This is a genomic window from Flavobacterium sp. DSP2-3-1 (assembly GCF_049896865.1).
In the GTDB taxonomy this organism is placed as follows: Bacteria; Bacteroidota; Bacteroidia; order Flavobacteriales; family Flavobacteriaceae; genus Flavobacterium.
On record NZ_JAFCVD010000009.1, the window covers coordinates 115,343 to 173,013 of the forward strand.

46 protein-coding genes and 2 tRNA genes (1 of these 48 cut by a window edge) are annotated in these 57,671 nt (G+C 35.6%); 35 read left to right on the top strand and 13 right to left on the bottom strand.

Features of this window, described 5'->3' with window-relative positions:
• Window positions 1–872 carry the 3' portion of a hydroxymethylglutaryl-CoA reductase, degradative gene (locus tag ACP7AT_RS11695; RefSeq protein ID WP_426064495.1) on the top strand. Its footprint begins 445 nt before the window's first position, so 872 of the gene's 1,317 nt are visible here — the last part of the coding sequence; the start codon falls outside the window, past its left edge; the stop codon is at window positions 870–872.
• Between the two features lie 60 nt (window positions 873–932).
• Window positions 933–1,850, top strand: a complete 918-nt coding sequence (locus ACP7AT_RS11700) for a GYDIA family GHMP kinase (protein WP_426064496.1) — start codon at window positions 933–935, stop codon at window positions 1,848–1,850.
• A 101-nt stretch (window positions 1,851–1,951) separates the two neighbouring features.
• On the opposite strand, the gene ACP7AT_RS11705 is transcribed toward ACP7AT_RS11700, so the two are convergent.
• The 6 genes from ACP7AT_RS11705 to ACP7AT_RS11730 form a co-directional block, all read right to left on the bottom strand.
• Entirely contained in the window at window positions 1,952–4,048 is a 2,097-nt protein-coding gene (locus ACP7AT_RS11705; protein WP_426064497.1) for a peptidylprolyl isomerase, read from the bottom strand.
• Between the two features lie 108 nt (window positions 4,049–4,156).
• Entirely contained in the window at window positions 4,157–5,416 is a 1,260-nt protein-coding gene (locus tag ACP7AT_RS11710) for a hemolysin family protein (protein ID WP_426064498.1), read from the bottom strand.
• A gap of 3 nt (window positions 5,417–5,419) precedes the next feature.
• Complete coding sequence (locus tag ACP7AT_RS11715) at window positions 5,420–5,617, bottom strand: hypothetical protein (protein ID WP_426064499.1); 198 nt, start codon at window positions 5,615–5,617, stop codon at window positions 5,420–5,422.
• Window positions 5,618–5,627: 10 nt separating this feature from the next.
• Window positions 5,628–6,182: an LPS export ABC transporter periplasmic protein LptC gene (gene lptC / locus ACP7AT_RS11720; RefSeq protein ID WP_426064500.1), complete on the bottom strand. Its 555-nt coding sequence runs from the start codon at window positions 6,180–6,182 to the stop codon at window positions 5,628–5,630.
• Between the two features lie 40 nt (window positions 6,183–6,222).
• Window positions 6,223–7,473, bottom strand: a complete 1,251-nt coding sequence (locus ACP7AT_RS11725; RefSeq protein ID WP_426064501.1) for a hypothetical protein — start codon at window positions 7,471–7,473, stop codon at window positions 6,223–6,225.
• Window positions 7,466–8,200 (bottom strand): type III pantothenate kinase, encoded by a 735-nt coding sequence (locus ACP7AT_RS11730; RefSeq protein WP_426064502.1) that lies wholly within the window; start codon window positions 8,198–8,200, stop codon window positions 7,466–7,468. Before ACP7AT_RS11730 ends, ACP7AT_RS11725 begins: the two co-directional genes overlap by 8 nt.
• Before the next feature lie 98 nt (window positions 8,201–8,298).
• Here ACP7AT_RS11730 and ACP7AT_RS11735 point away from each other — a divergent pair.
• The 9 genes from ACP7AT_RS11735 (at window position 8,299) to acs (ending at window position 19,946) form a co-directional block, all read left to right on the top strand.
• Window positions 8,299–8,371: transfer RNA gene (locus tag ACP7AT_RS11735), tRNA-Phe, on the top strand.
• A gap of 642 nt (window positions 8,372–9,013) precedes the next feature.
• Complete coding sequence (locus ACP7AT_RS11740) at window positions 9,014–9,433, top strand: IS1/IS1595 family N-terminal zinc-binding domain-containing protein (protein WP_091204322.1); 420 nt, start codon at window positions 9,014–9,016, stop codon at window positions 9,431–9,433.
• A 101-nt stretch (window positions 9,434–9,534) separates the two neighbouring features.
• A complete protein-coding gene (locus ACP7AT_RS11745) occupies window positions 9,535–10,914 on the top strand; it encodes a porin (RefSeq protein ID WP_426064503.1) in 1,380 nt (459 codons plus the stop codon).
• 24 nt (window positions 10,915–10,938) lie between these two features.
• The gene (locus tag ACP7AT_RS11750; RefSeq protein WP_426064504.1) at window positions 10,939–12,474 is read left to right on the top strand and encodes an MFS transporter; all 1,536 of its coding nucleotides are present in this window, start codon (window positions 10,939–10,941) and stop codon (window positions 12,472–12,474) included.
• A gap of 12 nt (window positions 12,475–12,486) precedes the next feature.
• Window positions 12,487–12,711: a DUF6814 family protein gene (locus ACP7AT_RS11755; RefSeq protein ID WP_426064505.1), complete on the top strand. Its 225-nt coding sequence runs from the start codon at window positions 12,487–12,489 to the stop codon at window positions 12,709–12,711.
• Window positions 12,712–13,035: 324 nt separating this feature from the next.
• Window positions 13,036–15,741 (top strand): ATP-binding protein, encoded by a 2,706-nt coding sequence (locus tag ACP7AT_RS11760; protein WP_426064506.1) that lies wholly within the window; start codon window positions 13,036–13,038, stop codon window positions 15,739–15,741.
• Between the two features lie 4 nt (window positions 15,742–15,745).
• The gene (locus ACP7AT_RS11765) at window positions 15,746–16,108 is read left to right on the top strand and encodes a response regulator transcription factor (protein ID WP_426064507.1); all 363 of its coding nucleotides are present in this window, start codon (window positions 15,746–15,748) and stop codon (window positions 16,106–16,108) included.
• Between the two features lie 17 nt (window positions 16,109–16,125).
• Window positions 16,126–18,024, top strand: a complete 1,899-nt coding sequence (locus ACP7AT_RS11770) for an acetate--CoA ligase (protein ID WP_426064508.1) — start codon at window positions 16,126–16,128, stop codon at window positions 18,022–18,024.
• Window positions 18,025–18,038: 14 nt separating this feature from the next.
• The gene (gene acs / locus ACP7AT_RS11775) at window positions 18,039–19,946 is read left to right on the top strand and encodes an acetate--CoA ligase (RefSeq protein ID WP_426064509.1); all 1,908 of its coding nucleotides are present in this window, start codon (window positions 18,039–18,041) and stop codon (window positions 19,944–19,946) included.
• 112 nt (window positions 19,947–20,058) lie between these two features.
• Here acs and ACP7AT_RS11780 read toward each other — a convergent pair whose 3' ends face one another.
• The 4 genes from ACP7AT_RS11780 to ACP7AT_RS11795 all read right to left on the bottom strand — a co-directional run bounded on the left by ACP7AT_RS11780 (window position 20,059) and on the right by ACP7AT_RS11795 (window position 28,652).
• The gene (locus ACP7AT_RS11780) at window positions 20,059–22,947 is read right to left on the bottom strand and encodes an alpha-amylase family glycosyl hydrolase (RefSeq protein ID WP_426064510.1); all 2,889 of its coding nucleotides are present in this window, start codon (window positions 22,945–22,947) and stop codon (window positions 20,059–20,061) included.
• A gap of 63 nt (window positions 22,948–23,010) precedes the next feature.
• On the bottom strand, window positions 23,011–24,072 hold the full coding sequence (locus ACP7AT_RS11785; RefSeq protein WP_426064511.1) for a SusE domain-containing protein: 1,062 nt from the start codon (window positions 24,070–24,072) through the stop codon (window positions 23,011–23,013).
• Between the two features lie 22 nt (window positions 24,073–24,094).
• Window positions 24,095–25,684, bottom strand: coding sequence for a RagB/SusD family nutrient uptake outer membrane protein (locus ACP7AT_RS11790; RefSeq protein ID WP_426064512.1), 1,590 nt, complete (start codon window positions 25,682–25,684; stop codon window positions 24,095–24,097).
• 16 nt (window positions 25,685–25,700) lie between these two features.
• Window positions 25,701–28,652 (bottom strand): SusC/RagA family TonB-linked outer membrane protein, encoded by a 2,952-nt coding sequence (locus ACP7AT_RS11795; protein WP_426064513.1) that lies wholly within the window; start codon window positions 28,650–28,652, stop codon window positions 25,701–25,703.
• A gap of 235 nt (window positions 28,653–28,887) precedes the next feature.
• Between ACP7AT_RS11795 and ACP7AT_RS11800 the strand changes: the two genes are divergently transcribed.
• The 13 genes from ACP7AT_RS11800 (at window position 28,888) to ACP7AT_RS11860 (ending at window position 43,500) form a co-directional block, all read left to right on the top strand.
• Complete coding sequence (locus ACP7AT_RS11800) at window positions 28,888–29,910, top strand: LacI family DNA-binding transcriptional regulator (protein WP_426064514.1); 1,023 nt, start codon at window positions 28,888–28,890, stop codon at window positions 29,908–29,910.
• A gap of 301 nt (window positions 29,911–30,211) precedes the next feature.
• Window positions 30,212–31,741, top strand: a complete 1,530-nt coding sequence (locus tag ACP7AT_RS11805; protein WP_426064515.1) for an MFS transporter — start codon at window positions 30,212–30,214, stop codon at window positions 31,739–31,741.
• Window positions 31,734–32,390 carry a beta-phosphoglucomutase gene (pgmB, locus tag ACP7AT_RS11810; RefSeq protein WP_426064516.1) on the top strand — a complete coding sequence of 219 codons (657 nt, stop codon included), beginning with the start codon at window positions 31,734–31,736 and terminating at the stop codon, window positions 32,388–32,390. The genes ACP7AT_RS11805 and pgmB overlap by 8 nt, the downstream gene beginning before the upstream one ends.
• 98 nt (window positions 32,391–32,488) lie before the next feature.
• Entirely contained in the window at window positions 32,489–34,792 is a 2,304-nt protein-coding gene (locus tag ACP7AT_RS11815; protein WP_426064517.1) for a glycoside hydrolase family 65 protein, read from the top strand.
• A gap of 267 nt (window positions 34,793–35,059) precedes the next feature.
• A complete protein-coding gene (locus ACP7AT_RS11820; RefSeq protein ID WP_426064518.1) occupies window positions 35,060–36,865 on the top strand; it encodes a glycoside hydrolase family 13 protein in 1,806 nt (601 codons plus the stop codon).
• A gap of 89 nt (window positions 36,866–36,954) precedes the next feature.
• The gene (locus tag ACP7AT_RS11825; RefSeq protein WP_426064519.1) at window positions 36,955–38,613 is read left to right on the top strand and encodes an alpha-amylase family glycosyl hydrolase; all 1,659 of its coding nucleotides are present in this window, start codon (window positions 36,955–36,957) and stop codon (window positions 38,611–38,613) included.
• A gap of 292 nt (window positions 38,614–38,905) precedes the next feature.
• Window positions 38,906–39,583, top strand: coding sequence for a glycerophosphodiester phosphodiesterase (locus ACP7AT_RS11830; RefSeq protein WP_426064520.1), 678 nt, complete (start codon window positions 38,906–38,908; stop codon window positions 39,581–39,583).
• Window positions 39,584–39,687: 104 nt separating this feature from the next.
• Window positions 39,688–40,095 carry a GxxExxY protein gene (locus tag ACP7AT_RS11835; RefSeq protein WP_426064521.1) on the top strand — a complete coding sequence of 136 codons (408 nt, stop codon included), beginning with the start codon at window positions 39,688–39,690 and terminating at the stop codon, window positions 40,093–40,095.
• Between the two features lie 144 nt (window positions 40,096–40,239).
• Window positions 40,240–40,647 (top strand): GxxExxY protein, encoded by a 408-nt coding sequence (locus ACP7AT_RS11840; RefSeq protein ID WP_426064522.1) that lies wholly within the window; start codon window positions 40,240–40,242, stop codon window positions 40,645–40,647.
• A 36-nt stretch (window positions 40,648–40,683) separates the two neighbouring features.
• Window positions 40,684–41,895 carry an NAD(P)/FAD-dependent oxidoreductase gene (locus tag ACP7AT_RS11845; protein WP_426064523.1) on the top strand — a complete coding sequence of 404 codons (1,212 nt, stop codon included), beginning with the start codon at window positions 40,684–40,686 and terminating at the stop codon, window positions 41,893–41,895.
• A gap of 98 nt (window positions 41,896–41,993) precedes the next feature.
• Window positions 41,994–42,215 carry a DUF2683 family protein gene (locus tag ACP7AT_RS11850; RefSeq protein WP_426064524.1) on the top strand — a complete coding sequence of 74 codons (222 nt, stop codon included), beginning with the start codon at window positions 41,994–41,996 and terminating at the stop codon, window positions 42,213–42,215.
• Window positions 42,197–42,472: a Txe/YoeB family addiction module toxin gene (locus tag ACP7AT_RS11855; RefSeq protein ID WP_426064525.1), complete on the top strand. Its 276-nt coding sequence runs from the start codon at window positions 42,197–42,199 to the stop codon at window positions 42,470–42,472. Before ACP7AT_RS11850 ends, ACP7AT_RS11855 begins: the two co-directional genes overlap by 19 nt.
• Before the next feature lie 290 nt (window positions 42,473–42,762).
• Window positions 42,763–43,500: a hypothetical protein gene (locus ACP7AT_RS11860; RefSeq protein WP_426064526.1), complete on the top strand. Its 738-nt coding sequence runs from the start codon at window positions 42,763–42,765 to the stop codon at window positions 43,498–43,500.
• Window positions 43,501–43,567: 67 nt separating this feature from the next.
• Here ACP7AT_RS11860 and ACP7AT_RS11865 read toward each other — a convergent pair whose 3' ends face one another.
• Window positions 43,568–44,047, bottom strand: a complete 480-nt coding sequence (locus tag ACP7AT_RS11865) for a TspO/MBR family protein (RefSeq protein WP_426064527.1) — start codon at window positions 44,045–44,047, stop codon at window positions 43,568–43,570.
• A 113-nt stretch (window positions 44,048–44,160) separates the two neighbouring features.
• Between ACP7AT_RS11865 and ACP7AT_RS11870 the strand changes: the two genes are divergently transcribed.
• The 6 genes from ACP7AT_RS11870 (at window position 44,161) to ACP7AT_RS11895 (ending at window position 49,236) form a co-directional block, all read left to right on the top strand.
• The gene (locus ACP7AT_RS11870; protein ID WP_426064528.1) at window positions 44,161–45,261 is read left to right on the top strand and encodes a diphosphomevalonate/mevalonate 3,5-bisphosphate decarboxylase family protein; all 1,101 of its coding nucleotides are present in this window, start codon (window positions 44,161–44,163) and stop codon (window positions 45,259–45,261) included.
• Between the two features lie 41 nt (window positions 45,262–45,302).
• Window positions 45,303–45,497 carry a hypothetical protein gene (locus tag ACP7AT_RS11875; RefSeq protein ID WP_426064529.1) on the top strand — a complete coding sequence of 65 codons (195 nt, stop codon included), beginning with the start codon at window positions 45,303–45,305 and terminating at the stop codon, window positions 45,495–45,497.
• A gap of 55 nt (window positions 45,498–45,552) precedes the next feature.
• Window positions 45,553–46,491 carry a mevalonate kinase family protein gene (locus ACP7AT_RS11880; protein ID WP_426064530.1) on the top strand — a complete coding sequence of 313 codons (939 nt, stop codon included), beginning with the start codon at window positions 45,553–45,555 and terminating at the stop codon, window positions 46,489–46,491.
• 92 nt (window positions 46,492–46,583) lie between these two features.
• Window positions 46,584–47,537: a geranylgeranylglycerol-phosphate geranylgeranyltransferase gene (locus tag ACP7AT_RS11885; RefSeq protein WP_426064531.1), complete on the top strand. Its 954-nt coding sequence runs from the start codon at window positions 46,584–46,586 to the stop codon at window positions 47,535–47,537.
• A gap of 343 nt (window positions 47,538–47,880) precedes the next feature.
• On the top strand, window positions 47,881–48,789 hold the full coding sequence (locus ACP7AT_RS11890; protein WP_426064532.1) for a pseudouridine synthase: 909 nt from the start codon (window positions 47,881–47,883) through the stop codon (window positions 48,787–48,789).
• 84 nt (window positions 48,790–48,873) lie between these two features.
• Entirely contained in the window at window positions 48,874–49,236 is a 363-nt protein-coding gene (locus ACP7AT_RS11895; RefSeq protein ID WP_426064533.1) for a nuclear transport factor 2 family protein, read from the top strand.
• Window positions 49,237–49,315: 79 nt separating this feature from the next.
• On the opposite strand, the gene ACP7AT_RS11900 is transcribed toward ACP7AT_RS11895, so the two are convergent.
• Window positions 49,316–51,463 (bottom strand): M3 family metallopeptidase, encoded by a 2,148-nt coding sequence (locus tag ACP7AT_RS11900; RefSeq protein ID WP_426064534.1) that lies wholly within the window; start codon window positions 51,461–51,463, stop codon window positions 49,316–49,318.
• Window positions 51,464–51,642: 179 nt separating this feature from the next.
• Between ACP7AT_RS11900 and ACP7AT_RS11905 the strand changes: the two genes are divergently transcribed.
• A complete protein-coding gene (locus tag ACP7AT_RS11905; protein WP_426064535.1) occupies window positions 51,643–53,406 on the top strand; it encodes a DUF885 domain-containing protein in 1,764 nt (587 codons plus the stop codon).
• Window positions 53,407–53,456: 50 nt separating this feature from the next.
• On the opposite strand, the gene ACP7AT_RS11910 is transcribed toward ACP7AT_RS11905, so the two are convergent.
• A tRNA-Leu gene (locus tag ACP7AT_RS11910) sits at window positions 53,457–53,538 on the bottom strand.
• A gap of 108 nt (window positions 53,539–53,646) precedes the next feature.
• Here ACP7AT_RS11910 and ACP7AT_RS11915 point away from each other — a divergent pair.
• The 4 genes from ACP7AT_RS11915 (at window position 53,647) to ACP7AT_RS11930 (ending at window position 57,548) form a co-directional block, all read left to right on the top strand.
• Window positions 53,647–55,035, top strand: coding sequence for a dipeptidase (locus ACP7AT_RS11915; RefSeq protein ID WP_426064536.1), 1,389 nt, complete (start codon window positions 53,647–53,649; stop codon window positions 55,033–55,035).
• Window positions 55,036–55,278: 243 nt separating this feature from the next.
• Window positions 55,279–55,704: a hypothetical protein gene (locus tag ACP7AT_RS11920; RefSeq protein ID WP_426064537.1), complete on the top strand. Its 426-nt coding sequence runs from the start codon at window positions 55,279–55,281 to the stop codon at window positions 55,702–55,704.
• A 9-nt stretch (window positions 55,705–55,713) separates the two neighbouring features.
• Window positions 55,714–56,088, top strand: coding sequence for a BlaI/MecI/CopY family transcriptional regulator (locus tag ACP7AT_RS11925; RefSeq protein ID WP_426064538.1), 375 nt, complete (start codon window positions 55,714–55,716; stop codon window positions 56,086–56,088).
• The gene (locus ACP7AT_RS11930; protein WP_426064539.1) at window positions 56,085–57,548 is read left to right on the top strand and encodes a M56 family metallopeptidase; all 1,464 of its coding nucleotides are present in this window, start codon (window positions 56,085–56,087) and stop codon (window positions 57,546–57,548) included. The genes ACP7AT_RS11925 and ACP7AT_RS11930 overlap by 4 nt, the downstream gene beginning before the upstream one ends.
• Window positions 57,549–57,671: the final 123 nt, after the last annotated feature.

Consider the following 57,671-nt stretch of genomic DNA (forward strand, 5'->3'; position numbering starts at 1 on the left):
CAAATATGCAAAAACGCGGTGGTGGAATTTTAGATATTATTCTAAAAGACAAAACCGATTTGTTACCCAATTATTTTCAGTTGCATGCCACTTTTGAAACCAAAGACAGCATGGGTGCTAATTTTATTAATTCGTGTTTGGAACAGTTTTCCAAAACCTTAAAAGAAGAAGCACACCACTATGATTTATTCACGGAAACTGAAAAAGACATAGAAGTAGTGATGAGCATTCTCTCAAATTATGTTCCAAATTGCATTGTAAGAGCGGAAGTTTCTTGTCCGATTGCTGACTTGCAAGAAAAACACATTTTAAATCCTCAAGAATTTGCCGAGAAATTTGTGCAAGCTGTTCAAATCGCCGAAGTCGAGCCGTATCGCGCCGTAACGCACAATAAAGGAATTATGAACGGAGTAGATGCCGTAGTTTTGGCAACTGGAAATGATTTCCGTGCCGTTGAGGCAGGAATTCATGCCTATGCTTCCCGAAACGGAAAATACTCCAGTCTTTCCCATGCCAAAATCGAAAATGGCATTTTTACTTTTTGGTTGGAAATCCCTTTAGCATTAGGAACTGTAGGTGGATTGACTTCGCTGCATCCATTGGTAAAATTATCGCTTGAAATGCTAGAAAAACCATCCGCCAAGGAATTAATGCAGTTTGTAGCTGTAGCCGGTTTAGCCCAAAATTTTGCCGCTTTACGCTCCTTAACTACAACAGGAATTCAGGAAGGACACATGAAAATGCATTTGAACAACATCATCAATCAGTTTGAAGCCACGGATGAAGAACGTATTTTAATCCAGAAATATTTCAAAAAAAATACTGTTTCGCATAGCGCCGTAGTAACCTTTATTGAAAATTTAAGAAAATAACATTGATTTCCGACATCCCTGTCAAGGTTTAAAATCCTGACAGGGATTAAAATAAGACTAATGAAAAAAACATTCTACAGTAACGGAAAACTTTTAATCACAGGAGAATATCTGGTTCTCGATGGTGCAAAAGCCTTTGCATTACCCACAAAGAAGGGACAAAATCTCGTTATAGAAGATGGGAAAAACAACGAAATCAGCTGGAAAAGTTATGATTTTGATGGCAGCATTTGGTTCGAAGACACCCTTTTATTTTCTGACATTGTAAAGGAAGTCCAAACTGAAAATGACTCCGTAAAGTCAACACTTACGACCATTTTGCATGAAGCATTCAAATTAAATCCGGATTTTATTTTAAATTCAAACGGCTACACAATCACCACTGAACTTGGTTTTCCGAAAAGCTGGGGTCTGGGAACGTCGTCGACTCTGATAAATAATATTGCCCAATGGTTGCAAATCGATGCTTTTACATTGCTTAAAAACAGTTTTGGAGGCAGTGGTTACGATATTGCCTGCGCGCAAAACGACGCTCCTATTGTATATCATTTGGAAAAAGGTAATCCTATTGTTGAAAAAGTACGCTTTAATCCGGATTTTACAGACAATATTTACTTTATATATTTGAATAAAAAGCAAAGCAGCAAAAGCGCAATAGCAGCGTACAATATGAATAAAAAGAATAATCTGCCAAGTACGATTGCTATAAATGACGTGATAACCTCTGAAGTTTTGAATGCGACTACAATTCAATCTTTTGCTGCAGCAATACAAAAGCACGAAATACAAATGAGCATTATTCTGGAAACACAAACTATAAAAGAGTCTTTGTTTCCTGATTTTAATGGTGTGATAAAGAGTCTGGGAGCTTGGGGAGGTGATTTTGTGATGGCAATTGCAATTGAAAATCCAATTGACTATTTTATTTCAAAAGGATACAATACTGTAATTCCTTATGATGAAATGATATTATCCTAGTTTTTATAAATACATAACTTTAGACAAAAACTATATTAAAAACAAAATCCCGATACATTTAGCATGTATCGGGATTTTTATTGTCATTAATTACTTTTTGACTAGTAATTAAAATCTTGTCTGTTATCTTCAATTTTAGCGTTAGCTTTCAATGCAGGAACAACCCTGTTCGCATCTGAAGCACTTTGTGCTTTCAATTTAGCAACGTATGGTGCATGGTTTTTCAATACTGGTGCTTTTAAAGTACTTTTATTTTGAACAACATATACTCCAGTGTTGCCTTCAATTGGAGCAGATAATTTGTTTGCCGCTAATGCAAATGCATTTCCAACAACTTTTGGCTCTGGACCAACATTTGGCAACATCGCATTTTCCATAGTGAGACCGGTTGCTTGTTGTACCGTTCCTCCTACTGCTTTTGCAATTGCTTCAAGTGAAGAACCAGTCATTTTAGCTTTGATCAATGCTGCTTTTTTCTTGTTTTTTAGTATTTGTTCTACATAAGGTCTCGCTACAGAAACGGCAACTAAACCAGATTTATCAATACTTTTCAATTTTGCAATAACGTGACCTACATTAGCTACTTCAAATCTTTTTACAGCTCCTTCTTTAACTCCGTCTTCAAAAGCCCATCTCACGATAGTTCTTTGATTTCCTAATGTTCCAAAGTTCTCATCCATTCCTTTTACAGAGACAGCCGGAGCAACTTTAAGTCCCATATCTTTTGCAACTTTATTAAAGTCTTTGTCAGAAGCATTCATTTCTAACTTAGTTGACTGCGTAAATATTTTATCAGAAGTTGCTTCTGAAGCTTCTACTTTTTGAGCCACAGTAGCCAAACGAATTCCGTCTTGCTTATCTGTAATTTTTATAATATGAAAACCGAAATCAGTTTCAACTAAACCAACTTTACCAATCGCATTATTAAAAACAAAATCATTGAAAGGCTTCACCATTTGGTTTGGACCAAAATAACCCAAATCACCACCTTGTTGTGCAGACGAATCATCCGAAGCTGTAAAAGCCAACATCATAAAACTATCTGGATTAGCAGTTACCTGCGCCAAAATACTTTCTGCTTTTGCTTTTGCCTGTTCTTTTGTTCTTTTTTCTTTTTGATTAGGAACCTGAGTTCCTTCATAGCCAATTAAAATATGACTTGCTTTAGCATTTACACCTGGCTTCATTCCCATTGATTTAGAAATACAGTAGTAATTTCCAAAGATATATGGACCATAAACTTGACCTGGAGCAAGGTTAAACAATTTATCAGCATCTACAGCCGGTAAATCTTTTTTTGCAATGTATGTTGAATCGTAAGGAACATCTGAATTTGAATTTACGAAGTCAATTGCGTTCGTAGTAGTTCTAAATCCTGCTAAAGTATCGTTTTTACCTGTAGCTTGGTTGTACACTACACTTCCAGATAACAATGCATTAATTTTTGATTTTACATCCGCTTCATCCGCTGCAGATGCTTTGTCTTCAATCAAAACATATTCTACTTCACGGGATTCGTCTGCTTTGTATTTCTTTTCATTTTTCTTCATGAAATCTACAATCTCCGAATCAGAGATTTTTACTTCACTATCTTTTATGGTTGAATATAAACCGGCAACGTAAGCAAAGTTCACTTGGTTTGCTTCCATCTCGTATTTCATTTTACCTTCGCTTTCAGTTGTAAAAACTGCCGCTTTGATCAATGTGTTGTAGATTTGATATTTGGCATTTAAATCCGCATCTTTCTCTCTATCTTTTAAAAATTGAGCTTGTTCAGGATTAGATTTAAAATATTGTTTGAATTTGGCAACATCAAAAACACCTGCAGCATTCAAAAACAGTGGATTTCCACCAATATTTTGATCTGATTTTAAAACTTCCAATAAGTGTTTTTCCCCTACTCTAAGTCCTAATTTTTCAAATTCAGACGTCAACAAAGCGATAGAAACTTCTTGCTCCCAAACTCTGTTAGCTGCTTCAGTTGAAGTTATCCCTTGACCACCTTTTTCAACATTACTAACTTTAACTCTAAAATCCTCGAATGAAATATCTTTTCCATCGATGCTTCCTACATCTTTTGATGTACTGTTGAAACCACCACTGTTGAATATATCACCTATGATAAATGCTAATAAACAAAACCCGATAACGAGTATCAGAAGAAGTGAACGTTGTCTAATTTTTTGTAAAACTGCCATTTTATTGTTGTTAATTTATATATTCAGTTTGCGAAAATACAATTATCTAATTAATAATTATAGTAGTAGCGTTTTATTTTGCAAGAATTTTTATTTTCATAATAAAAATCACTCTTGCACACTCATTTTGACCAATTCAATTTTCTTATTTGTAGCTTCTTCAATGACAAAATGATAACAGTTTATGGTAATTACAGCTCCTTTTTGAGGAATTTCTTTTGTAAAATCGACAATGAAACCGCCCAGCGTTCCGTAAGAATCGCCTTCGGGAATGTGAAGTTTATAGGTTTGATTTAGATATTCCACATCCAATCGAGCCGAGAAAATAAAAACACCTTCGCCCAACTCTTTTTCTATCAACTCTTCATCGGAATCATGCTCGTCTTCAATTTCACCAAAAAGTTCTTCCACAATATCCTCAATTGTAATGATCCCCGACGTTCCGCCATATTCATCCAAAACAACGGCTACACTTTTTCTCTTTTTGGTCAGCAAATTCATAGCGTCTTTTATGAATATCGTTTCAGGAACAAATTCAACCGGAATCACAATTTCCTTTATGTTACTTGGTTTTTTGAATAAATCGAAGGAATGTACATAACCAATAATATCGTCAAGCGATTTTTGGTACACCACGATTTTGGAATAGCCCGTATCAATGAACAGTTGCTTCAGTTCTTCGATCGAATCAAACACCTCAACCGCTATTATTTCGGTGCGGGGACTCATCACATCCCTGGCTTTCACACCAGAAAACTCCAATGCATTTTGAAACATCAATATTTCAGAATCTACTAATTCATTATCCTCCACACTACTCATTTGTTCCGTAATATAATTGCCAAGTTCTATTTTACTAAAATACAACTGAATAGTATCGCCTTCCGTTTTAAAAAATTTCCGCAATATGAAATCAGAAATCCCAATGAAAAATGTAGAAATAAAATAGAATAGTTTATAGAATAGATAAGCCGGAACCGCAAAAAATTTAATAAACGAATTTGCATAAATTTGAAAAAAAACTTTAGGAAGAAACTCTGCAGTAATCAGAATAATTCCTGCCGAAATTAGGATTTGCAACAGCAGATTCACCCAATCTGAAAAATGATATCCCAAAGCTACAAACCATCTCATCACCGCATGACTCATAAAAAAACCATAGACCACCATTGCTATAGTGTTTCCAATAAGCATGGCTACAATAAAGTTTGATGGTTTTTCAGTAAGTTTTGTAAGTATTTTTGATAGAAAGTTATCTTGTTTTTTTTCGATTTCAAGATATATTTTATTGGAGGAGACAAAGGCTATCTCCATTCCTGAAAAAAAAGCACTTAGTATTAGACACGATATGATAATACTAACTTCCATCAATTAAGAGTTTTTATTACGGTCCTCAAATTTTTTGGCAAATTTTCTTCTAAAGAAAAACATGAATATCGCCAATCCGGCTATCATGAAACTCAGCCAAAAATTCCCTGATGCAGGATCATTCACTTTAGTGACACCATCATAAATGAAATAAGCGCCAAAAACAAGATAAACGTATTGTGTGTATTTTAAATAATTCATAATATTGTATTTAATCGTTCGTTTCTACTTCGCCCGTTATTTTTTGAGAATAAATCACTTTAAAATCTTTACTGAAATCAATTCCCTGTCCGTTAGAGATTCCTTTTGGGTCCGTAAATTTAAACCTTCTTTCGGTAAAAAACCACTCGTTTTTTAGATCATAATATAACTGCTCAGTTTCCAGCGTCTGACCTTGTTCGGTGAATATTTTTACTTTTCCCTGTAAATCAATAATATTCGTGCCTTTGTAAGAAATGGCATAATTTGATTTAATAAAGGTTTTTTTATCTTTTTTATCGTACAAAGTAACGTCTATTCCTTTAGGAAATTCCGTAAAAGGAAATTCGACACTGGCATAATCCAGCATTTTAGTACTAACCAATATAGCGGTTATCCGTCCTGAATCCGTGTATTTCAGATTCACCATGTCCGCGTCACTACTTGGAACAAATTCAGAAAAGTTAATTTTTTGTACTTCTTTAAAATTACTTTCGCATCCAAAAAAGAGTGTCACAGCAAAAACTGTGACAATCCATTTAAGATAATATTTTTTGAATAAAGTCATACGTTGGACTTACAAAGAAGTTTTAGTAAAAAATCTCTTTCTAGTTGAATTTTCGTTTTTCAAACCATCTGTCGTTTAGTGAAAAACTCACACTTACATTTGCATAGTTTTCTTCGACCAATTTTGCAGCAGTTGTTCCTCTTTTACCAAATTCAAGACCTAAATTTACGTTTGAGAATGTTCCAGTCAATGGCAATCCAACTCCTAACGTTAGCGCCATATCTTCTATCGGCTCTGAATGAATTACTAAGCCCGTATTTTCAAACCTGAAACCACCACGATAAGTAATTCTTTTGGCATAATTTGAAAATGAATTGTAATTTGGAATATAATAACCACCAATACTGTATTTTGAATGTTTCTCGTAAGTAACATTATCAAGTGAATTGTAATTATTATTCAGCGAACCAGCCTCTTGAAATGTGTATCCAACACCTACCAACCATTTTCTGGTTTCGCCAAAACCTGCCTGCGCATTATATTTACTTGGTATTTTCAAATTCTTTTCTGTCTTTACATCGCCAAGAACGTCAACAATAACCAAATCAAAATTTGAACCGTAAAGTGCCGTAGCTATATTTCTGGTGTTTTCAGCTTTTAATGTGCTTTCTAAAGCGTAATTCAAACTACTGAAAAAAGATACTTTTTTGTTAATTTTAGTCTGGTACATCATCCCAAGATTAAAATTTACTCCTGATAAATCTACCGAATTTAACTCTCGTGTACCAATAGAAATATCAGTAATATACTCAAAATTATTAGTCTCAATTTTTCCGAAATTATAATTCACATCGGCACCAATACTAAAATTGGGAGCTATTTTAAAACCTATACCAAAAAAAGCTTTATTCAAACCACCTGATCCGTTAAATCGTCTGTTGTTTTGTGCCGGATCTTCTGACACAGATGAAATTTTATACCCAACAGAAGAATAAGGAATCAAACCAAAACCAACTCCAAATTTACCTAATGGCAAACCTATTCCAAGATAATCTAAGGTTGATCTGCGCGCATTTGATGATTCAGTATCGGTTTTCAATTTTGTAGTTGCGTATGTACCACCCAAAGTAAAGGTAGTCAACTTTAAATGTGCAAAACTCGCCGGATTTTGTAAGTTCATATGAATACTATCTTGTTCGATAGCGATTTCTCCCATAGAACGGTTTTCAAGTGTTCCTCTAAACCGTACATCTCCAATTCCGTAGAAGGAATATGGAGACGCTGTTCCTTCCTGTGCAAAAGACACTAATGATAAAAGCAAACATGCGCTTATTAGAATTTTTTTAATCATTTTTGATTTTATATTGAAATGTTTGGTTCAAACTTTCCAACAGAAAATTTGAATTGGCAAATATGGTATTTTTTAATCGTATAGCCAAAAAATCTGTGTCGCCCCCCGTTAAAATTATTATAAAATTTGAATATCTCGCTTTATATTCATCGATAAAACCGTCAATCTCATAAACGAAACCATTTACCACACCCGAATGAATCGATTCAGACGTAGATGTTCCTATTAGATCTCTTGGACTTTCTAATGACAACAAAGGAAGTTTCGCCGTAAAATTGTGTAACGATTCATAACGCAATCGCAATCCTGGCGCAATCGCTCCGCCTAAATAATTATTTTTATCATCAATAAAATCATAGGTAACACAGGTTCCCGCATCAATAACCAATCGATTCTGATTGGGAAACCGAAGCGTGGCTCCTGCAGCCAGAACCATCCGGTCAATCCCTAAAGTTTTAGGAGTCGCATAAGAGTTATGGAACGGAAAAGAATCTTCATGAGACAGAAAATGCACATTCAAAACATTACTATATTCTAAAAATGACTGTTTTTCGACATCTCCAACTGACGAAACAACTATATCAGTAATTTTTTTGAAATTTTTTAAAATATTTTGAATATTTTTTTGAAGTTCTATTTTCGAAAAAACAAAAATTTCAAAAAGGGTAGTATCCTCAAAGACAGCTGCTTTAATTCGGGTATTTCCAACGTCGATAACTAAAATCATAATTTGGTTTTTGATGTTGCGAAGGTACGAATTGATTTTTTTTAAAAAATGTTTTGGATAAACTAAAAATCATTCTATATTTGCACCCGCAATAGCGAGGTACCTTAGCTCAGATGGTAGAGCAATGGACTGAAAATCCATGTGTCCCTGGTTCGATCCCTGGAGGTACCACAAAACCCGAATAGAAATATTCGGGTTTTTTGTTTTTAATCTATTTTTGAAAATGCATCGTCTTAATATTTTCTATTAAAAATCAGTTAATAAATTATATATTGGAGAAACGCACAACAGTAATGAAAGTATTATAAAAACACAATGAGCATCTTTACTCAGACTCATTTACAAAAAATGCTAATGATTGGGAAGTAGTTCTTCTCATTAATTGCACGAACAAAAAAGAAGCCACTTTTCTACAAAAATTTATAAAGGAAATGAAAAGCAGAATTTTTATCGAAAAAATCATCGGCAATTCGTCCACTCTGACACATTTTTTAAAATACCCTACATTTTCCCAAATCAAAAATTTACATTAAAGATAGGCGAGAATTTTCAGTTTTTTAAACTACCGCCGCAGCCCAAAACCTTTTCTTTAATTTCAAAAAAAGCGCACGTTTTGATTTGTTTTGAAGAATTATTTCACCAAAACCGCCTTGGATTCTGAAAATCAAACCTTTTCTATAATGTACCTTACTTTACTAAAAACGCACCAATAATTGAACAAAAATAAAGGGTTCGTACTTTTTTTCTAATATTTTTGCGAAATTCAAATAACAATAGTTGCTAAATTACTATATTTATGCAAAATTTATATATATGGAGATTTTAACCTGCCCCAAATGCCAGAGCAATCACATTATAAAAAGCGGCATAATCAATAGTAAACAAAGGTACTTATGTAAAAAATGCAATTACTTCTTTACGGTCAATAAAATTGGAAAAAAGATAGATGATTATTATGTTACCAAAGCATTACAACTCTATCTCGAGGGTTTGAGTTTTCGTGAAATAGAACGAATCATAGGGGTTTCCCATGTTACGGTAAGCAACTGGGTAAAAACCTTTAACATAAAAAAACCATCACACGCCAACTACCACCCTACCTATAAGATTTTAAGCCATTTAGAACTTATTGAATATATAAAAAACAAAGAGCTATTGTCCGGGGCTGGAATGATTATAACGGAGCTTGGTGATAAGTTTATGCTCATTAAATGGGAGCGATTCAAAGATTAACTATATACTTTACACATAAATATATCTAAATTTTTTTTCACAATAAAATAATAGAATTTGGCGCTTTATTAACCAACCATTTAATAACCAAAATTTTATTTATGAAAAAAATGTTTTTTACAGCGGCAATATTGTTATTGTCTTTAGAGGGTTTTTCACAAGGCTCTGTTGATTACGGTAGCGGAATGAAATTCAATTTGAACGAAGATGGTTCAAAATACATGCGTTTTATCGCATGGAACCAAATATGGTTTCGTTCCGGCCAAATGAACCCAGGAACAATGATTGGAAATGAAGCGGCTACAACTGGAACTGACATTGGGAACAGACGTTTGCGTTTTCTTGCCTACTCTCAATTATCCAAAAGATACATGATCGTGACACACTTTGGTATCAACAATCAAACTTTTACAAATGGAGGTGCCGCAGGATCTTCCGGAACTGGTGGATATGGCGCCGGAAAAAAACCAGGAATATTTTTCCACGATGCCTGGAACGAATATGCATTGTTTTTACCCGAAAAAGACAAAAAATTCAGTTTGACTCTGGGTGGTGGATTGCATTATTATATGGGATTATCAAGAGCCACAATGGCCTCAACATTAAATTTTCTAACAATTGACGCTCCTATTTTTAACTGGCCGCTAATTGAAAACTCCGATCAATTTGCCAGACAAATGGGTTTATTTGCCAAAGGAAAATACGGTAAATTAGAATACCGATTGAGTTACAATAAACCGTTCGCTACAAACTTAGTTCCTACCAATGTGACAACAGCAGATAATGCCGTAGCAGTTGACAACAGCGGAAACACAAAATGGTCAAAAGCTGGTTATTTCGAGTATCAATTCTTAGATCAGGAAGCTAATGTACTCCCGTATAAAGTGGGCAGTTATCTTGGGACTAAAAAAGTATTCAATATTGGTGCTGGTTTTTATACGGCTCCTGACGCAACCAAATCTTCGGTAAATAATACCATCAGCAAACACAATATCAATCTTTTTGCAGCGGATGTTTTTCTTGATTTACCTGTTGGGAAAAAAGAAAACAAAATGGCTGTAACTGGCTATAGCGTTTTCTACGATTATGATTTTGGACCAAATTATTTGCGTAATGTAGCTATAATGAATATTGGTTCCGTTGACCCAAACTTCACAGGAAGCAGAGCGTTGGCCGGAGCTGGAAATGCACAAGCTACCATTGGATCAGGAAATATCTGGTACACGCAAGCCGGAATTTTATTACCAAGCAAAGCAGATAAACCAAAAGTTCGCGTACAACCTTTTGGAGCATTTACCTATAAAAACTTTGACGCTTTAGACAAGTCCAGTACCCAATTTGATCTTGGAACTAACTTTTTCTTGGACGGTCAACACGCTAAAATCACAGCACAATATTCAGCAAGACCCGTTTACACTTCCCCATCTAACATCTCAGGATCAAAAGGAGAATTCATAGTACAACTACAAATCTATCTATAAACTAATTTTAATAAAATATAATTTATGAGTACTAAATCAACAAAAGGAATTTGGAAAGTCATTTCCGCGTCCTCAATGGGTACAATGATCGAATGGTATGATTTCTACATCTTTGGAAGTTTAGCCGTTGTAATTTCAACAAAATTTTTCCCTTCAGATAATCCTACAGCAGCCTTCTTATCGACTTTGGCAACATTCGCAGCGGGATTCGTAGTGCGTCCTTTTGGAGCGCTTTTCTTCGGAAGATTAGGAGATTTAATTGGAAGAAAATACACGTTCATGGTTACTTTATTATTAATGGGTGGTGCAACCTTCCTGATTGGATGTATCCCGAGTTATGAAACCATTGGATTCATGGCGCCTTTATTAGTGTTAATTCTTCGTTTGCTTCAAGGTCTTGCTTTGGGTGGTGAATATGGCGGAGCCGCAACCTACGTGGCTGAGCATGCTCCCGTAGGACAAAGAGGATATTGGACTTCTTGGATTCAGACTACTGCAACAGTTGGATTATTCATCTCCTTGATGGTAATTTTAGCCACAAGAAACATCCTTACGCCTGAGCAATTTGACGAATGGGGATGGAGAGTTCCGTTTTGGGTATCGATCATCATGGTTGGAGTTTCGTATTTAATTAGAAAAAATATGGATGAATCTCCTGTTTTTGCTAAAGCAAAAGCAGAAGGAAAAACCAGTACTAATCCATTGAAAGAGAGTTTTGGAAATCGTTACAACTTGAAATTTGTATTGTTGGCTTTATTTGGAGCAACAATGGGACAAGGGGTCGTTTGGTACACCGGTCAATTCTATGCCATGAATTTCATGAAAACGGTAATGTCTATTGATTCTTCTCAGGTAGATACTTTGTTAGGAATCGCATTAATGCTTGGTACTCCATTTTTCATCCTTTTTGGTTGGTTAAGTGATAAAGTAGGCCGAAAATACATCATGATGGGCGGAATGTTGCTAGCAATTGTATTATACAGACCTATTTATAAAAGCATGTACGAAACTACATCGATAGCCAATAAAACGGAAATAGTAGAAAAAACAAAACTACTCGCTGAGCTGAAAGAGAACAAGAAGCAAACCATGGATTCTATTTACACCACGAACAAAGAGTATGCGGATGGGACAACATTAGTAGAAGTAAAAACGGTATCTTTAGAAAACGGTACGGCTAAAGTTGTAGACGGAAAACCAAAAATAGAAACCAAAACAACTATTAAAATCAACTCCAGTGACAATTGGGCTTTAATATTTTTAGTATTTGTACAAGTCATATTTGTTACAATGGTGTACGGCCCAATTGCAGCTTTCCTTGTAGAAATGTTCCCCGTTAAAATTAGATACACGTCTATGTCGCTGCCATATCACGTAGGAAATGGAATTTTTGGAGGACTGCTTCCTGCAATTTCAACCTATTTTGTTATAAATGCAAAAGAGGGCGGAAATCCGGAATTTTATCTCGAAGGACTTTGGTATCCAATTGTTATAGCTGCTGTCAGCTTTGTGATTGGAATGGTTTATATTAAAAATAAAGACAAAAACGCTCACATTTAAAAAAACACAACTATGAATCAGATAAAAAGAGTTTTAGGATTAGTTTGGATGGCGTTAGCAGTTGCTACGGCCTATTATTGCATTGACATTTTTGGATTAAAATTGACCTCCGGCAAACAAGAAGATTTGGTTTTCGGAATAATCATATTTTTTATATTGCTACCGCTTGTGGTTTTAGGATTAGGAACCTTTGGGTATTATGCCTTAATGGGTGATTACGATGAAAAAAACGATTAATTAAATGCACTCCTTAAAAACAATCTCTGCATGTTTTTGCGGAGATTGTTTATTTTTTAAATAAAAAACACAGATTCGAATACAGAATCTTTAAAAAACGAAAGCACATTCCGCTGCAAAGCAAACTGAATTTTCTTATGAAAAAGAGACATGAACAAAAGTTGGTAATCCTTTCAATGCTAATGCTATTAGCTTTGAACGTGCCGCTCCTACTGTTATTTGACAGTTCGCAACCACTTTTTGGATTTCCAATTATCTATATTTATATCTTCTCGGCTTGGCTGTTTTCAATCGCCATATCGTACTTAATTATAAAAAGATATTATGAATAGCATTGGACTCTTGTTAATATTGGTTCTTTATTTGTCGATTCTTTTTTACATTGCCTATTGGTCCGAAAAAAGAAGCCATTCTAAATGGACAAATAATCCCTACATTTATTCTTTTTCATTAGCGGTATACTGCACAGCCTGGACCTATTACGGAAGTATTGGTGTTGCCGCAGAATCCGGTTTGAGTTATTTACCCATCTATTTAGGGCCCATATTAATTATTCCAACGTGGATGATTATTCTTAAGAAAATTATCCGAATTTCGAGAGTAAATAAAATTTCCAGCATTGCAGATTTTATTTCTTTACGATACGGAAACAGCAGATTTCTGGGAGCAGTAGTAACCATGATTTGTATTTTTGGAATCCTACCTTATATTTCTTTACAGCTAAAATCAATTTCAGACACTTTTCATATTGTTACCAAAACGCAGGCAAGCTCCAATATTTTCACTGACACAACAACCTATGTTTGCATGGCACTGGCTTTATTTGCTTCTTATTATGGTACCAAATATGTAGACGCTTCCGAAAAAAGACGCGGAATAGTAACCGCCGTCGCCATGGAATCCATCTTGAAGTTAGTTTTCTTTTTAATAGTAGGCATTTATGTTACCTATTTTGTTTTTGACGGTTTTGATGATATTTATCAAAAAGCGGCTGTCCTGAAAGATTTTGACAAGAAAAATACGATTGGCGGGATTACAAATGGAATCAACTGGTTCTTTCTTTGTATTCTATCCATGTTTGCTATTTTCCTTTTGCCAAGACAATTCCACACTGCGATCGTCGAGAACAATAAAGAAACCCACATCCGAACAGCGATTTGGCTTTTTCCGTTGTACCTGCTCCTTTTCAACCTTTTTGTTTTCCCAATTGCTTGGGGTGGCAATATTCTTTTTGAAGGAAAAGGCCATAATTCTGACACCTACTCCTTATTGATTCCACAGCTTTTCGACAATAATGTATTGACAGTAATGGTTTTTCTGGGCGGATTTTCGGCAGCAATTTCGATGATTATTGTATCTTCAATTGCACTCGCTACCATGTTGAGCAACAACTTATTGATCCCGTATGGTTTCATAGGATCTTTGGAAAATTCTTCACAGAAAAAAAACAGCAAGCGAATTGTAAACAGCAGAAAAATAGGGATTTTTTCGCTTATCATTTTGGCGTATGCCATCTATAGAATATTCATTTTGGACTATTCTTTGGTTTCCATAGGACTAGTTTCCTTTGTCGTTATAGCACAACTGGCTCCTTCCTTTTTTGGTGCACTATTCTGGAAAAGAGGTTCTAAATATGGTGCGGTAACCGGAATTATTCTTGGATTTTTGACGTGTTTTTACACGTTGCTAATTCCGTACGCTATTGGAATCACGAAATCAACCAGCCTGTTTATTCAGGATGGCCCTTGGGGAATTGAATTGCTAAAACCGTTTCAACTTTTTGGTTTGGATTATTTAGAACCCATACCGCATGCCGTTTTCTGGAGTTTATTAATTAACATTCTGAGTTATTCCTCGGTTTCCGTGAGTTTCAAGGGCAATTACAGAGAACGTAATTATGCCGAAATGTTTGTGGATATTGACAAATACATTACCAATCATGAAAATGCTTTTGTTTGGAAAGGAACGGCCTACATCTCCGATATTCAAAAAGTATTGCAGCGATTTCTTGGTGAAGAAAGAACCAAGCGCGCATTGACTATTTTCAATTTAAAATACAACATTGATAAAGATATCACCACTGCAGATGCCCGATTTATAAAATTTGCCGAGAATTTATTAACGGGACACATTGGTACGGCTTCCGCCAAAATATTAATCTCTAGTGTAGTCAAAGAAGACAAAATCAGTTTGCCCGAAGTGTTGCGAATTTTGGAGGAATCCAAAGAAAATATCATCATCAACAAGAAGTTGACGGACACTTCGAATGAATTAAAAAAAATATCCGAACAACTCAAAAATGCGAATCAGGAATTAGTAAATAAAGACATTCAAAAAGATGAATTTCTTGATACGGTTACCCATGAATTGAGGACGCCGATAACCGCCATTCGTGCCGCAAGCGAAATCCTTCATGACGATAACGACATTCCCGAAGAGTTGAGAAAGCAGTTTTTGCAAAACATCATTTCAGAGTCGGATCGATTAAACCGCCTAATTGACAAAATTTTGGATTTAGAGAAATTTGAAACCGGAAAACAAAAGATTTATTTGTCCAAAAACAACATTACAAAAACAATCAAAAACACATTAAATTCTCTCCAACAATTAATAAAAAATAGAAATATCAATATTGAATTTAATGATAGCTCCAAAGAGATAAAAGCCTTTTATGATGAAGAACGGATCATTCAGGTCATTCATAATTTAGTATCGAATGCTATAAAATTCTGCTCGGAAACAGATGGGGAAATAGTGATTTCCATTGATGAAAACAAACACAATATTGAAGTCAAAATACACAACAACGGCAAGGAAATTAAAAAGGAAGATTTTGAAGCTATTTTTGATAAATTCTATCAATCCCGAAATCAAAACGTAAAAAAACCAATCGGAAGCGGACTAGGTTTAGCCATTTGTAAGCAAATTATTGAACATCACAAAGGTAAAATTTGGGCTGAAGATAATGTTAAAGAAGGAGCCACTTTCATCTTTACATTACCCAATTATAATACAGCAGAAAATAGTTAAAAAAATGAAAAAGATTTTAATTGTAGATGACGAACCAAACATTGTAATGTCACTGGAATATACTTTCAAAAAGAACAATTTTGAAGTTTTCATAGCGCGTGACGGTCAGGAAGCACTGGATATTTTAAAAAAACAGCTGCCGGATGTGATCATTCTGGACGTTATGATGCCCATGGTGGACGGTTTTGCCACATTGGAACAAATAAAAAAAGACGAACGACTGAGGCATTGCAAGGTTATTTTCCTTTCGGCAAAAAACAAGGAAAAAGATATTGAAAAAGGACTTTCATTAGGCGCCAATTTATATGTTGTGAAGCCCTTTTCAGTTAAAAAACTGGTCGATCAAGTTCAGGAATTAATGCAATAAGAAACAAATTCAACACAATGACATACAAGGAAATTTATGAGGACAGCATTGAGCACCCAGAAAAATTCTGGGCAGAACAGGCTGATGCAATTGAGTGGTACAACAAACCGGAAACGATTTTGTCAAAAGACGAAAATGGATATCCGCTTTGGTACAAAGATGGAGAATTGAACATTTGTTACCTTGCGTTAGATAAACACATTCAAGATGGTTGTGGAGATCAGGTCGCTTTTATCTACGATTCTCCGGTGACACAAACCGTGAAAAAATACACTTTTTCAGAAGTAAAAACCGAAGTGGCAAAACTCGCAGGAGGTATGCAATTGCTGGGATTAAAAAAAGGCGACACCGCTATAATTTATATGCCAATGATTCCTCAAACTGCATTTGCGATGTTGGCTTGTGCGAGAATTGGCGTGATTCATTCGGTTGTTTTTGGAGGTTTTGCACCAAATGAATTGGCTATCAGAATTGACGATTGTAAACCTAGAGCGATTATCACCGCTTCTTCAGGAATTGAAGTCGATCGTTTAATTGCTTACAAACCTTTGGTCGATCAAGCAATTGAACTTGCTTTACACCGACCAAAAAAAGTAATCGTTTTCAACAGAAAATTAGGCGCCCGAATTCCGTTTAAGAAATACGACGTAGATTATGATGCCTTGGTTTATGGTTCCGAAGAAACGCCTTGTGTTCCTGTGAATTCGAATCATCCGCTGTATATTTTGTACACATCCGGAACTACGGGAAAACCAAAAGGAATTGTAAGAGATACCGGTGGATACGCGGTGGCTTTAAAGTTTTCGATGAAATACATTTACAATGTAAAAGAAGATGAGACTTTTTGGGCGGCTTCGGATATGGGTTGGGCAGTGGGTCACAGCTATATTCTTTACGGACCGCTATTAAACCGAAATACAACCATAATTTTTGAAGGTAAACCGATAAAAACTCCAGATGCGAGTACGTTTTGGAGAATAATTTCAGAACATAAAGTGGGTACCATGTTTACGGCTCCAACCGCCATCAGAGCTATAAAAAAAGAAGATCCTGACGGAGAATTCATCAAACAATATGATTTAAGCGCGCTTAAAAATCAATTTTTAGCGGGAGAACGTTGTGATAATGCTACGCTGGAATGGTACCAACAACACATTCCTATTCCCGTAATTGACCATTGGTGGCAAACAGAATCAGGCTGGCCGATGATTGCTAATTCTCTTGGTATTGAAAAAATGCCGGTGAAATCCGGTTCTGCCACAAAAGCAGTTTGCGGATATGATATTCGGATTTTCAATGAAAATGGTGACGAATTAAATGCAAATGAAGAAGGTTTGGTTGTCGTAAAACTACCATTACCTCCGGGAAATATGTTGGGAATTTGGGAAAACGAAGCGCGTTTCAAAGCCGGTTATTTCAGCAAATTTGATGGTTATTATTTGTCTGGTGATGGTGGTTATAAAGATGAAGACGGTTATATTTTCATCACTGGAAGAACGGATGATGTCATAAATGTAGCGGGACATCGATTGTCAACTGCTGAAATGGAGGAAGTTGTTGCTTCTCACCACTCTGTTGCTGAATGCGCCGTTATTGGGATTCACGATGAGTTAAAAGGCCAAATTCCTTTGGCTTTGGTGGTAACCAAATCAGGAGATGAAATCGAACATTATCAATTGGAACAAGAAATTATTAAACTTGTTCGTCAGCAAATTGGGGCTGTTGCTTCGTTACGAAATGTAGTACTTGTACAGCGATTACCAAAAACACGTTCGGGGAAAATCCTTCGAAAACTGATGCGCAGCATTACAGATGGTGCCGAATTCCAAATTCCGTCCACCATTGATGACGAATCTATTGTGGAAGAAATCATTGCAACATTACAAAAGTATAAAATAGGCGTTTATAATATTTAAAATTTACCAAAATCATGAGTTACTATAAAATAAATAATTTAGAAGAGTACTTTAAACATTACAAAAAATCAGTTCGTGAGCCTAGAAAATTTTGGGACAAAGTAGCCGCTGAGAATTTTACATGGTATCAGCAATGGGACAAAGTCGTTGATTTCAATATGGCTGAAGCCGAAATAAAATGGTTTACCAATGCTAAAGTAAACATTGTAAAGAACTGCATCGACAGGCATCTTGCTAAAAAAGGAGATAAAACAGCTATCATTTTTGAACCAAATGACCCAACAGAGCAAGCATTACACATCACTTACAATGAATTATACGAACGCGTTTGCAAAATGGCAAACGTCTTAAAAGGACAAGGCATACAAAAGGGAGATCGCGTTTGTATTTATTTACCAATGATTCCTGAATTAGCGATTACCACTTTGGCCTGCGCCAGAATTGGAGCAATCCACTCGGTTGTTTTTGCAGGATTTTCTGCTTCGGCGGTAGCAGCAAGAATCAACGACAGCGAATGCAAAATGGTCATCACCTCTGATGGTGGATATCGTGGCAACAAAACCATCGATTTAAAAAGTATCGTAGACGAAGCCTTATCGAATTGTCCTTGTGTAAAGAACGTTTTAGTGGCCAAAAGAATCAACTCAACTATCAATATGAAAGAAGGTCGTGACCAATGGTTGCAGCCTCTTTTAGACCAAGCTTCGGATAATAATGTCGCTGAAATTATGGATGCCGAAGATCCTCTATTCATCCTTTATACTTCCGGTTCAACAGGAAAACCAAAAGGAATGGTGCACACTACGGCGGGTTATATGGTGTATTCTGCGTATACGTTTAAGAACGTTTTTAATTATGAAGACAATGATATTTTCTGGTGTACCGCTGATATTGGCTGGATTACCGGACATTCTTATATTCTTTACGGGCCGTTATTGAATGGAGCTACGACGGTAATTTTCGAAGGCGTTCCGTCTTATCCTGACTTCAGTCGATTTTGGCAAACCATCGAAAAGCATAAAGTTACCCAGTTTTACACGGCGCCAACAGCGATTAGAGCCTTGGCTAAAGAAAGCATCGAATACGTGCAAAGGTACCAATTGACTTCTTTAAAAGTAATTGGATCAGTAGGAGAACCAATCAACGAGGAAGCTTGGCACTGGTACAACAACCACGTAGGCGATAAAAAATGTCCTGTGGTGGATACATGGTGGCAAACAGAAACCGGAGGAATTATGATTTCGCCAATTGCCTTTGTAACCCCAACAAAACCAACGTATGCTTCGTTACCTTTACCAGGAATCCAACCCGTTTTGATGGACGAAAAACGTAACGAAATTGAAGGCAATCAGGTAACCGGAAGTTTGTGTATTAAATTTCCGTGGCCGGGAATTGCAAGATCCATTTGGGGCGATCACCAACGATATAAAGAAACGTATTTTTCTACCTTTCCAGGTAAATATTTCACTGGCGACGGCGCTTTACGTGACGAAGTTGGGTATTACAGAATCACTGGTCGTGTAGACGACGTAGTTATCGTTTCCGGACACAATTTGGGAACGGCACCTATAGAAGACGCCATCAATGAGCATCCTGCAGTTGCAGAATCAGCCATTGTAGGTTTCCCGCATGATATCAAAGGAAATGCGTTGTACGGTTTTGTAATTTTAAAAGAAACCGGAGAATATCGCGATCGAGAAAACTTAAGTAAAGAGATCAACCAACACATATCCGATCATATTGGACCAATTGCCAAGCTTGACAAAATCCAGTTTGTTTCCGGTTTACCAAAAACCCGTTCCGGAAAAATCATGCGTAGGATTCTGCGTAAGATTGCTGAAGGTGATTATTCTAATTTTGGCGATACGTCAACCTTGTTGAATCCTGAAATTGTAGATGAAATCAAAGAAGGTAAAATTTAGTTTTTAGTTTTAGTTTGTTGTTGAAAAACTGCTTCATTTCTGGAGCAGTTTTTTTATACAAAAACGGCTGTCTTTTTAGGGACAGCCGTTTTTTCACTAATTCAACGTATTCTTAATTTTTCAACAATTTCAGTACCTTCATTCCATTATTTTCATCAAATGTTTTCACAATGTAAAGACCTTGGTTCAAATCATTAACCGAAAATTGATAGCCCGCAGATTGATTTGAATCAAAACTTTTTATTAATTGTCCTGTGATAGAGAAAATCTGCACTTTAGACATCGTTTCATTCAACGTAAAATAATTAGATGCAGGATTTGGATACAAAACAATCGTTGGTGACTTTTCGAAATCTGCTATTGCCAAAGAAGCTGTTTTGTTACCGTAGATACGGTAATCACCTGCCGCAATTGTTATTGGATCATTTACATTATTAACGGTAATCGATGTATTATCCATCAAGTTATACCAAGTTCCTGCGTATGGAAATCCAGTAGCTACATTTTGGGTAGTTACATTGAAATTGGCTATTATCAAAACATCTTTAAGTTGGCTTGACGCCAAAGCACTATTAGTAATTTGGATATTTGGATATAATGAACTTGAATTGGAGATGATTGCAGTTCCTGAAAAAACTGGTTCTACAGATTTCATCGTAATCATTTTGGACCAATCGTTGTAAATTTTACTTCTATTGGTGTCTCCAAGCCAATTATTGACCCATTGTGGTTGTTGTTTGGTATCTAATTTACAATCGCCCGCTGTTGCATCTGACGAAGTATTTACCGTTCCATTATTACAGGCAAAAATAGAATTTTCCCAACCTAATTCGCCAAAATGCCAGATCATCTTTGGTCCTGGAACCAATAAAGAAACAGCTCCAACCGCTGACATTCGAGATAACGCAACATTTAATGTTTTTACGTTATGCGCAGGATTAGAAGTATTCCCAAATTGCAAATTTTTATACATCAGTCGTTCTTCATCATGACTTTCGGCATAACCCAGCAGCCTGTGAGCGGCAAAACCTCTGCTAGAACTATTCATGCGAGAAATATTTGCGGTGTAACCCATAGACAATTCATTGTATTGATTGGTCATTATTCCCCACATCATAATTCCTTTGCTTGGTGTTTCATTGAGTCTGTAATTAGCCCAAAGCTGTTCTTCATCATCATTCCCTAAATGTTCAAAAATAGCATAATGATTTGGATCTAAACTCCAAGAATAATCGGCATACTTTCGCAATACATCCACTCTGTCCTGTTGTTTAACTCCTGTACAGGCTTCTTGTCCTCCGGCTACGTTTCCTGGACAATTTTGAGTAAATCCTTTGGTTAAATCCCAACGGAAACCATCAATTTTATATTCCTCTACCCATTGTTTAATGACACGCTGCACATAGTTTTGTGTTCTGGTTTGTTGATGATTAAAATCCTCTCCTACACTATAACTGTGCATAGCCGTGGTATTGAAATACGGATTTTCAACAGAAGGAGAACCCCAACCATCGCCGTCAGCATCATTCATCCACATACGAATCATTGGATTTCTGCCAAAAGCATGATTCAACGCAACATCAAGAATAACGGCAATTCCGTTTTGATGGCACAAATCAATAAACTCTTTTAACTTGTCAGAAGTACCATAAAATTTGTCTAAAGCCATGTGAAAAGAGGTATTGTATCCCCAACTTTCATTACCTTCAAACTCCATTACTGGCATCAACTCAATCGCATTTATTTTTAAATTTTTAAAATAGTCAATTTTATTAATTAAGTCCTGATAACTTCTGTTAGCATCAAAATCACGCACGAGCAGTTCATAAACTACCAGTTTTTCTTTAGCCGGTTTAATAAAATTAGTCGTTGCCACGCTCCAAACGTAAGCCGTTTGCCCAGTTTGTAATACCGTAACTTCACGTTCCTGACCTGCAGGATACACTGGGAGATTAGGATAATTTACAGATGAAATTCCCGGATCATCAAAAGGAGACAAAACCAATGTGGAATACGGATCGGCAGTTTTTACTAAAGAAGGCGTGCCTGCAATAGGCGTTGCATCAACTACCCAATACTGATACGTGTAATTGGTTCCCGAAACCAATCCAGTTAATTCTAACCAAAACTTGCCTGAAGCAGGGTCCTTTTTCATCGCAAAAGAACCTGTAGGTTGATAGTTGTTGAAACTCCCTGATACATATACAAAATCTTTGAACGGCGCATCCAGCACTAAAGTTGCTTTTGTCGCATCAGCTGTATTGTAATTGATTCCGTCCAATAATCCAGCAGACATCGATTCATTGATAGTACCCGGATTAACAATTGCATTGAATTTTTTAGTAATTACAGTTGTTCCCTGAGTCACCTGCAATTCGTAATTTTGATTCCCGGTAATATTTGTATGGTTATAACTATAATTGGATGTACTTGTATTGGTATTTATATTATTTCCGTTTGCTTTCAATACATAGCTCGCATTTCCACCCGTATTGTTAGCAGCAATACTTAAACTTCCACCTGAAGCAATTATAGTTGCGCTATTTTCCGCAGGTGCTGTAAGGTTAACTTGATATGCTCCAACTTCAACAAAATTGTCTTGGGATTTTTTATCTCCCGTTCCATCCTTTGCTTTAATTAGAAAACCAATTCTACCGATTCCAGTTCTATTATAAAAAGCATTTGGGGTAAACGTAATTCTATAGATATCTGCACCTGCGGTGTAAACTAACTTATTAGCTTCATTAGACGCTGTCCATGAACCATTTGCAGGGCAATCTAAGCTGTTTGCATCATTCGTATCATAAGACCAAGCCCAGAGATACAAAGAATGATCAGAAATTCCCCAAGCAGCTTCGTCTACAGAACTTCCGCTAATAGTAATCGTAATCGATGTTGTTTCTTCAAAAGGGTTAGGACTTACAGTGCTGGTTACGGTTTGTTGCTGGGCCGAAGAGACTAATGACCAGAATATTAATAATAAAAGTATAGTTTTTTTCATAGCTATTTGGTTTTATAAAAAAAGGGCTATCCATAAGATAGCCCTTCTAACAGTAAAAAAATACTAATTTTTTGTAAGCGAATATTTGTAATTTCTAGGTGAACTTAAATCTAAGGTAATGGTGTAATTTCCAGCAGAAGGAACTTTGATGTTATCGCTATTCAATTCTAAAATTCCATCAGCACCTTTATCACCATAATTTATGTCCCAAGCATTGTTTGCTCTAAATTTCATCTCTTTTTGAGTAAGATTAGCAGTAAGAGTCCATACTTTAGTAGTTTTGTTGTAAGTCATAGCAGTACTATTATCCCATCCTCCAGGAGTTCCATCTCCAATGATTCCCCAGACAGTTGCTGTAGCTTTGTATGTTAATTTCTCCGTGTCAACTACAATTTGATAATAACCAGCAGTTGGAATTTTAAAATTAGCTCCCTTCGGATCTAAAGTTCCCGGAGTTGCTCCAGCACCATATTCACCTTTCCATTCTGGAAAGCTTGTAAATTTATATTCGGCGTTTGCATTATTAAAATTAATATATCCTTCAAAATCTACTTTACCAAATCCTGAAGCAGAAAGTTGTGGAGATGTAGCGGGATCCCAATCTTTAGGATATCCTGAAGCAGCAGCATAACCACCAGGAACCCATAATTTAGGATTTTCTGTGGTATAAGCTGTAACAACAATCCCTATTACACTAGAATACATGGCAGGTAAAGTTCCAGCAGTTGCTTTTACTCTCACTTCAAATTCAATTGGAGAAAAAGGAGTCGCTTTTAATACCAGTGCAGCTCCGTTCATAGACTCTACAGAAACAGAAACTTGATTTTCCGAAGGTAATGCACTTCCTATTTCTTTAGGAGTTTTAAATTCATTTCCTTTTTTATCCATTTCAACTACATAATTTACTTGAACGGCTCCGCCAAAATTAGCCGATTTCCAAGTAAAACGTTCTGCTTGTGCAGTGGCGTTTTCTGGTTTTAACACATACCCAGCACCAGCGGTTGGAGCAGTCAACATTGGAGAATCTATTCCTTCGATAACAGGTCTGTCCTGAACATCTTCAACGCTACAAGACAAAGCAACTACGGCAAATAAAGCAATTATTGATTTAGTTATATTTTTCATTTTTATTAATTTTTTAAATTATTTAATATCCTGGGTTTTGTCGTAATTTATTATTTGATGCTAACGCTGTAGCAGGAATTGGAAACAAATCTCTAAACGCTTGCGTTGGAGATCCACCGGCAGATCCACCTTTGAAAGGCCATAAGTAGCTACCGCCAGAAAATTTACCAAAACGAATTAAATCCGTTCTTCTTTGTCCTTCCCAGTGCAACTCTCTAGCTCTTTCATCAAGAATAAAATTTAAGGTTAAATCCCCTTGAGTAACCGTAGGTCCTTTCGCTCTCGTACGCAATGCGTTCACATACGTTGCGGCAGTTGGCAATGTTCCGCCCGCTCCTCTAACAGCACATTCAGCATACATTAAGTAAGCATCCGCTAAACGGAAAATTGGAAAATCAGAGTCAGAGAAATTCCCTGCTTTATCTGAGCCTTGTTTCCCATTCACATCAACATTTCTAAATTTCTGAATTGCATATCCATCGGTAAAAGATCCGATGTTTTTGATTTCTTTCGTTTGCCCGTTGGTGTAAAACTTCCCACGAGTATCTGTTGTATTGGGTGCAAATTTATCGACAAAGGCAGCAGTAGTTCTGATTCCAGCCCATCCACCATTAATTCCAAATTCACTTGCATTCATACTTCCTCCTACCGGAGCATGTGTTAAGAAAGTTGTTCCTCCATATGTTTGGGTGTGAATACCATCAAAACCTATAGCAAATATGAATTCGTTTTGAGCACCGTTCTTGTCATTGTCAGCAAAAAACAATTGGTTGTAATTGGTATGCAAAGCATATCCTGATCCAATCACTTTAGTGATTAATGGAACTGCACCTGTGTAATTATCCGTTCCAATATATACCTTAGCATTCATGTACAATTTAGCCTGTAGCATCCAAGCCGCAGCTTGATCTACACGATACGCTTCATTTGCTTTTGGTGCTTTCAGTTCACTAGAAATTGCTGTTAATTCCTCATCGACAAATTTGTACAATTCTGCTCTTGTAGCATATTCCGGGTAAAAGAATGTGCTTGGAGAATTTTCAGTGACTAAAGATCCACCACCAAACATATCGATTAAGTGCCAATACGTCAATGCTCTTAAGAAACGAGCCTCAGCTCTGTAGGTTTTGATCTCCGCTATCAAAGCAGCGTCAAGACCTCTAGAGGCTAATTTTTCATCTGTCGTTTGTCTTAAAAACTCATTACAGTTTACAATTTGAAAAGAGAACCGTGCAAAAGTAGCTGTGACAAAACGGTCCAAAGAAGTCCATGTTTGTGAATGTAGGTCTTTTATAGTTCCATCATTCCATCCAATAACTGCTTCATCAGTCGTCAATTCTTGCATTAACCAAAATCCCCTAATATATTGACTTTCGCCCTCGTCAATTCCGGAGATATCTGGAGATCCGGCTGCACTTTGACCTGAAGTGGCAAATCCTGCATATAATTTAGCTAGATTTTGTTTGTACGATTCCGGGGTGCTAAAAAACTGTTCTCCTGGAATGGCATTGACACTCTCTGGGGCTTGGTTCAAATCATCTGTACAGGATGGGAATACCATCAGCAACAGTAACAAAGAAATACCCAATAATTTTATTTTTGTCTTTTTCATTTTCTTGTTATTTGTATTAGAAATTAACGTTTAAACCTAACGTAAAGGTAATTGGTCTTGGGTATAAATTATTATCAATACCACCCGAAATTTCAGGATCTATACCGGTATAATCCGTAAACAACAAAACATTTTGAGCTGCTAATGTTAGTTTAACTAACGAAGTAGCATTTGCTTTTTGATTAAAAGTATAGCCAACACTTATATTGTCTAATCTTATAAATGAAGCATCCTGAATGTAGTAATCCGATTCGAATCTTTTTGTATCCTGACTTGTAAATCCAGTTTCTAAAAGATTGGCAACACCATTAGACAAATCCGTTTCTCTTATCAATATATTTTGGTAAGAACCTTTACTAGAATCTACATTGTTGTAATTGTAATTACCCCAAGATCCTCTCCAAGTCATTGCCATATCAAAGTTTTTATATACTACACTAGTATTCAAACCGTAAAAAACATCAGCAGCTGGCTTATGAAAACGGTATTTGTCTTGCTCTGTAATAAGACCATCTTGGTTTCTGTCAATGTAGACACCATCAATAGGTTTTGCATCAGCTCCGTAGGCTTGTTCATATACATAATAAGAATTAGGAGAATAACCCACCTGGTGATTTTGTATGGTATTTCCAGTAGCTCCCGCATAACCACCGACATTAATGCCGGGTGTGTTGTCCAAAACTGTTGTTAATTTAGTGATTTTAGAATCTTGAAACGTTATATTTCCTCCTAAACTCCATTCAAAATTTTCCGTTTTAAAAGGCATTACCTCGGCAGCCAATTCGATTCCTTTATTTTCTATTGTTCCAATGTTATAATTGTCATAATTAGAAAATCCAAAGAAAGACGGATTTTGTGTGTACAATAACAGATCTTTTGTAGTTCTCTGATACAAATCAACACTACCATTGATTCTGTTGTTTAAAAAACCATAATCAAGACCCACATTAGCGGTCGTTGTCTCTTCCCATTTCAGGTTACTGTTATAAGGTTGTGGTCTAAATGTATTGTAAAATGTATTTCCAAACTGATATTGTGCAGCGCTGTTAGATACCAAATACAATGGAATGGAAGGATAACTTACTCCAATGTCTTGTTGTCCAGTTACTCCCCATCCTCCTCTAATTTTTAAGGTAGATACACTAGCCACATCTTTCAAAAACTTCTCTTCGTTTAGTTTCCACCCCACAGCCACTGCTGGGAAATTTGCCCAACGATTCGATTCCGTAAATCTTGAAGTACCATCACGTCTGTAAGACAAGGTTAATAAATATTTATCAGCTATTGAAATATTAGTTCTGGCAAAAAAGGACTGCAAGTTTACACGTGATGGGAATGACACCACATCAACAGTTGTTTTATTTTCAAAATTATAAGAAGAACCACCATTTGTATCTCTAAAATCTTGATATGAATACCCTCCAGTTACATCAAAAACAGTATTAATCGACTCTACTATTTTGTTATAATTCAAATACAGATCCATTAATTTATTGAATCTTGAATTTGTATTTTCATACGTATTATTGAATCCAGATCCTGGAACTCCATTTAAATACTTAGCATCCGTATTACCATAAGATCTACCTCTTAGTTCATCATAACCAAAATTAGCTACTGCTTTCAACTCTGGCAAGAAGTGTAGTTTATACTCTGTTTGAATATTTCCAATGCTTCTGTATGAAGTTCCGTAGTTATTTTGTTGCTCAATTAATGATAGTGGATTTCTACCAGCCAATTGATTTAGTTCTTCCTTACCGTTATTGATGGAATACCATTCGTAATAATTACCGTCAGATGCTCTTGTGATTCTTTGCGTAGGATCATAACTAATAGCTGCGCCAATCGCACCACGATTACTGTAATTATTCTTTAACAAAGACGTATTATTATTTACCTCAATTTTCAAATGATTATCTAGGAAATTTCCCGTAACATTTACCCCTAAAGTTGATCTTTCTAAGTTATCTCTTTTCAATATACCATTCAAATTAGTATATCCTACAGAAGCTCTGTACACTATATTATCCATTCCACCACTTAATGCAATGTTGTGATCAGTACCTATAGCCGTTCTAAATATCTCCTTTTGCCAATCGGTATCTGCAGTGCCCATCAAAGCTTGTTGAGCTGGTGTCCCATTTGAATTGACAAAAGCTCTAAATTGCGTACTTGACAAAGCATCCACTTTATCCACTATTTCAGATACTTGAAAATTTCCGTTATAATTTACTTTCATCTCACCTGCTTTACCTCTTTTAGTAGTAATAATAATTACCCCATTTGAAGCACGAGAACCATAAATTGCAGTTGCCGAAGCATCTTTCAAAACAGATATAGATTCGATGTTATTTTGATTGATAGTTGTCAATGGATTCCTACCTCCTTCTACTCCTCCAGCCGCGACTGGCACACCATCAATCACATACAAAGGATCGTTGTTAGCAGATAAAGAAGATCCACTTCTAATTCTAATAGTTGCCCCTTCACCTGGGGATCCGCCTCCATTGATGATCTGCAATCCTGCTACTTTTCCTTGGATCATTTGATCCGCGGACGTTACAGGTCCTTTATTAAAATCTTTTGTAGTCAATACGGTTACAGCTCCTGTTGCATCTTTCTTCTTAACAGTACCGTAACCTACTTGAATTATCACTTCTTGCAATTGATTTGCATCTTCTTGTAAAGATACATTTAATGAATTTTGAGCAACATAATCCACAACAGTATTCGTGTAACCGATGTATGAGAAAACGATTTTGTCGCCTCTTTTCACATTGGACAACTGATATTTCCCATCAAAATCAGTAGAAACACCATTAGCGGAACCTTGTACATTTACATTTACACCCGGAATAGGCTGTCCTGATGTTTTATCAAGAACAGTCCCACCAACAGTATTCTGAGCCAGAATACTAAAAGGGAGTAGCAGCAATAACATTAACAACTTTTTATAAATTGTTTTCATACTTTTTGTTTAAATTAATTTAAGTCTTTGTTGAATTCTAAACCTTAACCATTACTTCGAATGTTAAATTTATGTAAATTTTGTCACCTCCGACAACAGCCCTTTTTAATTGAGTTACGAAAACGTAATAGTGTTGAAAACTTTCTGATTTATTTAAATTTTTATCCCTTTAATTACCATTTGTAAAATTAAATTTTATCTTTATTACGAAATAAAATTTTTACCACATCTTACCATGAAAAGGAAAATCACACTTAAACAAATTGCAAAAGAATTAGATGTATCCATTTCCACAGTTTCCAAATCATTAAGAAACAGCCTCGAGATTGGTGAAGAAACCAGACTTAAAGTACAGGCGTTTGCCAAATTCTACAATTACAAACCGAACAATATTGCGTTGAGCCTAAAAAATCGCAAAACAAAAACTATAGGAATTATTATCCCTGAAATTGTCCATCATTTCTTCTCTACAGTGATTAACGGAATCGAACATGTGGCCAATGAAAATGGATACAGCGTAATCATCTGCTTATCTGACGATTCTTTTGACAAAGAAGTTCTTAACATGGAAATGCTGGCTAACGGTAGTATTGATGGTTTCATTATGTCTCTTTCCAAAGAAACCCAATTCAGAGGCGATTTTCACCACATCATTGAAGTCATCAATCAAGGAATGCCTGTCGTGATGTTTGATCGTGTTACCAATGATATTCTTTGCGACAAAGTAATTATTGACGATCAATCCGCAGCGTATGAAGCGGTTCAAAGTTTAATTGATAAAGGACGGAAAAAAATCGCACTAGTGACTACGGTTGATTACGTGAGCGTCGGCAAACTCCGTACTGACGGCTATATTAAAGCGCTGCTGGATAATGATATTCCTTTCAATGAAAATCTAATAATCAAAATAGAAGATGTTGATACGTGCGAAATTACCATTGGAAAATTATTAGAAGACAAAGCTATTGACGCCGTTTTTGCGGTAAATGAATTGTTCGCAGTAACAATAATTAAAACCGCCAACAAAGTAGGTCTCAATGTCCCTAGAGATTTAGCTGTTATTGCTTTTACCGATGGTATTATTTCAAAATATTCAACACCTACAATTACTACAGTAAGTCAAAACGGAATAAAAATGGGAAATAAAGCGGCAAAAATGCTAATTGAACGACTCGAATCTGAAGAAGATGAAGAAGACGAAAATTATAAAACCGAAGTTATTGAAACGCATTTGATAGAAAGAGAGTCTACAAATTAAATTTTTAAATTTATAAAGAGAATGAGGACTTTTAAAAATATTTATTTTCAGTCAAATTATCAATTTTGTAGACTAAAAAATCTAAGAACACTAAAAATCTAATTGATCTAAGTAGTCCATCCCGTATTAGATTCAGCACTACAACCTTGTAGTGAAAAATGTTTCTTATTATTTGTTTGCGAAAAACGTTAGTTTAAAATATATTTTTATATTTACGACATCAAACCTTAACTTCTACTTCGAAAACAAGATGAGTTTTGATAAGCATAGCGCTTATCGTTTAATTTTTTAAATTACGATAATGGAAAAGCGTAGATTAAGTTTCTGGCAAATCTGGAACATGAGTTTTGGATTTCTGGGGATTCAAATGGGTTTTGCGCTGCAAAATTCTAATGTTAGCCGTATATTTCAAACTTTAGGCGCAGACATTGACGACATTCCCATTTTGTGGGTTGCCGCGCCAATGACAGGTTTAATCATTCAACCCATAATTGGTTATTTCAGCGATAGAACCTGGACAAAATTAGGTAGAAGAAAACCTTATTTTTTAGCGGGTGCTATTTTTGCTTCCGCAGCCTTATTCATCATGCCCAATTCACCCGTTTTATGGTTTGCGGCAGGAATGTTATGGATTATGGATGCGTCAATCAATGTTTCCATGGAGCCGTTTCGTGCCTTTGTAGGCGATAACCTTCCAGAAAAGCAACGCACCATGGGATTTGCGATGCAAAGTTTTTTTATAGGAATTGGCGCTTATTTTGCTTCGAAATTACCGTTAATTTTGACACATTTCGGTGTTGAAAATACCGCTCCGCTGGGAATCATTCCTGATTCTGTAAAATACTCCTTTTATATTGGTGGAGTTGCTTTCCTAATTGCAGTCCTATGGACGGTAATTACATCCAAAGAATATTCTCCTGAAGAACTGGCAGCATTTGAAAACCATAAAAAAGACACCTTTGAAAAAGAAAACTATTCTACGGAATGGTACCAAAATAACGGCAAATCACACTTAAACAAAGGGTTGATCTTCTTTGCCATTGGAATACTATTTGCTTTTGCCATTTTCCATTTTGAATTAAAGAAAGACTTATATGTACTGGCCCTTGGTTTAATCGCATTGGGTGGTCTGGCTATGATTATTTCGGGATTAATGCAAAAAGCAAATAATACCGAAAATGGTTTTGTTACCATTATGAATGATTTTCAGTTCATGCCAAAAATCATGAAACAATTGGCCTGGGTTCAATTCTTCTCTTGGTTCGCCCTTTTTTCAATGTGGATTTATACCACTTTGGCCGTTACACAACATATTTACGGCACAACAGACACTACTTCAGCAGCCTACAATACGGGTGCAAATCAGGTTGGAGAAATGTTTGCAAATTACAATCTGATTGCCGCACTAGCCGCTTTCTTGCTTCCTTTATTAGCAAAAATAACCAGCAGAAAATTTACTCACTTCTTGGCATTAACATTAGGAGGACTAGGACTTATTTCTATTTATTTTATAAAAGATCCCAGCACTTTTAATATGGAATGGTTGCCAATGATTGGAATTGGAATTGCTTGGGCTAGTATTTTATCTATTCCTTATGCGATGCTTTCCGGAGCGTTGCCATCAAATAAAATGGGATATTATATGGGGGTTTTTAACTTTTTCATTGTTATCCCACAATTAGTTGCCGCCTCGATTTTAGGGTTTTTGGTCTCTCAATTTTTTAACAGTGAACCAATTTATGCGCTGCTAATAGGCGGCTTTTCAATGATTCTTGCCGGAATAATTGCACTTACAATTAATGATGAATCGAAAATTACAATCAATGACTAAAAAAGCATTTATATTCGACCTGGACGGGGTGATTGTTGACACGGCTAAATACCATTATTTAGCGTGGCAAAAAATCGCAAATGAATTAAATATCGAATTTACACACGAACATAATGAATTATTAAAAGGAGTAAGCCGCGTGCGCTCTTTGGATATCATATTAGAATTAGGAAAAGTGGAAGCTTTACAAGAAGATAAAGACCGATGGTTAGTTCAAAAAAATGAAGACTATTTATCCTATTTAGTTGATATGGATGAAAGCGAAATTCTTCCGGGAGTATTTTCAATTTTACAATTTTTAAAAGAAAATAACCAACCTATCGCATTGGGTTCTGCCAGTAAAAACGCCAGACCTATTCTGGAAAAAACAGGACTACTCTCGTATTTTGACGCGGTTGTAGACGGAAATGATGTAACGAATGCTAAACCAGACCCCGAAGTATTCCTGATGGCTGCTAAATTACTGAATGCTACTCCCGAAAACTCAATAGTATTTGAAGATTCAGTAGCGGGAGTTCAAGCGGCAAATATTGGTAATATGACCAGTATAGGAATAGGTGATGCAAACACTTTGCACGAAGCAAAACACATCTTTAAAGATTTTACAGCGATCGATACCCACTTTATAGAAGAATTAATAAAAGAATAAAAAAACGAGATTCAAAAAAGCAAAAAAGGAACAGACTGTATGCAACCCACTACAATCTTTGAATTTTTTAATCATTGAATTTTTTAAATTAGAAAAGAATGAATCAAGATTATATAAAACCAGACAATTGGTCTATCATAGAAGAAGGATTTGATGCCGAGTGTGTGAAATCATCTGAAAGTCTGTTCAGCATTGGAAACGGTGCTATGGGACAACGTGCTAATTTTGAAGAAACATACACCGGAGAGACCTTTCAGGGAAGTTACATTGCCGGCATCTATTATCCTGACAAGACTAAAGTGGGTTGGTGGAAAAACGGATATCCGGAATATTTCGCCAAGGTTTTAAATGCTCCAAATTGGATTGGAATTGACATTGAAATAAATGGTGAAAAATTCGATTTGAATACCTGTTCAGCAGTCAATAATTTTCGCCGTGAATTGAATATGAAAGAAGGTTGGTACAACCGCTCTTTTGAAGCTACTTTGAAAAACGGAACGGAAATTTCCGTGAGTGTACGTCGCTTCCTTTCTTTGAACCTAGACGAGGTGGGCGTGATTAATTACGAAATCACACCTTTGAACAAAGATTCAAAAATAGTTTACAAACCATATATCGATGCTGGCGTAACAAATGAAGATGCTAACTGGGAAGAAAAATTCTGGGAACCACTTGATGTAAAAAAGTCAGGAAATGAAGCCTTTGTAACGGCACAAACATTTAAAACACATTTTAAAGTAACCACATTCATGCACAACAGCATTTTGAATAATGGTGAAAAAACGGCTATTTCTCCTTCTAATATTGATGCAACTGCTGATAAAATTCAATTCAGTTATGATGTAATTGTGGGGCAAGGCCAAAAATCATCGATCCAAAAAATTGGTGGTTACACGGTTTCCTTAAACCATGAAAATACCGTTACCGCTGCTGAGAAAGTAATTCAATCCGCTCTAGCATTAGGGTATGATCAGATGTTGCAGGACCAAATTGATGCTTGGGCAAAAATTTGGGAAATGTCAGATATTACGATTGACGGTGACGTGAAAGCGCAACAAGGAATTCGTTTCAATATTTTTCAGTTGAACCAAACCTATTTAGGAAAAGATTCCCGTTTGAATATTGGCCCTAAAGGATTTACCGGAGAAAAATACGGTGGATCTACGTATTGGGATACCGAAGCCTATTGCATTCCTTTTTACATGGCGACCAAAGATCAGGAAGTAGCCAGAAACTTATTGACGTACCGCTACAATCAATTGGACAAAGCCATTGAAAATGCCGCTAAATTAGGATTTACTAATGGCGCTGCTTTATATCCAATGGTAACGATGAACGGCGAGGAATGCCATAACGAATGGGAAATTACTTTTGAAGAAATTCATAGAAACGGAGCCATCGCATTTGCCATTTATAACTTTTACAGATACACTGGCGACTACAGCTACATTCCTGAAAAAGGACTGGAAGTATTAATTGCAATTGCACGTTTCTGGCATCAAAGAGCGAATTATTCAACTAATTTGAACCAATATGTAATTCTTGGAGTTACCGGTCCAAACGAATATGAGAACAACGTAAACAATAATTTTTACACTAATTATATTGCAAAATGGTGTCTGGAATATACCTACGAACAAATTCAAAAAGTGTCACTGGAATATCCTACGGATCACAAAAGAATTACCGAAAAAGTAAAAATCACGGATTCCGAATTACAGTCTTGGAAAAAAGTTTCGGACAATATGTATTTCCCTTTCTCTGAAGAACATAATGTGTACTTGCAACAAGACGGTTTCTTGGACAAAGAATTGGTTCGCGTAGCTGATTTGGATAAAAGCCAAAGACCAATCAATCAAAAATGGTCTTGGGATAGAATTTTGCGTTCACCGTATATCAAACAGGCTGATGTTTTGCAGTGTTTTTATTTCTTTGAAGATCATTTTTCGAAAGAAGAATTAAAAAACAATTTTGAATTTTACGAATCTTTTACGGTTCATGAAAGTTCGCTTTCGCCTTGTGTACATTCAATTCAGGCGGCACTATTAGACAAAATGGATATGGCATACACATTCTATTTAAGAACTTCGCGTCTGGATCTTGATGATTACAACAAAGAAGTGGAAGAAGGCTGTCATATTACATCTATGGCCGGAACTTGGATGAGTATAGTAGAAGGTTTTGGAGGAATGAGAATTAAAGAGGATACACTTCATTTTTCTCCAAAAATCCCAAAAGAATGGGAAGGCTATTCGTTTAAGATTAATTTTAGAAACCAAATTTTGAAAGTAGCAATCAATCATAAGGAAACTACATTCTCAATTATTGGCGATACCAAATTGGCAATCGTAGTAAACGGAAAATCCGTTTTGGTAACGCCAGAAAGTCTAGCTACCGTTTAGACACGATTGTTAAAACGTACCGTTAATGCTGTCAATTGATCCAGATTTTCATAAGTAAAATACAATCCCAATACACATTGGGATTGTTTATATGACACTGATTCTTATTGGAATCATCCCGTACATAATTCGATGAAACAGCACTGCTTTTTTTATAATCCTCATTAAAATTTAATGAAATTAATGTATTTCACCATGAATAAAATTATTTCTTTACCTTTCCAAAATAGGAGTTTTCTAAAAAAAATAACCTTATTTCTTTTTTTTATGTCTGTAACCTTACACGCTCAAATCGACAAAGTGGAACCGCCTTTTTGGTATGCAGAAATGCAAAATCCAGAACTGCAGATTCTTTTTTACGGTAAAGACATTTCTCAATACCAAGTTACGGTTTCTAACGGCATAAAAATAACCAGTGTTGAAAGAACGGAAAATCCCAACTACATTTTTGTCACCATTGATACTAAAAAAGTTTCGGCCTCTGATTTCGTGTTTACTTTTAAAAACAACAACAAAAAAACGTTTACACAAAAATATTCTTTGCAGCAAAGAAGAGCAAATTCCGCGCAACGCAAAAGCTTTGACTCTTCGGACATGATGTATTTATTGATGCCGGATCGTTTTGCCAATGGAAACAGAAACAACGATAGTGAAAATGCTACCCAAGAAAAATACAATAGAGAATTACCGGGAGGAAGACACGGTGGCGATATTGAAGGAATTATAAAAAACTTGGATTACATAGCATCGTTAGGAGCTACAACGATATGGACCACGCCACTTAATGAGGATAATGATGCTGCTTATTCATATCATACGTACGGTCAATCTGATGTATATAAAATAGATCCGCGTTATGGAACAAATGACGATTATGTTCGGTTGGCTTCTGAAATGCACAAAAGAGACCTGAAACTGGTGATGGATTACGTCACGAATCACTGGGGAATTGAACATTGGATGATGAAAGATTTACCTACAAAGGAATGGATTAATCAATTTGATACTTTTACACAAACCAATCATAAAAGAACCGTTATCCATGACATTAATGCATCTGAAATTGACAAAAAAATAACGATTGACGGTTGGTTTGTTCCAACGATGCCCGATTTAAATTTGAAGAATCCTTTGACTTTAAAGTACTTGATTCAAAATGCAATTTGGTGGATTGAATACGCTGATTTGGATGGTTTCAGAGTTGACACCTACAATTATTCCGACCCAAAAGGAATTGCAAAATGGACAAAATCCATTTCGAATGAATACCCAAATTTTAATATTGTAGGGGAAGTTTGGATGCAAAGTCAAGCCCAAATGGCATATTGGCAAAAAGACAGTAAAATTGCTGAAATACAAAATTACAACTCGTATTTGCCAAGTGTAATGGATTTCACCTTGTATGAGGCAACCAGCAAAGTTTTTAACGAAGACGAAGGGACTTGGGATAAAGGAATGGTGAAATTGTATGACAATTTTACGAATGATTTTCTGTATCCAAATATCAATAATATGTTGATTTTTGTAGAAAATCACGACACCAATCGTTTCAATCAAACCTACGAAAACGACATTAGAAAATACAAAATGGCAATGACTCTTATGGCTACCGTGCGTGGAATTCCACAGTTATATTACGGAAGCGAGATAGGAATGGCTGGCGATAAAAACAAAGGAGATGCGGACATTCGTAAAGATTTTCCTGGCGGTTGGGAAGGCGATAAAAACAATGCTTTCGTCAAAGAAGGAAGAACTTCGGGACAGAATGACTATTTTAATTTTACTTCTAAATTATTTAACTGGAGGAAAACGAAAGCGGCGGTACATTTTGGAAAAATGACACATTACATTCCGGAGAATAACATTTACGTTTATTTCAGATACAATACAAATGAAACAATTATGGTTTTGATGAACAATAGTACTGAAACCAAAACAGTAAACACAAATCGTTTTAGAGAAAACATCAAAGATTTTAAAACCGGAAAAGATGTTATTTCTGAACTTACCTTTGACGTTACAAACAAAATTACAATAGAACCTAAATCGGTTTTGATTTTAGAACTAAAGTAATTTGAACCAATTAGGTAATTTATACTCACTTACATGAACTTGTAATTCTCATCGGTTTCAAGAAAAATCAATCATTCAATGCTAAAAAAATGAAAAAATATTTAATCCCACTTTTATTATTCACCATGACAATCATAAGTAGTTGCTCCAGTACACAAACGGTTGCCGATAGTAACAAAACACCTTTCGTTTGGGAAGGTGCGAATGTTTATTTTCTAATGACCGACCGTTTTAATAATGGTGACGCTTCAAATGACATAAACTTCAACAGAACCAAAACAACAGGAAAACTTCGTGGTTTTGAAGGTGGCGACATCAAAGGGATTTCTCAAAAAATTGACGAAGGTTATTTTGATAAATTAGGAATAAATGCTATTTGGTTTACACCAATAGTGGAGCAAATACACGATGCCGTTGATGAAGGAACGGGTTTGAGTTATGCCTTTCATGGATATTGGGCTAGAGACTGGACGAACTTAGATCCTAACTTTGGAACAAAAGAAGATTTGGCTGCATTAGTTCAAAAAGCACACGCGCACGGAATCCGAATCATTCTTGATGGCGTGATCAATCATACCGGTCCCGTAACCTCCGAAGATACCGTTTGGCCAAATGATTGGGTGAGAACAGGACCCAATTGTGATTACAAATCGTTTGAAAACACAACCGCTTGCACATTGGTTTCTAATCTTCCGGATATAAAAACAGAAAGCAATCAAGCTGTAGCGCTGCCTCCTTTTTTAATCGAAAAATGGAAAAAAGAAGGCCGTTACGAACAAGAAATGAAAGAACTGGATGCCTTTTTTGCTCGTACGGGATATCCAAAAGCGCCAAAATACTACATCATCAAATGGCTAACTGATTATATTGCAGATTACGGAATTGACGGGTACAGGGGCGACACCGTAAAGCATACAGAGGAAACCGTTTGGGCCGATTTTAAAACCCAATGTGATTATGCTTTTGAAACTTGGAAGAAAAACAATCCAACAAAGGTTTTAGACAACAACCCTTTTTACACGATTGCTGAAGTGTACAATTATGGTATCAGTGGCGGACAAGATTTTGATTTTGGAGACAAAAAAATAAACTATTTCAAAAATGGTTTCAACAACATGATCAATTTTGAATTTAAATGGGATGCGCAAAAAGACTATGAATTTATATTCTCCAAATATTCAAACAAGCTGAATAATGACTTGAAAGGATATAGCGTTTTGAATTATTTGTCATCTCATGATGATGGCGGACCTTTTGATGGAAATCGCACCAAAACTATAGAAAGCGGAACCAAATTATTACTGAGCCCCGGACTTTCTCAAGTGTATTATGGGGATGAAAGCGCTCGTTCCTTAATAATCGAGGGAACACAAGGCGATGCTACCTTGCGTTCGTTCATGAATTGGGAAGCCATAAAATCAAATCCTGCAACCCAAAAAACGCTGTTGCATTGGCAAAAATTAGGGCAGTTCAGAAGAAATCATCCAGCCGTTGGAGCAGGGATTCATAAGCAAATTTCGGCTCAACCCTATACTTTTTCCAGAACATTCTCTAAAGAGAATTATTCAGATGCGGTGGTGGTTGGATTGGATTTAGCGATTGGTACCAAAGAACTTGCGGTAGGTTCTGTTTTTAAAGATGGAACTAAAGTCAGAGATGCCTATTCCGGAAAAGAAGCAATTGTTTCGAATGGAAAAGTAAGTATTGATTCTGAATTCGACATCGTTTTATTGGAATTGAAAAAATAATTTCAACTCGTCGAATTTAATTAATAAAACTTCAATTAATATTAAAAAAAAACTAACCACATAGAAACATAGAAAAAGAGTAGGACGGCCCAATTCTTGGGTTCACATAGCTATGGTTTTCTTTAAAAAACTGCAACGGCTTTCAAAATTTATGATCTATGTTCCTATGTGGTTAAAAAAATCAATTAAATTGAATTATATCCAATAGGTTAATTTCAAAATAATTTCAACCAAACGCCTTTAGAAATGAAGGCGTTTTTTTATGTTTATCTTTACCAAAAAATAAAATAAAATGCTAAAAATTGCACATCGCGGCGGGAAAGGATACGAACCTGAGAACACCTTCGTTTCGTTCCAAAAAGCATTAGACATGCAAGTGGACGGCATTGAACTCGACGTGCATTTAAGTGCTGATGGCGAGATAATCGTTATTCACGATGAAACTATTGACAGAACGACCAATGGAAAAGGTTTTGTAAATGCATTATCTTTGCGCGAACTAAAAGCTTTTCGAATAAATGGAACACATGAAATTCCAACGCTGGCAGCGGTTTTTGATTTGGTAAACCAAAATTGTTTTATCAACATTGAGCTCAAAAGTTATGAAGTTACAGAAAAAGTAGTTTCGCTACTTGAAAAATACGTTACCAAAAAAGGATGGAAATACGACCGTTTTTTAGTTTCCAGTTTTGATTGGAACGCGCTGCAACAAGTGGCATTTTTAAATGATAAAATTCCAATTGGCGTTTTAACGGAAACCAATTTAGACTTGGCTTTGGCTTTCGCCAAATTCATTCAGGCTAAATCCATTCACCCGCATTTTCATTTATTGACACAAGAAAACACGGCGGAAATGCAACAAAAAGACTTGCAGGTTTTCCCTTGGACTGTAAATGAATTAGAAGATATTCAAAAAATAAAAACATTCAACGTAAACGGAATCATCACTGATTTCCCAAATAGAATATGAACCAGAATTTTGATATAATAATAGCCGTTGTTCCAAATAAGATTTTATTTTTAAACCATTAAGTTAGTTAAGTCAATTAAGAAACGAGATCAATAATTCAGTTTATGACAAAAAAAGAAGTAACGCAATTATCCTATGAAATTATTGGTTATGCAATAAAAGTTCACAAAAAACTAGGACCCGGTTTATTGGAAAAAATTTATGAAGAATGCTTAAAATATGAGCTAGAAAAAAATGGATATAATGTTAAGCAACAATTTAATGTAGCAATCGATTACTATGATTTAGAGCTAACGCATCCACTACGATTGGATTTATTAGTAAACGATTGTATTATTATTGAGTTAAAAACAGTTGAAAAATTCCATCCAATTGATGAAGCAAAATTATTAACATATATGAAACTATTAAGTATTCCACAAGGGCTGCTTATTAATTTTAACTCTACCAACATAACAAAATCCTCCAAACCTTTAATTAACGAATATTTCACAAGGCTAGCTGATGATTAAACTTAAAAATCTTAACTTACTTAATGGTTTAAAAAAATGAATTCAAATTTTGATAAAATAATAGCCGTTGTTCCAAATAAGATTTTATTTTTAAACCATTAAGTTAGTTAAGTCAATTAAGAAACGAGATCAATAATTCAGTTTATGACAAAAAAAGAAGTAACGCAATTATCCTATGAAATTATTGGTTATGCAATAAAAGTTCACAAAAAACTAGGACCCGGTTTATTGGAAAAAATTTATGAAGAATGCTTAAAATATGAGCTAGAAAAAAATGGATATAATGTTAAGCAACAATTTAATGTAGCAATCGATTACCATGATTTAGAGCTAACGCATCCACTACGATTGGATTTATTAGTAAACGATTGTATTATTATTGAGTTAAAAACAGTTGAAAAATTCCATCCAATTGATGAAGCAAAATTATTAACATATATGAAACTACTGAGTATTCCACAAGGGCTGCTTATTAATTTTAACTCTACCAACATAACAAAATCCTCCAAACCTTTAATTAACGAATATTTCACAAGGCTAGCTGATGATTAAACTTAAAAATCTTAACTTACTTAATGGTTTAAATAAATGAATTCAAATTTTGATATAATAATTGTAGGCGGCGGCGCAGCAGGATTTTTTACAGCAATTAGTATTGTAGAGAAAAACCCAAAACTGAAAGTCGCGATTTTAGAACGCGGAGCTGAAGTGTTGCAAAAAGTTCGAGTTTCCGGTGGTGGAAGATGTAACGTAACACACGCTTGTTTTGAACCGAATGAATTAGTGAAGTTTTATCCGCGTGGCGAAAAAGAATTACGCGGCCCTTTTCATCAGTTTGGCTCAGGCGATACCATTGAATGGTTTGAGAAACATGGCGTAGAATTAAAAATTGAACCTGACGGACGTATGTTTCCCGTTTCGAATTCCTCCCAAACAATAATAGACTGTTTCCTAAAAGCCACACAAAAACTGGGAATTACAGTACTTACTGGACAAAGTGTACAATCAATTTTCAAGAAAGACGCTTTTTGGAAAATAGAAACCCAAAGCGAGAATTACATAGCCGAAAAGCTCGTTTTAGCTACGGGTAGCAATCCTAAAATATGGGAAATGCTACAGACTTTTGGACACGCTGTTGTCAGCCCGGTTCCTTCCCTCTTCACTTTTAATATCAAAGATTCCAGAATAAAAGAATTACCCGGAGTTGCGGCACAAGTAACCGTAAAAGTAAAAGACACCAAACTCAGCGCAACAGGACCATTGTTAATTACCCATTGGGGAATGAGCGGACCGGCTATTTTGAAACTCTCCGCTTGGGGAGCCCGCATCTTGCATGATAAAAATTATCAGTTTACCATTTTTGTAAATTGGTTGAATGATGAAGATACTGCGGATGTAGAGAAAAAGCTAAAAGATTTAAAACAAGAACACGCAAAAAAATCGGTTTCAAAGAAATCTCCTTTCGAATTAACCAATCGATTATGGGAAAGTTTGGTGCTCGCTTCAGGAATTGAAGCGGAGACGAAATGGGCCGATTTGTCTAAAACACAATTGCAGAATCTTGCGAATCAATTGACGAATGGCACTTTTCAAGTGAATGGAAAAAGTACGTTCAAAGAAGAATTTGTAACTGCCGGCGGAATTGATTTAAAGGAAATCAACTTCAAAACCATGGAAAGCAAATTCCATGAAAACCTGTATTTTGCTGGTGAAATTGTAAATATTGATGCGATTACAGGCGGATTCAACTTTCAGAATGCGTGGACTAGTGGGTTTATTGTAGCGAGTGCTGTTGGATAAAATTCTAAAGCAGTAAATTTTTATAAATCACTCAAAATCAAAAAGGAAGTCTAAGTTATTGAGTGAAAGTTTTTTGTAAATTTGTAAAAAAATAAGTTATGACAACGATAAGATTAAAAATAAATGAAAAGACTAAAAAAGGCAAAGCCTTTTTAGAAATGGCTCGTGTATTTTTTGAAAATTCAAAAGAAATTGTGCTTATTGAGGAAGATGATAAAAGCCACTATAATCAAGAGTTTGTAAAAAAAATTAAAAAAGCAAGCAAAGAAAAAGGTAGAGTCATGGAAAGTGCAGAGGAATTATGGGAAAGTATCAAGTAATCATTAAACAAACGGCTGAAAAAGATTTATCAAAGCATAAAATATCTGGAGATGTTGCTTCTATAAAAAAAATCTTAAGAATACTTAATGAATTGAAAGACCATCCGTACACAGGTGTAGGAAAACCAGAAGAGTTAAAATATGAATTAAGAGGTTTTTGGTCAAGAAGGATTAATAAAAAAGACCGACTAATATATGAAGTTCAAGAAGATATCGTAACTGTTTTTGTAGTTTCAGCATTGGGTCATTATGCATGAATAAAATTAAGTCGACAGAGGTTGACGAAATGAAATATTTTGTAATTTTTTAAACACTACTAACACCTATTTTTCTGACTAAATCGTAAATATTGACCCGATTACAGGCGGATTTAATTTTCAGAATGCATGGACAAGCGGATTTACTGTGGCGAGTGCTGTTTAGAGCGAAGTCTTTCTAGTACAATACTTTAATTAAGAGAACTTTGGTTTTTGATTAACAAGATTTTACCATTTTGTTTTCATTTTGATGAAATTATTTAAATATGTTTGTAATCAAAATATTACGAATGAATAAAGCCTACTTTTTTGTTTCCATACTCTTTTTTACACTTCAATCTGGTTTCTCACAAACTGAAAAATTAATTAAAGGCAAAGTTTTACACGAACAATTTCCTGTAGAAAAAGTTGAAGTTGCTAATTTCAATTCTAAAAAAGTCAGCATTACAAACTCAGCTGGGGAGTTTTCTATTTTGGTAAAAGCGGGCGACGAACTCATTTTTATCTCAAAAAATCATGACATCAAAAAAATTGTTTTGGATCAAAATACCATTAGCAGCAACAATCTTGTAATTTCATTGATCCTTAAACCGGAAGAATTAGAAGAAGTATTAATTACAAAAATGCCGTCAATAAAACTAAGTACTGACAAAGCATACGAACAAGGAAAAATTGACCAATTAGCTGTAGAAAAGTCAGCAAGAAGTTTAAAAACGGGCGTATACAATGGTAGTATTGAAAACGGAATGGATCTGATTCGAATTGGCAAAATGATTCTAAAGCTATTCTTAAAGGAAAAAGAGGCAGTTAAAAAAAAGGGTACTGAGATTGAATTTAAAGCATTGGCTACAACTACCTGCGATCAAAAATTTTATGTTGAAACTTTAAAATTAAAACCAGAAGAAATAGCCCTTTTTCTTCAATTTTGTGATGCTGACCCAAAATCGAAAACACTTACAGAAAATAGTAATATTTTATCGCTGATGGATTTTTTATCTACCAAGAATATTGAATTTAAGAAGTTATGAGGCTTTAAAAAATTATACAACTTTTTTTACTCAGCAAACTGATCAATGTAAAACTGAAGACTGAACACTATCCTCTATTCAGCCACCATATACTTCCATTTAACACCGCGGCAAAACTTACCCACGCCAAATATGGAAGAAATAAATAGCCCGCAATTTTATTGATTTTGGCAAATTGAATGTACGTTTCAAAAATCATCAACCACAATACAATAATTTCTAATCCAGCTAACATCGGGTTGTGTAAGCCAAAAAATAAATATGACCACAATGCATTTAGTGCCAATTGTATCGCAAATAAAATCAATGCTTTTTTTACAGCTTCTTTTTCTATTTCTATTCGGTCCCAAACTAATCCGGCAGCAACACCCATCATCACATATAGCATACTCCAGACTGGTGCAAAAATCCAATTGGGCGGATTAAAACTTGGTTTTATCAAAGTAGGATACCAAGTGGTAATAGCAGAACGAGTAACCGTTCCAGAGAAATAACCAATGGCAAGACAGGTGACAACAACAGCTAATATTCGGGTGATTTTATTCATTTTTATATTTTTCTAATGTGAGCCAAATTTACTCAAATCTTTCTAACGATTAACTATCCAATCGAATAAACAAATAAACCAAAAAAAGTATATTTGCATAAATTTATACATTCATGATTTCAGCAACCGATTTTATTCCATCACAATATACACATTCGATTGAAGAAGGCAATTTTCAATGGAGCGCTCCCAGCAATATTGCCCTTGTAAAATATTGGGGGAAAAAAGACAATCAAATTCCTGCGAATCCTTCGGTGAGTTTTACGTTGAATAATTGTAAAACGATTACGAAATTGGCTTTCGCCAAAAAAAATACTTCAACTGCGCTCAACATAAAAGATGATTTTTCTTTTGACTTACTTTTTGAAGGACAATCAAAAGAAGATTTCAAGCCAAAAATCCAAAAATTCCTAGAGCGAATCGAAATCTATTTGCCGTTTTTGAAAGACTATCATTTTACGATTGACACTGAAAATACCTTTCCGCACAGTTCGGGAATTGCTTCATCAGCATCTGGAATGGCAGCTTTGGCGATGAACTTGATGAGTTTAGAAAAAGTATTAAATCCTGAAATGACCGATGAATATTTCTATCAGAAAGCGTCTTTATTAGCACGTTTGGGTTCAGGAAGCGCTTGCAGAAGTGTAAAAGGACAAGTTGTAGTGTGGGGAAATCATGCAAATATCTCCGGAAGTTCGGATTTATTTGGCGTGGAATTTCCAAATGCGGTACATGCTAATTTCAAGAATTTTCAAGATACTATTTTACTAGTTGACAAAGGTGAGAAACAAGTTTCAAGTACCGTGGGACATGATTTGATGCACAACCATCCTTTTGCCGAAAGGCGATTTGCACAGGCGCACGAAAATTTAGACCAATTGATTTCAATTTTCGAAAGTGGGAATCTGGACGAATTCATCAAAATTGTAGAGAGCGAAGCCTTAACTTTACATGCCATGATGATGACTTCGATGCCTTATTTTATATTAATGAAACCGAATACGTTGGAGATCATAAATGCGATTTGGAAATTTAGAAATAAAACTAAAATTCCAGTTTGTTTCACGCTGGATGCCGGCGCAAATGTGCATGTTTTATACCCTGAAAATGTAGCCGAAAAAGTTTTACAATTTATTAAGAACGAATTAGTTGGCTATTGTCAAAATGGTCAGTACATTTGTGACGAAATTGGAAATGGCGCTGTGTTGATTTGATTTATTTTTTTCCTATCTTTATTTTTTAAAGCGCTGAAATTATGGATCTTCAATCAGAGAAATTAGAATTGATAAAAATGTTGTTAAAAACAAATGACAAAGTTATAATTGAGGCTGTAAAAAACATTTTCAAATCAGAGAAAAAAGATGTTTGGAAACAATTATCTCCCGAACAAAAAGAACAAATTGATCTGGGAATCCAAGAAGCAAATCGCGGCGACCAAGTTGATTTATAAAAACACTTTACAAATACCTAATTATCAACCCCAAATTGCTAATTTACAATACCATATGAAAGGACCTTTATTTTACTCAAAAATATTACTCTTTGGAGAATACGGAATTATCCGTGACTCAAAAGGGCTTTCAATTCCATATAATTTTTACAATGGCGCGCTTAAAAGAGATGAAAATCCAACTGAAGAAGCCATTAAATCTAATAGTAACTTAAGACGTTTTGTAACGTATTTAGAAACCTTACAAAAGGAACAATCTGATTTAGTTACTTTTGATTTAGCAACTTTGAAAAACGATGTGGAAACCGGAATGTATTTTGATTCCAGTATTCCTCAAGGCTATGGTGTAGGTAGTAGTGGCGCACTTGTAGCCGCCATTTACGATAAATATGCACAAAATAAAATTACGGTTCTGGAGAATTTAACGCGTGAAAAATTATTGCAGTTAAAAAACATATTTTCTCAAATGGAGAGTTTTTTCCACGGGAAAAGTTCTGGTTTAGATCCTTTGAACAGTTATTTGAGTATCCCGATTCTGATTAATTCTAAAGATAATATTGAAGCAACCGGAATTCCAACACAAAGCTTTGACGGAAAAGGCGCAGTGTTTTTATTAGATTCTGGAATTGTAGGTGAAACGGCTCCAATGGTGAATATTTTCATGGAAAACTTGAAAGACAAAGGTTTCCGTGCCATGTTGAAAAATCAATTTGTGAAATATACAGATGCTTGTGTAGAAAATTTCCTTGGCGGAGACATGAAATCATTGTTCATGAACACCAAGAAATTATCAAAAGTAGTTTTGAATAACTTCAAACCAATGATTCCGGAACAATTTCATGGAATTTGGCAACAAGGAATTGACAGCAATGATTACTATTTAAAACTATGCGGTTCTGGCGGTGGCGGTTACATCTTAGGTTTCACCGAAGATTTAGAAAAAGCAAAAGCATCGCTAAAAGATTATAAACTTGAGGTCGTTTATCAGTTTTAAACATCCTCTCCCCAACCCTCTCCAAAGTAGAGGGAGGAGAAAAGCTAAAATAGCATCCTTATTATTGGGAGCACATTCTTAAATAAATCTAAATGTTAAGCAGGCAGCACAAACTTCTCCTAATGAAAATTGCAAGTTTGTTCTCTGTGGTTAGAGGCTATAACATTCCCGTCATTATTTTGGCGCAATACCTTTCGGCCATATTTATTTTGGCTCCTGAAAAAAGAGCGTTGGATATTCTGCTTGACTTCCAATTATTCATTCTGGTTTTCGCTTCATCCCTCACGATTGCTTCGGGATATATCATCAATAACTTTTATGACAGTCAAAAGGATTTAATCAATCGGCCGAACAAGTCGATGCTGGATCGATTGGTGAGTCAAAAAACTAAACTAAATGTCTATTTTACGCTCAATTTTATTGTGGCTTTGATGGCTTTATTTGTTTCCTGGCGCGTATTTTTATTCTTTTCGGGCTATATATTTTTCATCTGGTTTTATTCCCACAAAATAAAAAAATACCCAATAATAGGAAACCTGACTGCTGCTTTACTGGCTGTTTTGCCTTTTTTTGCAATCCTGTTGTATTTTTACACTCGGATTCCATTTGAAGAAATTGAAAATTATAAAAGACAATTAGGCGTCATTTTTTCTCATGCTGCTTTTTTATTTTTGCTATTGTTGATTCGGGAAATGGTAAAGGATTTAGAAAACCTAAAAGGAGATTTAGCGAATGATTATAAAACGATTCCAATCGTTTACGGAGAAAAAATTTCAAAAAAAATCATTACCGTTTTGACTATTCTGACAATTCTTCCAGTGTACGCTTTAATCGATATTTACGATGTGGGTTACATGGATGTATATTTTTATTTTTGTCTGATTATCCTAATTTTCTTCTTATTGTACTTATGGAAATCAAATGCGAAGCCACAGTTTTTACTGCTTCATAACACCTTAAAATTCCTAATTGTAGCTGGTGTTTTTTGCATAGTGTTGATTAATCCGAGTGTTTTGTGGCACGGAAAAAGGTTGTTAATGGTATAATTTGGCCATTTATTACTATTATAAATAGGATAAAAAACCATTACCTTCAATGCTCACAGATACCCCCATTGGCTTAGCCCCGATTACTTCACATAGCTTTTATTCACATCGGAGTTCAGTGAATTTCATTTGCAACGGCATCCTTTCTTGTCTTGAACTTGTTTCAGGATCCTGAAACAACTTCAGGACAAGAAAGATAAAGTGGAAAGCGGGAAATAGCTCCAAAAAACGAAGCTAAAACGTATTAATTAGCTTATTAGCTAGGCAGTTAGCGTTTTTATAATTGGTTGTTATTGATTGTCAACTATATAAATAGTATCTTTGCACAAATTATTGGAATATTATGAATAACAAGGAAGGCAATAATAAGAAAAGTGGTCCAAGAGCAGCTAGCTCAAGACCAAGTTCGAATAAGCCAAAACCTGCCATGCAGAAGCGCGCTCAAGGGCCGAAAAAAGTTAAAGTAAATACTAAAGTTGCCGATATCGCTACTGATAAAGTAGAGAAAAAACCACATCAAGCACCAAAGAGACCGAAAGTAAAAGACGAAATTCGTTTGAATAAATACATTGCTAATTCTGGTGCGTGCTCGCGTCGTGATGCTGATATTTATATTCAATCCGGGACTGTGAAAGTAAACGGAATTCCTGTTACCGAAATGGGATACATGGTAAAACCGGGGGATGTTGTGAATTTTGACGGTGCTACATTGACGCCGGAGAAAAAAGTTTATATCTTACTGAACAAACCAAAAAACTTTACAACTGCGATGGACGAAGGTCAGGAATATCGTAATGTATTGGAACTGGTAAAAGGTTCAACGACTGCAAAAATTGGCGCAGTGGGAAGAATGGACAAGAATACAACTGGTTTGTTATTGTTCACAAATGACACGGATATGATTCGTAAATTTACGTTACCAAGTCAAAAATCATCAAAAATATACCAAGTGTCATTAGACAAAAACTTGAAATTTGAGGATTTAGAAAAAATAAACAAAGGTTTGACTCTTGACGGACACCGCGTTTTTGTGGAAGATGTAAGTTACATCGATGGTGAAGCGAAAAGTGAAATTGGTTTGCAACTACGATCCGCTAATGTGAAAGTGGTTCGTAATATTTTTGAACACTTTAGTTATGATGTATTGCGAATTGACAGAGTTGCTTTTGCTGGCTTGACCAAAAAGAATTTACCAAGAGGAAACTGGAGGTTGCTTACTGAACAAGAAATCATCAATTTGAAGAACGTTTAATATTTCTTTGAAATTATAAAAATGAAATCCCTTTTGCATAGCGAAATGGGATTTTTTTAATTACAAATCCAACCCAACATCAATATGACACCTGAAAAATTACAATCAATTGCTTTTAAATGGTTTGAAACTTTCAATAATAAAGAATTAGAAAAACTATTGTCTTTGTATGACGAAGATGCCGTTCATTTTAGTCCAAAACTAAAAATGTACAAACCGGAAAGTAACGGTTTTGTTACTGGCAAGGAAGCCTTGCGGGAATGGTGGAAAGATGCTTTTGAGCGGATGCCAAGTTTGAATTACAAAGTAAAATCGGTTACTGCCAATGGTGACCGCGTTTTTATGGAATATATAAGAACAGTTACTGGAGAAGAGGATTTGCTGGTGGCTGAAGTACTGGACATAAGGGAAGACAAAATTATTGCTTCCCGAGTATATCACGGATAATACCTTTTTCAAGAACAATAAAAAACCCTACAACATATTATTTATGTTGTAGGGTTTTCGTTTTAAAAGAAAATTATAATTATCCTTTTAATTTTTTAAGCGGTTCTGATTTTTTGTTCAAACCACGTTTTCTCAACAGCGGTTCAATACTAGGTTCAGCACCACGGAAACGTTTGTACAAAACCATAGGATCTTCGGTCCCACCTCTTTCCAAGACATTCTCACGGAATAATTTGGCTTTTTCAGGATTAAATAAAGTAGTTGTCTTGAATGCTTCAAAAGCATCCGTATCTAAAACCCCTGACCAGATGTAGCTGTAATAGCCAGAAGAATATCCTCCAGAGAATATATGACTGAAATATGTACTGCGGTATCTTGGAATTATGGATTGTATTAATCCAATTTTTGTCATTGCTGCTTTTTCGAAAGTATTTGCATCAACGGTGATGTCTTTGATTTGAGAATGGTATTCTAAATCCAATAACGAAGCCGCCAGATATTCCGTTGTAGCAAAACCTTGATCAAAAGTACCTGCTTTTTTTAATTTATTTACAAGCGCCTCTGGAATTACTTCGCCAGTTTTATAATGCTTTGCATACATTTTCAACACTTCCGGTTCTGCTGCCCAATTCTCCATAATTTGAGAAGGAAGTTCCACAAAATCTCTCGGAACACTTGTTCCCGCTAAACTTTTATAGGTCACATTCGACAACAATCCGTGTAAAGAATGTCCAAATTCGTGAAAGAAAGTCGTTACTTCATCAAAAGTCAAAAGTGCCGGAGCATTTGCTGATGGTTTTGTGAAATTACAAACGATAGAAACTACCGGAGCGACACGTTTTCCATCAACCGTTTTCTGACTTCTGTACGAGGTCATCCAAGCACCGCCACGTTTTGATTCACGCGGATGAAAATCCATATATAAAACACCCAAATGCGTACCATCTTTTTCTGTCACTTCCCAAACAGCTGCGTCTTCATGGTATTTTGGAACGTTAGTCAACGCTTTGAATTGTATTCCGTATAATTTTTCAGTCACCTGAAAAACGCCTTTTCTAACATTGTCTAAACTGAAATACGGTTTCAACTCTTCTTCGTCTAAATCAAAACGTTCTTTTCTGATTTTCTCTGTGTAATATCTCCAGTCATACGGTTGCACAGCACCTTTTATGCCTTCTTTAGCCATCATTTTCTGAATATCCGCGGCTTCCGTTTTTGCTATTTCCAAAGCTGGTTTCCACAAATCATTCAAAAGCTTATTTACATTTTCCGGAGTTTTAGCCATTGATTCTTCCAAGACATAATTGGAATGTGATTTATAGCCTAACAACCGTGCTTTTTGTCCACGAAGATTTGCTAATTCAACGGCATTCTTCTTATTATCAAATTCATTGTCCTGATTGCCTCTGGTTTGGTACGCATTCCAAATTTGCTTGCGCAATTCTCGATTAGAACTGTATTGAAGAAATGGCATCACACTGGAATTAGAAAGGGTGAAAACCCATTTTCCTTCTTTGCCTTTTGCTTTGGCATCAACAGCAGCAGCATCAATTAATCCTTGTGGCAATCCGGCTAAATCTTTTTTGGAATCAATAACCATTTCGTACGAATTGGTTTCCGCCAAAATGTTCTGACCGTATTTCAAACTGATTAACGAAAGATCTCCGTTTATTTTACGTAATATTTCTTTATCAGCATTTGATAAATTGGCACCACTACGAACGAAATCTTTGTACGCATTGTCTAAAATTTTAGCTTGTTCTAAATTTAAGCCTAGCGTTTCTTTTTTGTCCCAAAGCATTTTTACTTTTGCGAATAATTTCTCGTTCAGGTAAATATTATCTCTGTGCGCGGAAAGATTTGGCGCCATTTCTTTGGCAATATTCTGAATCTCTTTATTGGTATTCGCCGAATTCAGATTAGAAAAAACCGTGTTCACATTTGACAATAATTCCCCGGCATTTTCCATAGCAAGAATCGTATTCTCAAAAGTGGTCGGCTGCGTATTATTTGCAATTGCATTAATTTCAGCTTGATGCGAACTGATTCCTTCTAAAATAGCCGGTTTGAAATGTTCATTTTTAATTTTGTCGAAAGGCGGCACATTAAATGGCGTGTCGTAAGCTTGAAAAAATGGATTCATAGTCGTGTTTTCTTTTTTCTCTTGTGCTTCAATTGTTAGCATATTCCCAATGACTAACAAAATGAAAAAGGATTTTTTTCTCATTTAGGTGTAATTAATTAGAATAGTAAATTTAGCAGAAATCTATTAAAAACAAGGGGTACGATAGCGCGTTAACTAAATTTTATGACAAACAAAGATATTTTTGCAAACGAAAAATTACTCTTACATTTGAAATTGAAAAAAAAACAATAAATTAGCTCAATCTATTACCAAATATTCATATGAAAAAAATAACCACACTTTTACTTTCCGTAGCCACTTCATTATTGCTGGTTAATTGTAAATCGGAAGAAAAAAAACAAGACTTCAGCAGTCTGACAAAAAATTACTTTGACGACAAAAATGCCATGAATCCGATGGACGCGACTCAAAGTGGTCAAAACCAATACAACGATCAGTTGCAATTTGAAATGACGGACAGTTTCAGAAAATCGCAAGAAGCTTTCTTTAACAAATACCAATCTGCATTGCAAAACATCGCTGTTAAGGACTTATCCGAAGAAGAAAAAAACAGTTACGAAATTATTAAATGGGAAGTTGAGATTGGTAAAGACCTATTAAAACAACCTACAAATTTACTTCCCGTGCATCAATTTTGGGGAACTCACCTTACGATGGGACAATTTGCGGGAGGAACTGGTGCGCAACCTTTTAAAACTGAAAAAGATTATACCAATTTCCTGAAAAGAATGGACAAATATTCCGTTTGGATAGATTCAGCGATGGTGTATATGAAAAAAGGAATCGCAAAAGGTGTTGTATTACCAAAATCGTTAACGGTAAAACTGATACCACAATTTGCAGAAATGGCGACGCCAAATATAGAAGACAATTTATTTTACTCGGCTATAAAACTGATGCCGGCCTCTTTCCCTGACGGCATCAAAGAAGATTTAACAGCAAAATATACTGCGGCAATCAATACCAAACTGATTCCGCAATATAAAAAAATGGCCGATTTCCTAACCAATGAATATCTTCCTGCCTCCAGAGCGACAAGTGGAATAGGAAGTTTGCCTTTTGGAAAGGATTTATACGCCACGTATGTAAAACAATGGACCACTACCGAAATGACTCCCGAACAAATTCATGAATTGGGATTAAAAGAAGTAGCCAGATTGAATGCAGAAATGGAAAAGGTAAAAACACAAGTAGGTTTCAAGGGCACTTTATTGGAATTCTTTGAAGAGGTTCGAAACAAAAAAGAACTAAAACCTTTCACAAAACCAGAAGAAGTTATCGCAAACTTTCAAAGCATTTACACGCGGATTAAACCAAATGTAGATAAGTTATTCGCCCTGCAACCCAAAACGAAATTTGAAATTAGAAGAACAGAAGCCTTTCGAGAAAAAACAGCCAGTGCGGAGTACAACCAAGGAACTGCTGACGGCACACGTCCCGGTATTTTCTATGTTCCAATTCCTGATGTAGCGAATTATAATATGTACGGCGATGAGGATTTGTTTTTACATGAAGCGATTCCGGGTCATCATTTTCAAATATCCCTGCAACAAGAAAATCAAAGTCTTCCTGACTTCAGAAAATTCAATTGGTTTGGCGCTTATGGCGAAGGTTGGGCTCTATACACGGAAAGTTTAGGAAAAGAATTGGGATTGTATCAAGATCCGTATCAATATTTTGGGATGCTGGGCAATGAAATGCACCGAGCGGTTCGATTGGTAGTTGACACCGGATTACACTCCAAAGGTTGGACCAGAGAGCAAGCCATCAAATATTCATTAGCAAACGAAGCCGAAAGTGAAGCCAGTATTATTCCGGAAATAGAGCGTTATATGGCCATTCCGGGACAAGCATTGTCGTATAAAATTGGTCAATTAAAAATCATGGAGCTGCGCAAAAAAGCAGAATCCAAGATGGGAACTAAATTTGATATTAAAAAGTTCCATGAAAAAGTATTGGAATCTGGAGTAATGCCTTTAGCATTATTAGAAAAGAAAATTAATTCTTGGATAGAAAACAAATAATTTTTAATTTTGCGTATAAAAAAAGCTTCTCGATTGAGAAGCTTTTTTTGTGCGGATAATAGGACTCGAACCTACACGCCTTGCGGCACCAGATCCTAAGTCTGGCATGTCTACCAATTTCACCATATCCGCGAAATTCTGAGTGCAAAGATACACTTAACTTCCAATTTTCAAAGCAATTTTCACAAAAATTATTCATACTCTTTTTTGTACTTTTGAAATTATAAATAAATTCAAATAATGGAAAATATTAAAGCATACGTTCAAGAACACAAAGATCGCTTTATCAACGAGTTAATCGAATTATTAAAAATCCCTTCCGTAAGTGCCGACACCGCTTATTCTCACGATGTTTTTGAAACAGCTGATGCCGTAAAAGCCAGTTTAGAAAAAGCAGGCTGTGATTTCGTGGAAATTTGCGATACACCGGGATACCCAATTGTTTACGGTGAAAAAATAATAGATAAATCCCTGCCAACCGTTTTAGTGTACGGACATTATGATGTTCAACCACCAGATCCTATGGAGTTATGGACTTCTCCTCCATTTGAGCCTGTAATCAAGAAAACTGAAATCCATCCTGAAGGAGCCATTTTTGCCCGTGGCGCTTGCGATGACAAAGGCCAAATGTACATGCACGTGAAAGCATTGGAATATATGGTTCAATCGAATACTTTGCCTTGTAACGTGAAGTTTATGATTGAAGGCGAAGAGGAAATTGGCTCCAAAAGCTTGAGTTGGTTTGTAGAACGCAATCAGGAAAAACTAAAAAATGACGTGATTTTAATTTCGGATACCGGAATGATTTCTAATCAACAACCGTCAATTACAACAGGATTACGTGGATTGAGTTATGTAGAAGTGGAAGTTACGGGACCAAACCGTGATTTACATTCCGGATTATATGGAGGAGCGGTTGCCAATCCAATCAATATTTTAGCCAAGATGATTGCTTCACTTCATGATGAAAACAATCATATTACCATCCCTGGTTTTTACGATAATGTAGCAGAATTATCGCTGGAAGAAAGAGCTGAAATGGCCAAAGCACCTTTCAACTTAGACAATTACAAAAAAGCATTGGACTTAAATGACGTTTACGGCGAAAAAGGCTATGTAACGAACGAAAGAAATTCCATTCGCCCTACTTTGGACGTCAACGGAATCTGGGGCGGCTACACCGGAGAAGGTGCCAAAACCGTGATTGCAAGCAAAGCTTTCGCTAAAATCTCGATGCGTTTGGTTCCTAATCAGGATTGGGAACAAATCACGGAATTATTCACAAAACATTTTACAAGTCTAGCCCCTGCTGGCGTTACCGTTAAAGTAAAACCACATCATGGCGGACAAGGTTATGTAACGCCAACAGACAGTATTGGCTATAAAGCCGCGAATATGGCGTATACGGAAACCTTTGGCGTTCCCGCAATTCCCGTGCGTTCCGGAGGAAGTATTCCTATCGTGGCGTTGTTCGAAAAAGAGTTGAAAAGCAAAACTATTTTGATGGGATTTGGTCTGGACAGTGATGCCATTCACTCGCCAAACGAACATTTCGGAATCTTCAATTACCTGAAAGGGATTGAAACCATTCCGTTGTTTTACAAATATTTTGTCGAGTTATCTAAATAAATTTCCTTCATTAAATACTACATCCGCTCTAAACAGGGCGGATTTTTTTTGGGCGTTTCCCGCTGAAAATAGCGGGTCAGGCTGTCCGTTCTCAATCTTTTTATTTTTTGAAACAAAAAAATAAAAAGGATTTCCACTCCCATCCTTAACGCAAATCCCTGACCACCAATATATTTTTCATAAAAATTTGTTTATCTCAATTTATATTCTACATTTGTAGAGCAATGTTTTAATCTGTAGAATATGAAAATCCAAATTCCTTATAAAATTATCATTCTTCTTTTATGCATAAGCCTCACTAGCTGTAAAATTAATCAAACCAAAAACGGATTGAAAACAGGCAAATGGATTGAAAGTGAGAAATATATGAACATCGAATCCAATGCAACAGGAAGATACAAAAAAGGAGATAAAACAGGAACTTGGAGAGCATTCATCAGCGATAAATTACTTTCAAAAGAAAAGTATAAAAAAAACAGTTGCCACATTATCAAATACCACAACACTGGAACGATTCAACAAATAGGTATTTCAAATAAAGCCATTATAAATTCAAAAACCGAATGGCTACCGACAGGAGAATGGAAATTTTACGACTCCGAAGGGATTTTGCTTGGAACCAAAATTTATGAAAAAGGGATACCAATTGAAGAAATTTACACAAAATAAAAAATAAACATGCAACAACTAACGAACGCCGAAGAACAACTAATGGAACATCTTTGGAAACTCGAGAAAGCCTTCATGAAAGACTTGCTGGAAGCCTATCCAAAACCAAAACCGGCAACCACAACCGTGGCTACTTTATTGAAAAGAATGATTGACAAACAATTTGTTGCCTACAGGGAGTTTGGGAACTCTCGGGAATATTACCCTTTGGTCAAGAAAACCGATTATTTCTCTAAACACGTCAACGGATTGATAAGTAATTTTTTCAATAATTCGGCATCACAATTTGCTTCTTTCTTTACCACCGAAACTAATTTATCGCAATCGGAACTGGAAGATCTCAAGAAAATAATAGACAGTGAAATTCAAAAAAAGAAAAAATGAGCGACTTTCTAATCAAATCGACAATTACTTTACTCGTATTACTGGCAGTGTATTATTTGTTTTTGGAAAAAGAAAAAATGCATGTATTCAATAGGTTTTACCTGTTGTTCAGCCTTGTTTTTTCAATGGTAATTCCATTCATAACCATCGATGTTATTCAGGAAGTACCAAAACCGACAGTCAATCTGGGAAATATCCAGATATTACAAGGAAGCGCAGTAGTACTTGAAGAAACAAACTATTTAGCATTAGGACTATGGAGTTTATATGCTGTAGTAACGCTCATTTTAGCGGTACGTTTTATCAGCAATATCATCAAGATTTCGTCTAAAATGAAGTCGAATTCGCCAATTGAATATAAGAATGCCAAATTAATTTTGGTGCCCGAAAAAACGCTACCGCATACTTTCCTGAATGCAATTTTTATCAACGAAACGGAATACAACAACCGTCAAATTGAAGCTGAGTTATACACGCACGAACTCACGCATGTGACCCAAAAACACACTTTGGATATTTTATTTATCGAAATATTGAAAACCATTTTTTGGTTCAACCCTGTTTTTATTTTTTACAAAAAAGCAATACAACTCAATCACGAATTTCTTGCTGACGAGAAGGTAGTGACATCGTATAACAACGTTCCGTTCTACCAATCTTTATTACTATCAAAAGCGAACGAGAACCAAACTTTTTACTTGGCCAGTAATTTGAATTATTTAATAACTAAAAAACGATTACTCATGATGACAAAAACCACATCAAAAACGAAAGCTTTATTAAAAAAAGCGATGCTCATGCCGATAATAGCTACATTATTATTTTTACTATGTACGAAAGTCGTTGCACAAGAAACCAATGTAAAAAAAGAAACTACTCCTAAAAAATCTGAAAATTTATTTAAAACGTATTACAACAAAACTACCTTTAAAATTAAAGATGAAAAAGGAAAGATTGCAAGTGAAAAAAAATACAATGAACTAACTCCTATTGAGAAGAAGGCTATACCTTCTATCCTATCAAAGCAAAAAGCATTGCCTACAAACGAAGAACTTCTGGTAATTTTAAGCAAAGGAGCTGCTGAAGTAATTGAAATAGACACGTTCAATTCTAAAAATCAGTTTGTCCAAAAAGGAGAAAATGAAGTCTATAATACTGCTGGAATAACCGAAAAACCCGAATTCCCAGGAGGAATTATGGAATTTTACAAATTTGTCGGCAATAATTTTAAAACGCCATCACAACCTAACTTAAAAGGAAAAGTATACATCACCTTTATCATAGAAAAAGACGGCAGTTTAAGCGATATAAAAAACATACGAGATATTGGTTTTGGAACCGGTGACGAGGCCATACGTGTTTTGAAAATATGCCCGAAATGGATTCCCGGAAAACTGAACGGCGTTCCTGTTAGAGTAATGTACAGCTTACCAATAACTATTCAATCTGGAAAGGCGTAATTGTAAAAAAAGAAATCCGCTTCGTAAAGGAGCGGATATATTAAACTAATGTTTTATGGCTTGGCAGTGTGGTTGATTTTAAAAGCCTAAACTTAATAGTAATAGCTAACCTACAAGTGCAAA

Coding starts and splice junctions, on each gene's coding strand:
- ACP7AT_RS11700 (WP_426064496.1), top strand. CDS start 933: ATGAAAAAAACATTCTACAGTAACGGAAAACTTTTAATCACAGGAGAA.
- ACP7AT_RS11705 (WP_426064497.1), bottom strand. CDS start 4,048: ATGGCAGTTTTACAAAAAATTAGACAACGTTCACTTCTTCTGATACTC.
- ACP7AT_RS11710 (WP_426064498.1), bottom strand. CDS start 5,416: ATGGAAGTTAGTATTATCATATCGTGTCTAATACTAAGTGCTTTTTTT.
- ACP7AT_RS11715 (WP_426064499.1), bottom strand. CDS start 5,617: ATGAATTATTTAAAATACACACAATACGTTTATCTTGTTTTTGGCGCT.
- lptC (WP_426064500.1), bottom strand. CDS start 6,182: ATGACTTTATTCAAAAAATATTATCTTAAATGGATTGTCACAGTTTTT.
- ACP7AT_RS11725 (WP_426064501.1), bottom strand. CDS start 7,473: ATGATTAAAAAAATTCTAATAAGCGCATGTTTGCTTTTATCATTAGTG.
- ACP7AT_RS11730 (WP_426064502.1), bottom strand. CDS start 8,200: ATGATTTTAGTTATCGACGTTGGAAATACCCGAATTAAAGCAGCTGTC.
- ACP7AT_RS11740 (WP_091204322.1), top strand. CDS start 9,014: ATGGAGATTTTAACCTGCCCCAAATGCCAGAGCAATCACATTATAAAA.
- ACP7AT_RS11745 (WP_426064503.1), top strand. CDS start 9,535: ATGAAAAAAATGTTTTTTACAGCGGCAATATTGTTATTGTCTTTAGAG.
- ACP7AT_RS11750 (WP_426064504.1), top strand. CDS start 10,939: ATGAGTACTAAATCAACAAAAGGAATTTGGAAAGTCATTTCCGCGTCC.
- ACP7AT_RS11755 (WP_426064505.1), top strand. CDS start 12,487: ATGAATCAGATAAAAAGAGTTTTAGGATTAGTTTGGATGGCGTTAGCA.
- ACP7AT_RS11760 (WP_426064506.1), top strand. CDS start 13,036: ATGAATAGCATTGGACTCTTGTTAATATTGGTTCTTTATTTGTCGATT.
- ACP7AT_RS11765 (WP_426064507.1), top strand. CDS start 15,746: ATGAAAAAGATTTTAATTGTAGATGACGAACCAAACATTGTAATGTCA.
- ACP7AT_RS11770 (WP_426064508.1), top strand. CDS start 16,126: ATGACATACAAGGAAATTTATGAGGACAGCATTGAGCACCCAGAAAAA.
- acs (WP_426064509.1), top strand. CDS start 18,039: ATGAGTTACTATAAAATAAATAATTTAGAAGAGTACTTTAAACATTAC.
- ACP7AT_RS11780 (WP_426064510.1), bottom strand. CDS start 22,947: ATGAAAAAAACTATACTTTTATTATTAATATTCTGGTCATTAGTCTCT.
- ACP7AT_RS11785 (WP_426064511.1), bottom strand. CDS start 24,072: ATGAAAAATATAACTAAATCAATAATTGCTTTATTTGCCGTAGTTGCT.
- ACP7AT_RS11790 (WP_426064512.1), bottom strand. CDS start 25,684: ATGAAAAAGACAAAAATAAAATTATTGGGTATTTCTTTGTTACTGTTG.
- ACP7AT_RS11795 (WP_426064513.1), bottom strand. CDS start 28,652: ATGAAAACAATTTATAAAAAGTTGTTAATGTTATTGCTGCTACTCCCT.
- ACP7AT_RS11800 (WP_426064514.1), top strand. CDS start 28,888: ATGAAAAGGAAAATCACACTTAAACAAATTGCAAAAGAATTAGATGTA.
- ACP7AT_RS11805 (WP_426064515.1), top strand. CDS start 30,212: ATGGAAAAGCGTAGATTAAGTTTCTGGCAAATCTGGAACATGAGTTTT.
- pgmB (WP_426064516.1), top strand. CDS start 31,734: ATGACTAAAAAAGCATTTATATTCGACCTGGACGGGGTGATTGTTGAC.
- ACP7AT_RS11815 (WP_426064517.1), top strand. CDS start 32,489: ATGAATCAAGATTATATAAAACCAGACAATTGGTCTATCATAGAAGAA.
- ACP7AT_RS11820 (WP_426064518.1), top strand. CDS start 35,060: ATGTCTGTAACCTTACACGCTCAAATCGACAAAGTGGAACCGCCTTTT.
- ACP7AT_RS11825 (WP_426064519.1), top strand. CDS start 36,955: ATGAAAAAATATTTAATCCCACTTTTATTATTCACCATGACAATCATA.
- ACP7AT_RS11830 (WP_426064520.1), top strand. CDS start 38,906: ATGCTAAAAATTGCACATCGCGGCGGGAAAGGATACGAACCTGAGAAC.
- ACP7AT_RS11835 (WP_426064521.1), top strand. CDS start 39,688: ATGACAAAAAAAGAAGTAACGCAATTATCCTATGAAATTATTGGTTAT.
- ACP7AT_RS11840 (WP_426064522.1), top strand. CDS start 40,240: ATGACAAAAAAAGAAGTAACGCAATTATCCTATGAAATTATTGGTTAT.
- ACP7AT_RS11845 (WP_426064523.1), top strand. CDS start 40,684: ATGAATTCAAATTTTGATATAATAATTGTAGGCGGCGGCGCAGCAGGA.
- ACP7AT_RS11850 (WP_426064524.1), top strand. CDS start 41,994: ATGACAACGATAAGATTAAAAATAAATGAAAAGACTAAAAAAGGCAAA.
- ACP7AT_RS11855 (WP_426064525.1), top strand. CDS start 42,197: ATGGGAAAGTATCAAGTAATCATTAAACAAACGGCTGAAAAAGATTTA.
- ACP7AT_RS11860 (WP_426064526.1), top strand. CDS start 42,763: ATGAATAAAGCCTACTTTTTTGTTTCCATACTCTTTTTTACACTTCAA.
- ACP7AT_RS11865 (WP_426064527.1), bottom strand. CDS start 44,047: ATGAATAAAATCACCCGAATATTAGCTGTTGTTGTCACCTGTCTTGCC.
- ACP7AT_RS11870 (WP_426064528.1), top strand. CDS start 44,161: ATGATTTCAGCAACCGATTTTATTCCATCACAATATACACATTCGATT.
- ACP7AT_RS11875 (WP_426064529.1), top strand. CDS start 45,303: ATGGATCTTCAATCAGAGAAATTAGAATTGATAAAAATGTTGTTAAAA.
- ACP7AT_RS11880 (WP_426064530.1), top strand. CDS start 45,553: ATGAAAGGACCTTTATTTTACTCAAAAATATTACTCTTTGGAGAATAC.
- ACP7AT_RS11885 (WP_426064531.1), top strand. CDS start 46,584: ATGTTAAGCAGGCAGCACAAACTTCTCCTAATGAAAATTGCAAGTTTG.
- ACP7AT_RS11890 (WP_426064532.1), top strand. CDS start 47,881: ATGAATAACAAGGAAGGCAATAATAAGAAAAGTGGTCCAAGAGCAGCT.
- ACP7AT_RS11895 (WP_426064533.1), top strand. CDS start 48,874: ATGACACCTGAAAAATTACAATCAATTGCTTTTAAATGGTTTGAAACT.
- ACP7AT_RS11900 (WP_426064534.1), bottom strand. CDS start 51,463: ATGAGAAAAAAATCCTTTTTCATTTTGTTAGTCATTGGGAATATGCTA.
- ACP7AT_RS11905 (WP_426064535.1), top strand. CDS start 51,643: ATGAAAAAAATAACCACACTTTTACTTTCCGTAGCCACTTCATTATTG.
- ACP7AT_RS11915 (WP_426064536.1), top strand. CDS start 53,647: ATGGAAAATATTAAAGCATACGTTCAAGAACACAAAGATCGCTTTATC.
- ACP7AT_RS11920 (WP_426064537.1), top strand. CDS start 55,279: ATGAAAATCCAAATTCCTTATAAAATTATCATTCTTCTTTTATGCATA.
- ACP7AT_RS11925 (WP_426064538.1), top strand. CDS start 55,714: ATGCAACAACTAACGAACGCCGAAGAACAACTAATGGAACATCTTTGG.
- ACP7AT_RS11930 (WP_426064539.1), top strand. CDS start 56,085: ATGAGCGACTTTCTAATCAAATCGACAATTACTTTACTCGTATTACTG.